We start from the raw sequence: 57,190 nt of genomic DNA on the forward strand, positions 1-57,190 counted from the left end.
GGCGGTAAATAGAGCCCTGAAGACATGGTTAATAGATGCTCTATGGTAATTTCACCGTAAGGCATATCTATCCACTGACCAATATATTTAGATGCAGGATCTTTTACAGATTCAATCTCACCGCGATCAACGGCAATGCCAATTAATAATGAAACTATGGTCTTTTGAATTGAGAAGGTTTGCATATAACTGTCTGAGTCTTCACCTTTCCAGTATTTTTGCGCAACTAACTCACCATTATGCCAAACTAAAAATGCACTACTTCCTACCTGTTCAGCATATTGAAAGGCTTCAGAAAATTGCTGGTTTTGCTCTGCGGCAGCATCTTTGGCAATACTCAAACGTGCTTTATTATCTTTAGATTCAACCTTTACGACTGGTTCGAACCATTCTGTATCATGTACAAAATCTACACCCTCAAGGCTAGAAAGGCGGGATATATAAGTATAGTTGACGGCAACAAAGCCAATAATAAATACTAACAGGATGGAACACCCGTAGGCTAAAATTTTTAATAATTTAGACATAAAACAACGTCTCTCAGCAAAGCGTAAAATTAAAAAGCGATTTAAATGCAAACCGGCCATAATGACCGGTTTAATTTAACTTAAGTAGTGTTGATTAAAAACGATATTCGGCAGATACACCCATACGACGCTTGTTGCCCCAAGCAGGGACGGTAGAAACGAAGAATGCACTAGGGATGTAAAATGCATTAGATACATATTCTTCATCCGTTGCATTTTTAACCCATAATTCCACAGACCAATTATCCCCTGTTACGCCACCGCGCAAGTTTAAAAGGGCTCTTGATGGAATAGTGGTAATATTTACCTCAGACACATATTGCTCTGATTGACCGGTTAGGTCCGCACGAACAAAATAGGTTAGATCATTACTTAGTTCACCATCATATTGTGCACCTAGGTTCCACTGCGTATCTGAACTTCTAGGCAATGAGTTTCCACCTATATCACCATTTGCTGCACACACGATGTCATCACAAATTGCCGCTCTCTCGATGCGCTGTGAAAAAGTACCCTCATCGTATTTGGCGTTATTAAGTGCTAATCCGGCATTGACAGTAATCGCATCAGTTAATGCATAAGTTACGTCTAGTTCAACCCCTTTTGAGGTGGCAGAACCTAAATTGCCAATGATGGAAGTAGTTAAAAATCCACCGTTAACTGCCGCTTGACTCACTTGTAGCTCATTCCAATCGATGTAATACATGGCCGCATTAATGCGTAAATCACCATCTAAAATAGTATTTTTTGAACCAATTTCATAAGTGGTGTTCTTATCTGCTTGATATACTTTTTCTGACTCTAACAAACCATCAGTAATTTCAGCGTTCAAGCCACCAGATTTAACCCCTTTGGCAGCTGAAAAGTAAACTAGCTGATTTTTATTAATGTTGTAATCTGCTGTGAAACGAGGGGTAAAATAACTATCTTCGTAGGCATCTGCTTCGCTGCCGTCTATATAGGTAACGTTATTTTCTTTTGTTTCATCGGTATAACGACCTTCTAACGCTAACACCAACTTATCGTCCATTAATGGTACTGAAACTCGTCCAAATAATGCCGTTGCATCAGTTTTAGTAATGTTGTTATTACGGGTTGTCGTATCTAAAGTTGCATCCGTAATTGGATCCAGGTTGTCAGTATAAAGCGGAGCAAAATAACTAGCAGTCCCTGTATCTCTATCTTCCCCATCGGTCAAATAAACACCAAACATAGCGTATACGCCATTGTCTGCGGTGTAATCAACTCGCAACTCATGAGAGTCGTAATCGAAGCCACCCACAGGTAGCAGAGTAAATGAGTTAAGAACGGCCGGAATACCTAAAGGAGTAAGATCTGTTCCGGTAAGTGGAGTACGATCTGCAATACCTGCAGTCATGGTATCGCCATTAATGTTGGCGAATTGATATGACAAGGTCACGTTTTCAGTTAATTCAGCTGAAATAGACGCTCGGAAGATTTCTGTTTCAGAATCTAGTGCATAGGTTCTAGGATCGATAAGGAATCCGGTTTCAGTGTCTGTTCCAAATTCCACTGGGGTTTCTGGTAATTCGCCACAGTAACCGCGGACAGGGCCAAAGAATAAACTGCCGCCACAATTATAATCACCGATTTCTAAACGAGCTTGTGCTCTACCTTCAGTGAACGAATCAAAAGAATGATAAGCCAATTCAATATTGACAGACTCGATAGGTTGAGCAACTAAAGAAATACCATAGGTTTTTTTATCCCAACCACTTAAGGTATCGTCTGTGCCTGGGCTCACACCTGCCAATGCGGCAGGATGTGAATTGTCCCAGTCACCATCATAATCACTATTGGTAAAAGTAAATTTAACTGCTAGTTTATCTTCAATGATTGGCACACTAATAGCACCGGTAATATCTTGACGACCGCCGTCACCGATGACTACCCCGACTTCACCGGTTAATCCGCCTAAATCCGCTTTTTTGCTAATATAGTTGATCGCACCCATGAATGAGTTGGCACCGTATAATGCCCCTTGAGGACCTTTTACGACTTCAATTCGCTCCATATCCATTGCGCCTAAATCAAGGGCATAGTTTCTAGGGATATAAACGCCATCAACAAAGGTTGAAACATTTTGTTCAAGCTGATCAACAGAAAATTGGCTTGCACCACGAATAATTGGCGTACCAAAACCACCATTTGAAAAGTCTTCAAAAGTTAAACCTGGAGTAGACATAGCTACATCTTCAAGTTCCTCTAAACTTCTTTTCTTTATATCATCAGCACTGAAAGCACTAATGGCCAATGGAACATCTTGGATAGACTCAACGGCTTTCCTTGAAGTAACCATGATGACTTCAAGGTTGCCATTTTCGTCATCAACTTGTTGTTCTTGTGCATATACTTGCGAAACAAAGGAGGAGCTCATTACAGATGCAATGGCTAACGATAGGGCTGTAACTTTAAACGTTATTCTCATAATAGATTCCCGGTGCAGATATTTTTATTATAATTCGTTATTAAATTAGAGTGCGCCTTTTTTAAAAGACACTAACTTATTACACAGCTTAGCCAAAATGCTCAATAATGACCCAACCACATAATGACATTAACATATAACATTATAACCATCAAACTTTTGTTTACCCTATACAAACTGCACATAACATAGAAAAATTCTAATAAATTTCAAACATTTAAACAAAAACCACGAACAGTTAACGTTCAAATTTATAGATGTAAAGAATATATCTTTTGGAAATAAACGAACAATAATATAAAACTAAAAGATGATATCGGGCATAAAAAATACCTTTATTAAAAAGCTGTATTTAATAAAAGAGTCTTTTATTAAAACCTTAATCTGGCTGTTTAAACTTATACCCAACTCCATAAACCGAGGAAATCGGGTTTATACCCGCTGCAAGTTGGTTGATTTTTTTACGGATATTCTTGATATGGTTATCAATATTGCGATCTGATACTTCTAAATTTTGCTGATATATGGCAGTAATTATATCTTCGCGACTAAAAACGCGACCAAGGTGACGGATGAAAAGCGTAAAGATTTTAAATTCCACTGCAGTTAAACCAAGATCACAACCTTTATAATGAGCACTATACTCATCAATATTCACTTCAAATCCAAACTGATGGATAATATTTTCCGTAAAAGAGTCTACTCTTCTTAGTACTGCCTGTATTCGAGCCACAACCTCTTTTGGGCTAAAGGGCTTGCACACATAATCATCTGCACCTAGATTTAACCCCATTAATCGGTCCGTTTCTTGGCTCTTAGCGGTTAACATTATTATAGGTACCTTTGAAAACTCTCTGATCTGTTTGCAAATGGTGATGCCATCAACGTCGGGAAGCATGATATCTAACAGAATCAAGTTAACCTGATTATCCTTTAGGTAATTAACGACTCCGTTACCACTATTATAGTGCTTAGTATCAAAACCACCTTGCTTACAGTAGGCAAGCAGCACTTCTGCAATATTTTCTTCATCTTCAACGATCAATATTTTAGGTGTTGTCATATAGCATTACTTTTTAGAAAAAATGTGACTTTTACTTTTAAGCCACCTAGGGGGGAGTTTTCTAAGAGGATCTTGCCACCATGGGCTTCTACGATTTTTTTACATATGGATAGGCCTAAACCAGAACCGCCATGCTCCCTGCTCCGAGATTTTTCCACTCGATAAAAACGATGGAATAATTGCCCTAAATCGTCAGTTGAAACAGCTGGCGCACTATCCTCAATAATAATAGTTAATTTTTCCTGCTGTTTATTTATTTGAATGTTTACTTGGCCACCTTTATGGGTATATCGGCAAGCGTTTTCCAGCAAATTGGTAAATAGCTGCTGCAACCTATCTTTATCACCACGCATTGTGCATGACCGTGCAGTTGCTAGAATTTCAAAACTCACCGATAAATCGCGGGCGTCAAACATGGCTGTAAAACTTTCGATGGTTTGTTCAAGGATATCAACCAGGTTTATTTCAACCTCGTTGTAAGTTAAATAAGCGAGGTCACTGGTTGCCAATTGGGCGAGATCATCGACAATGTGGTTTAAAATATTAACCTGATTAATTAACACATTGATACGCTTTTCATCAGCAACAAACACTCCATCTTGCACCGCTAACAAGTGAGATCTCAATACCGTTAGCGGGGTTCTTAATTCATGTGAAGTATCTGAAATCCATTGAAATCGCATTTGCTGATTTTGCTCAAGGGTAGAGGCAAGTTTATTTACATTTTCAGATAAGGTACCCAGTTCATCTTGGGTCAGAGGTAAAACCCGACTGTGGTAATTACCGTCTTTTAGTTCATTGGTTGCATCTACAAGCTGTTTGATGGGTTTACTTAGATGCCTCGACAACACAATAGCCATAACAAAGGCGAGCAAAATAACACCGACAGTAATGGCAAGATAATTACGCAGTTGCGCTGCTAAAAACACATTGACCGAGCTATTTTCAACTAAGCTTGACGGCACTAAGCCAATCCAGCCTATTACCTTATCATTGTTTAATAGTGGCTCTAAGTGTGGGTTATCGGCAATATTATCTCGCCCTACTACCACATTTTTATGTTGATCATAGAGGCTAATTCGTTTGCCTGTTTGCAGAATATCCGCAGGAAGATTTGACCATAACAATAAGGGGGTATTTGGCTTTTTAGGCGCTGGCGCTGAATCGCTAGGTTTTGAATCAAGGCCAGTGTTATTGCGACTATTGGGCTCCGATGGGCGCGGCTCTGCTGGCGGCTTTCTTGGATCAACAATAGCACGCCATAATTCAGAGTTCTGAACTATGGGTTGCCAACTATCGAACTCTGAATATATTTGCAGCAACTGCTGTTTCACTTCAACAACATGTTTCTGCTCTTCTTGTTCTATGAACTGATTAAACTCTGACGAAAAGTTGCTATAAATAAAAACAAACAGCAAGCCAACTAAGATGATGTTAGTAACAAAAAAAGCCAAAAAGAATTTATGTATTAACTTCAACGGTTTTGAGCTCTTTAACGTCATAATTTCGTATGTGTTTCGCAGTATTGCATACTGGGATTATAGGGACAATTAATCTATCGTTTACTTCAAAGGCTTACTCTATTTTGCGGTAAAAAGTGAGTAAGCCCTTTTTCCGTTTTACTGCTTAAAACCGAATTTGGCCAGTTTCGCCTGGGGTTAACAATCGATACTGAGGTTTTACAACGCTAATATGCACAGTCCCTAAACTCTTGTGAAGGTAAATAGACAATTCAGACACTTTGGCAAAACTATGCCTACCTCGAAACACGATTTCTCTGCCATGTTGCCAACGCTCACCTGCGCCGCTAGCAGATTGCAACTTCACAGTTTCAAAGGCTAGTGCCTCGCCGTTTACCGCTAGTTTGGTATGTTGTTTCAGGGCATTGGCAATAAAAGCGTCCTGTTGACGAGAGCTCAAGTTATTCGGCATGACACTATCAATATCGCCCATTAACCATGCTTGCTCACTTTGTAATGCCATTATCAAATGATCCATATCAGCAAGTAATTTCACTTCAACCTGCCCATCTCTTAAAATTACCTGGGCACTCGTTTCGGATAAAACGTGGGCGCTAACTGAAGTACTCGTTGCCAATAAACAGTTAAACAACAAGCATATGGCAGTCACCGATTTTAATGTTTTAAATAAAGACATAATCACTCCTAATCCCCTTACTTGGGTTCTTCTATGCTTGCTCGACAAATTAAGGTGTTGTCGGTTTCCAAATCCTCGCCCCAAATAAAGTGCGCGTTTTCATTCCAATTTATCTCGCTGTAGCCATCTTTCGGACCAACTGACTGAGCCTGATGCTGTGTGGCATTTGCCCATGCTGAATCATCGAAATCCCGTTGTAACCAATTTTGCGGCGCGTCTTTTGACATAAAGGTGCAATAGCCCTCTCCTGCAACAGGATTCGACTCTTTCTCGCACAGCTTATTAAGAGGCGCACGATGGAGAACTTCACACTTCCAACTACTGTCAGTAACAGACACCACTTCATTAGTATCTGTATCCGTAATTTGCATGATAAATCCACCGTCACCCATTTGTTGATTTCTAGCGCCGATGTACTCCAGGCCAGTGTCATTTTGTTTGAAGTCTTTGAGTATAAGATTAAGCTGAATAGGATAATTGGCTGAAAACGCAATGGTTTCAGCATTAAAGGAACGTTCGGTATGAATAGACACCGAATCTTCAATCAATAATTCTTCACCAACATAAGCGGCAAACCAATTGTCAGCCCACGCTTCTAATTTGAAATGATGTTCGCCAATGATATTCGGGTTCTGTTCATGCTTAACCGCCGCTTTAACTGTATTTTTAGGTTGTTGAGGATTACGACAAAAAGTACCGGTTTCGAGCTTTCCACCATTACTAATGGTTTTTTGTTGAAAATCGAAACAATTCTCCTCCTGAATGGATGGCCGATAAGTTGTGAAGTAGCGCTCACCTTTATATAAATAACTCATGGTACGACTACCATCATCGGACACACTATGGGTTAAGTTTTCAACACCCTCTGCTGGCGGACGCAGATCTGCTCTGATACCTTGAGAGTCTCCACTTAGAGGAGCAACTCTAGGCAATTTAGTGGTGTCCACCTCGCCCACCAAACATTGAATAATATAAGGTGGTGTGGCTGACGTTTGGTAGCGATAACCAAAATTATCATCCCCTTGACCATTACATTCGTCTAACTCACCCAGCGTAATGTCACTGCCATCAGGATTTTTATCACCATACAAGGGATAACCATCGTAAGCCCAACCAATAATGGCATCGCTGCCCTGGTTTTTCATTGTGTCGATCATGCATGTTGGTGACACATGATAATGATAGTCATCTCCGCGTCCGGCATGGCCACCGCAGTTATCTAACTGCCCCAACACTAACGTGTCGTGTTTTGCATCATACTGATTTACATCTAACTCCCCTTGAGACGAATAATCGTAAATCGGCACTCCATTTACTGCTACCCCCAATGCGGCATCGATAGTCGTTACTGAGTTTGCCTTTTTAGGGTTGAGTTTGATGGGTGCAGCATAACCTTTAGCAGGGACTGGAATTTGTTCATTGGTACCTGTTATGCCAGTCATCATCTCGTGATCGGGATAAGTTGATGACACGACATAGGCGTAGTTTTCATCACACACCACTTTAACCTGTTCCGCAAAGCCTGCATCTGCGACCGACTGCTGAATAGTTTGGCAGCGCGCAGAGTCAATATTGACTGACAAATCTGGGGGAATATAGGATGGTGTATTCGCTCCACGTTGAGCATCAGCGCGCGGCTTATTACCCTGATTGGAAGTATGTTCAGGTGAGATAGTGCCTCGTTCATAGGTCACGTTTAATTGCGCAGAGTCTAAGGTAATATCCTGCATTGCCGCTAAAAGAGTACTTCGATCTACCTTGCTATTTTGACTGAATGACACAGGTTCAGATAACGCATAAATGTTGAAGGTATAACGTTTTTCACCGGGCCCTTTGGAACAAGGGGGCGCATACTGATTCAAATGATTTACGCTATTGCTGCCCATAACACCCAGTATTTCATTGGTATCAATTTGTGTTGTTTCAGGACTGATGTTGTACATTGTCCAATACCAATGCATTCCATCAGGCGCTTTGTGATCCATAATTAATACATAAGACTGAGTAGATTCTGGTGCCCTACTCCAACTTAATGGCGGGCTAACGCTGAGGCCATCACAGGTATAAATTACCGGCAAATTCCCGCCTTCGACCATAGCCGAACTGGTTAACACAAATCCGCTGCTGTTAGTCTGTTGCTGACTTTTAGAATTCTCCCCCGAGCAAGCCAAAAGTGAAAAAGCACAACATAGCACCAATAAAAGCCACCGCATATTTCTCATCATTTAAAACTCCCAGAATGTAAAACAAAAGGCGAAAAACCAATTCTTAGAAGCTTAACCTGCAAATGTAGGGGAATTATGTAGTAGTAACGTTTTTTGTAGCATGGCCTTTAGGCCATGGAAGAAATCCACCTCACAACCTGTAGCATGGCCTTTAGGCCATGGGTATTTAGACCGTGGGCATTCTGGCCATGACCATCAAACACCACAAACGCGGGGCTAAAGCCACCGCCTACAGGGGGAAAAATAAATAAAAACAACCTGTAGCATGGCCTTTAGGCCATGGGCATTTAGACCGTGGGCATTCAGGCCATGGCCATCAAACAACGCCAGCGCAGGGCTAAAGCCACCGCCTAAAGAGGTGGCAAAACAAATGAATTACCGTTAATTGCCCAACGATGGGTAGGGTATAAATTCAATTGAGTCATTGGGTATGTTAGGAAACTTTTTATCAATCCATTGCTGTTTGGCAAGCTCAATTCGCTCTTTTTTGCTGGAAACAAAGTTCCAATCAACATAGCGTTCACCTAAGTTCTCGCCGCCAATTAATGCGATCTGACTATCTTGTGTTGCTTCCACCACGACATTTTCTGCTGAATCTAACACCACCATTGTATGCTGAGTCACTGGGGTATCTTTCAACTTAACATCACCCGAAACCACATATAGGCCTCTTTGGCCCGCATTGGGCAATTCCAACGACTGCCCTGCTTTTATTTGCGCTTCAACATAAAGGGTTGGGCTAAAAGTTTTCACCGGTGACGTTACACCATAAGCAGAGCCTATCATCACGCGGATTGCCACACCGTTAATTTCCAACTGAGGTAAGGTATTTGCAGAATAATGATGAAACGAAGGTGCTGTCTCTTCATCTTTTTCAGGTAAGGCTAACCAAAGTTGTAAACCATGAACCGAATGAGGCCGATTTTTCACATCTGCAGATTCGCGCTCAGAGTGAACCATACCGGAGCCAGTTACCATAAGATTTAAATCTCCTGGACGAATGCGCTGCTCACTGCCAATTGAATCTCTATGTAAAATTTCACCATCAAATAAATAGGTAACGGTGGCAATATTAATATGCGGATGTGGCCTAACATCAATGCCTTGTCCTGGAGAAAAAGATGCTGGCCCCATGTGATCAAAGAAAATAAAAGGGCCAATACTTTTTACCTGTTGATTAGGTAAGGTGCGACGAACTGAAAAACCGCCAAGATCTTTTTCCTTAGGATGGATTAGCTGCACAATAGCACCGCAACCGGATACCAACTTACAAGGCATTTCAACCACTTGACTTTGATTACTCATATTCCACTCCTAAGAGTTTAATTGAACACGCCAGGAAACTAATGCTGCCATCAATTTCCCAATAAAATCACGAGTGGATTGATCGGTTAGCTTGCCGTTTTCATCAAACTTATCGTGCGCCGACGCTATCATCACTTCGGGTTTATTGATTAAATGCACATCCAAATAAATCATAATTTGTCGCAAGTGATATTGCGCTCTAGCCCCGCCCAACATACTCATACTAGCACTCATTAAGGCTGCAGGTTTGCCCGCAAATGGTTGAGGTTGTTGTCTGGAAAGCCAATCGATGGCATTTTTTAAAACCCCAGGAACGGAATAATTGTATTCAGGGGTAGCAAATAAAATAGCATCGGCATTCGCCACTTTTTGGGCAAGATCCAGCACGGCTTTTGGAGTCTGTTCACCATCCAATTCTTGGTTGTAAAGGGGGAGCTCGCTGATATCCAATAGCTCAAGGGTGGTATTTTCTGGCAACAGTTCTGATGCTGCCTTAATAGCAGCCGTATTATAAGATGATTCTCTTAAGCTTCCCGAGAAAGCCACAATATGTGTTGTCGTTGTCATTTTCATTCCTCTGCAATTTAAATTAACTGTTTATAAAAGATCAGGACGCATTTAGAGGATTCTAAATGCGCGCTAAGTTACCGAATTTTCCAGTTTGGAAGTCAGTAAAAGCTTGTTTTATCTCGGCATCACTGTTCATTACAAATGGACCATAACCAACGATAGGTTCGTCAATTGGTTTACCTGCCAAGACAAGCAATTTGCTATCATCAAGGGCTTCTACTTCAAGTCCCTCACCGGATTGGGATAAGATTATAGTTTGATCTTTCGATACCACTTGCCCATTGACCTTTACTTTGCCTTCACGAACAATCACCAATGCCGACCATTCATCTGCAATTGGCAAGGTAAAACGCGCAGTAGCCTTAATCTCACCATCAGCCACCAAAATTGGGCTGTGAGTTGAAGCTGGTCCTTTCAGACCGTCAAGTTCACCAGCAATGATCCTTAATGCCCCTTTGTCACCTGGCAAGATCACAGACGGAATTTGTGCCGCTGCAATTTCCTGATACTTAGGCGTATTCATTTTGTCGCGCTTAGGTAAATTGACCCACAATTGCATCATTTCTAACTTGCCACCGGATTTGGCAAAGGCCTTCGAATGAAACTCCTCATGTAAAATTCCCTTTGCTGCCGTCATCCACTGAACATCACCGGGACCGATAACTCCTTGTTCACCTGTGGAATCTCTATGTGCCACTTCACCGTCGTAAACGATAGTGACAGTTTCAAAACCTCGATGCGGATGTTCTCCAACACCACGAATATGCTCTGATGGCGAAAATGACATTGGCCCTGCGTGATCAAGTAGCAAAAAGGGACTCACCCTTTTTCCCATTCCTTGATACGAGAACAAGGTTTTTGCAGGAAAGCCATCGCCGACCCAATGTGGTTTTGGCGCAGAAAACACGTTTTCAACCTTTTTCATCATTCACTCCTCTATTTCAACTTGGTTATTAGCTTAGTATATGAACCAAATATTGAGTAGATAGCAAAAATAGGTATCATAGTTCTATAAATGCAACGATGAATTGAATGGCGAGGTTAAATGCGATGCAGGATCTCAATGACTTTTACTATTTTGTGAAAACCGTGGAGCACGGTGGTTTTGCCCCAGCCGGACGAGCCTTAGGTATTCCCAAATCGAAACTGAGTCGCCGCATTGCAGCGTTAGAAGAAAATTTAGGTGTAAAACTAATATATCGCTCTACTCGTCAATTTCAGGTAACAGAAATTGGTTTGAAGTTTCTGTCACACTGCCAAGCCATGTTAGTAGAAGCAGAAGCTGCGCAAGAAGCCGTGGAATTTACCCATGCAGCCCCCTGCGGCACGATTAAATTGTCGTGTCCTATCGCATTGCTGCATGTTCACATTGGTGAGGTGTTGGCTGATTTTATGGCTAAATATCCAAAAGTGAATATTCAATTAGAAGCCACAAACCGGCGCGTAGATGTGATAGGAGAAGGAGTTGATGTTGCAATTCGCGTGCAACCCCCTCCCCTTGACGATAGCGAGCTAATTCTCAAAGTTCTTTCAAAAAGAGGAATATGCTTAGTCGCCAGCCCTGAATTAATTAACAAGTATGGCGAGCCCACAAGGCCAGAAGAGCTATCCGCGTGGCCAAGCTTAGGATTAGGCCAGCCACAACATCACTATAATTGGACACTTTACGGCCCTAAGAATGAAGAAGCCATAGTGCCCCATACACCCCGTTATGTAACTACCGATATGATTGCATTGCGAAACGCCGCATTGAAAGGTGTGGGCATAGCACAGCTGCCATTATTAATAGTGGCAGACCACTTAAAAGCCGGATCACTAGCGCCATTGTTAGCGGATTGGCAACCAAAAAAAGATATCATCCACCTAGTCTATCCATCTAGACGAGGTTTACTGCCAGCAGTACGAGCCTTAGTCGATTTTATCGCCGACTACTACCAATCATTCGAAGAAGAATAAATTACAGCGCTAACCCACCTCCCACAAAAATGAAATGTGTAGCATGGTCTTTAGGCCATGGGCATAGCGATTTAAACCACCATTACAAATCAACAATCGCGGGGCTAAAGCCACCGCCTACAAAAACCATAAAATGAAACCCACAATCTGTAGCATGGCCTTTAGGCCATGGCCCCCCAATAAACCACTATCATAAATCAACGACCACGGGGCTAAAGCCACCGCCTACAAGAATCATAATACGAAATACGTTATCTGTAGCATGGTCTTTAGGCCATGGCCCCCCAATAAACCATTATCATAAATCAACGACCACGGGGCTAAAGCCACCGCCTACAGAAGGGATAAATAAAACCGCATTTTGTAGCATGGTCTTTAGGCCATGGCCCCCCAATAAACCACTATCATAAATCAACAATCGCGGGGCTGAAGCCACCGCCTACAGAAAGGATAAATAAAACCGCATTTTTTAGCATGGTCTTCAGGCCATGGGCACAGCCCATCAAACCACAATCATAAATCAACAAATGTAGGGTTAAAGCGACCGTCGACGAGAATGTCAAAACAAGAATAAAAAGGGTAAATTGGTACTATTTTGGTTTCTAAAAGAAATGAAGAGTATTTGAAGTGTTTCTTACTACGCCATGAGACAGGTGATTAATTGGTCGGTGTGAGAGGATTTGAACCTCCGACCCCTGACACCCCATTTCAAATACAAATGAATAGTGAAAAAAAATAAAAGTGTAAAAATACAGTGTAACCCCTTGTATTTTAAACCCGTATAGCACAAAAAACTAAATATCCAACAACATCAACCCCTTTAATTCGGTTTAAAACCAACTATTTTCATTCAGTTAACTGGTTCCTTTTTGGCCCCTTTTTTTGATATATTTGTTTGAGACATTTTTATGAGCTCAAATGTAAATTAGCGTTGAGCGTGTGATAGGTTTTCAGTGTTCTTAACTACAAAGGAATTTTTATGAACATTAATAATTGTAAGACTGATAAGCCTAGTCTTAAAAAAAAGCGCTCACAGGTAGTACCTAGCTCGATGACTGTTACCGCGATTAATAAATTTCTCTCAAGTGCAGAGTTCAATATTGGCGACGCGCTTAGCAGTAATAAAACGGAAGGTCTTTCTTTAATCAAACGCAAAAAAGGTGCTACGTTTCAACTCAGGGTAACAATACCGGGACGAGGCAGGAAAAAGATGTCTTTGGGGCATTATAATGCTCAAACCAATAACTTTGAGCATGCGACTATGATGGCGCTTGAAGTGAATCAATTAATTAGGGATGGTAAAGACCCTATTCTTGAGGCAGAGGCCAAGCTAGAAGAAATCGAAAAGCAGCTTTTGTTGGAAAAGAGAAAAGTGATAACACTTGGCCAGTACTTTGAAAAGCAATATTTACTCAGTTTGGCTGGAAAACGATCAGGCAAAGAAATGGGAGAGCGAATCGTGCGTCACTTTGAGTTTTTGTTCAACGTGCCTATGAGTGAGATTGAGCATAAGCAGATTGAAAAATGGGAAAACAAAAGGTTAAAAGCAGGGATCAAACGATCTACAATAAAATCTGATTTCGGCAAGCTATTTTCACTACTTCAATCTGCTAGTGAAACACGGATTGAGGGTAGTAAGGAGTTTAACTATATTGATCGAAACCCGTTGGCCGATTTTAAACTATCGAAGCCAACTTCAGAAGAGAATGATCAGGAGCACGATAACGATAAAGAGGAAAGACGCGCTTTAACCAACGAAGAGTTAGATTGCTTGCATAAGGGACTTGCTAAGTTTAATGAGCAAAAGAAAGCTGAAAGGCGTAACAGTCGAAAACACGGTAAAGCATACCTGCCTGATCTGGATCTATGTACATATGCACACTGGTTAGTGCCTTTCTCAGAAACGATGTTGCATACTGGGCTTCGTCAAAGCGATCTGTATAGTTTGGTTTGGCAGGCAGGGGGTAAAAACAGTATCGACCTTGATAAACGTGAAATTCACGTAATACCAAAGAAAACCAGAGACCTAAACAACCCTGCTAAGATCCTGCTTCAGATGAGCGACGAACTATATGACGTTATCGATAGTTGGCACAAGGACTGTGGAAGCCCCCATGATGGATTTGTTTTTTCTAACAAATCAGGAGGCCAACACGATCGTCAAGCCCACAAAAACCTGTGGAAAAATATTATTAAACTTGGCAATTTTCCCAACGAGATCGTTATGTATTCACTAAGACACAACTTTATCTCAAGGCTTGTTTCTGCTGGCGTACCTCTGCTTCACATCGCGAGGCTCGTTGGTCATAAATCTATAGCAATGATTGAAAAGCATTACGGTCATTTATGCCCTAGTGATTCCAAAGATATTCTGAGCAAGATGTCGAAAACGGTGGCAAGAAGCTCTGCTACTGAAAGTTCTGCAACAAACGGGGCTTCAAAACCCGTTTAATAAAAAACTACAGCAGGCGATTTCTGGCGGAAATGTCGCCTGCTACACTATTTTTAAAAAGTTTCTCAATTGATTTAAATACAACTCTGAGTTCATAGTCCACAACCACTTCATCACCATACCCAATGTACAGCCGAAATTTTATCAAAATAAATAGCCTCATCACTTAAGCCATTAAAATAAAAGATTGAGGAAAGTCATCACTTTGATAAAAACAACAAGAACATCAGTATTAATTATTCAGGAGTGAATGATGCCAATGGCAAGGAAGCGACAAATTAGCCTAACTGATACCCTTTATTATCATTGTATTTCGCGCTGAGTTCGACGGGCATTTTTGTATGGCGAAGATAAACTGACAGGCAAGAGCTATGAGCATCGTCGCCAATGGGTAGAAGATAGGTTGCTATTTTTAACCACCGTATTTGCCATTGAAGTCTGTGCCTATGCGGTGATGAGTAATCACACCCATGTGGTGTTACATGTAAATTCAGACAAAGCAAAACACTGGACGGACAAAGAGATTACACAGCGCAGGCACAAGCTTCACAAAGGCACCTTGCTCTCACAAAGGTTCGCCTCAAAAGAATCTACGGTGTTCAACGACGCTGAACAAATCACGTTACATTCGACTCTGTCAGTCTATCGAAGTCGATTAACCGATATTAGCTGGTTTATGCGAGAATTGAATGAGCCTATTGCTCGACAAGCGAACCAGGAAGACGACTGTACCGGTCACTTTTGGGAAGGACGATTCAAATCACAAGCACTGTTAGATGAACATGCCTTAGCAGTCTGTATGGTGTATGTGGATTTAAATCCTATACGAGCAAAAATGGCAACAACACCAGAGTCATCTAACCACACCACTATTAAACGCCGTATTCACGATTTCAAAAAAGGGTATCAGCCATCTAGGTTAATGCCCTTTGTTGGTAATCCACGCCAGCCACAACCGCAAGGGTTAACGTTCGATTTAATCGAATATATGAAACTGGTTGACCTATCTGGTCGCAGTCTTAATCCTGGCAAACGAGGGGCAATTGATATAGGAAAATCACCCATATTGCAGCGCTTAGGGTTGGATGAGTACTCCTGGCAAGATATGTTTTTAACCTTTGAAACTAATTTTAGCGTAGCAGCCGGACAAATAGACACGTTAAAACGCTATAAACGAAAACGTCGGCAAAAGAGCTCTATCTGCTAACGCCGCAAACCAATAATTTATCACCTCACCTGTTTATTACACCAATAGACAAGACCCCCCTTGCGCTAAATTCACTTAAATGACGATAAATCGTCACAAATAAATGATTTCCAGATGTATTTACGAATAACTGAACACCCCAGTGTTATCTTCAATAAAATTTATAAACCACTATCACCACAGCCTTAAAAGATGCCTGTCCATGTATTTTACGATTGGAATACACAGTTGACGTTTACCGCCATCGGGTTTATCAATTTCAACGCGTCTAACCAGTGATGGATGATATTGGCCTGAGCGTAGCTTAGCCATTATACGTTTCCAGTTTCCATCTTTTGCCCAAACGGGGAAGTCATCAATGGTCATCCCATCAATGCCAGCGGCCCCTTTATTGGCTCGAACCTGTTTCCATGCCGCCAATATATTAGACGGTTGTAGAATAGGTTCGAGTAGATCTACACTAAAGGCTGGCTGCTTATCGATACGCTGAGTCTCGTCGCTACCGGACGGCATTCGTGTATTCAAGTCTGACAAGGCTCCTCCGTTGTTCTAAATGTTCAGGCCTTCACCGTGTCCCAACCATTACGATGGGCGTTTGGCTACTATGCCGTCTGCTGACTTCTGCTTAATCATTAACAAAGTTACCCCTGTTGACGCTATCGGTTTTCATATCATTCGCTCCTTTGAGTCGATGACATTCAAAGGCCGAGACACTTATATACCAGAGCCTGACTGGTTAATTATCGGTCGCTTGTTAAGCAGATCTCCCCAGATAAGAGCATGAACTGTCTCTGCACTGCTGCATCATTTACGGTGGCCGTTAGATCACGTGGTTTCGTCGTCTTGTGCCAACTCACCTTCAGCCTACGCCTCATATGATGTTCTTGTTCATCAGCTCGCAGATTTGCGTCCGGCTTCCTTCAGACAAAACCTCGCGGTTTGGCCCTTGCCATTCGCTAGTAGTTAACGTTTAATAACAGTAACTTAAATAAACGGTGATCTTCCTACAGAGGACTTTCACCTCATTAGTTCATGCCCATGCTGGACGTACACAAGAACGTAACAATCACACTAAATCGCTCGCAAGGTTGCTGGGACACAAACACGGCGGCTGTGTCACTTCGTTCCGATTATAGCCGCCGTGTTCGTGCCCTTTATTTGGGTGTTGAGGCTGTAGAAAAACCCTAAATTAGTTTGTTTTTCATTCGTTTTTACTTCCCTCAGATCATGGTTTGTGATCCGATAGGTATTATCAATTAGGCGAAAGGAGCCTTGGTGATGCCACGCTTTATCCCTCTTAATTATCAACAAAACACTAAGGTAGTGATTAACTACCAAGACCAACTTCCAGCGGTAACGTCTAAATATGCTATTCATCATTTGATTGAAGATAAGATGGACCTGTCGGTGTTTTACCCTAAATGTCGAAACAGGCCATCCTACCTACGACCCGGCTGCGCTGCTGAAGATTATTTTGTTTGCTTATTCGAAAGGTATTACTTCAAGCCGTGAATTCAGTGGTGCTACGAAAACAATATTATATTTAAGGCGTTGAGCTGTGATTCTGTGCCGCACTTCACCACCATCGCGGCATTTATCAGTGGCCGTAGAAGTGAGATTGAATTGGTGTTTGATCAAGTGCTATTGATATGCCATGAGCGAGGATTGTTGGGCAATGAGTTGTTTGCGATTGATGACTGTGATATGTCGTCTAATGCAGCGAAAGAATGGTCAGGCACCTCTAAAGAGTTAGAAGAAAAGTGGGATAAGCTTAAACCCCAAATCAATTATCACAAGCACAATAACTTGGACAGCCACAAACTAGACCTTATAAAAAAACAAAACCGTGCTGTTTTAAGGCGGCTAAGTGAGACGCGGTAAAACCCGATGTGCCATAGCTGGCGGTGACATTGCGAAAGCCATACACCCAGAAGGTCATGGCATCCAGCAAGGCTTCGCAGAGGACAATCTCGTTACTGGCCTTGAAGGCTTCAACATTCCATACACCTTCATGCGGGCCCGGTAAATACAGAGGTTGCGCGGTGCCTTTACGCAGGCGATTGCCGAGGATTTTACGCCCATAGACCTCAGTAATGGTGCCGTGCTCGTCCATGATCGGCACCACCAATGAACCGTTAAAGTGCTCGTGGCCACGGCTACGTAAAATGCCAATCTCTTGCAGTTTGCCGCGCAATGCAGCACCGGCTTTGCGGTTCTTTTCTGGCAGGCGATACCCTAAAGTGCGATTGGCAAAACCTAATTTAAAACGGTCTATGAGTTCGGGATGCGCCAAGCCACGCGAGCGTAAATACTCTTGTACTTCCGGCGATTGCTTGAAGGTTTCAAGGTAATAGTCGATAACCTGCTTCAGCGCAGTCTGACTATCGGCGTTAGCGGCTAAGGGTGGCGTGAGTTTGGTGGTCGTGTTTTTACTCGGTGCCTTGTTCGGCGCTTCGGTGATTAAACCTAAGTCTTTCTGCAACAACTCACAGGCAAAGCGGAAACTCACGCCTTGCGTAAGCATCACCCAGTCAATCACGCTGCCACCCGTGCCGCAGCCAAAGCAGTTAAAGAAGTTGGTTTTAGGGCTAATAATGCAAGACGGTGTATTTTCTTCATGGAAGGGGCAGCACACCACATAGTCTTTGCCTTGTTTCGTGACCTTATGCCCTTGGCTTTCTACCAAACGCAATAAAGACACGTCCTGTTTTATCCGCGTAATTACCTCGTCTGCTAATCGTGCCATGCTGTTTCCTCTCGAAACTCTGTCAATAGGTTTTATAAAAAAATAACTAGACTTAATAAAACCTCATATTGAGGTATTATCAACAGCACTTTGAGGATTAATTAAAAAGCGGGGGTAAGATCATGTCGTCTGCAATCAATCATTACTGTTACCAGATGACCAAGAACGACAACGATTTTTTTAGACAGCTCGGTGCGAAGATCGCGTCACTGCGCAAAGAGCAGCAGATAACGCAAGTGCAGCTTGCAGAGATTTTAGGCATTTCACAACAGCACATGGCATCGTTTGAAAAAGGGATTAGGAAAGTGCCTTCTTCTATGTTGCCAACCCTAGCCGAAGTCTTGGCGATATCCGTAGAAGAATTGATTGGCATTACACCGACTCATGGGAAAAAGCGAGGGCCGGCACCTAAGCTGCTAAAGCAAGTTGAGCAGATAAGCCAATTGCCCAAGTCTAAACAGAAGTTTGTGATGGAGATGTTAGAGACAGTGATACAGCAAACCGCACATTAAAAAGCCCGCATTTGCGGGCTTGCGATTAAGATATTTCTTTTATTTCAGGTAGCTCAATTTCAAACTGATGTATAAATGAGTTAACCGCATCTAGAAATTGCTGCTTCTCAATTTTAACAGGAGCACTAACATTGTCATCCATCCAAACAGATGTGATGTGTACAAACGTATCTTCTACTTTAACTTCAAAGATAGGCGAATCTTCATAATCCATTGAATCATACTTAAAATTATTTAAACAACCTTGGGATACCCAAACGGTTAATGCCAAATAAAACTCAGCTAACAAAATATCTTCTTCATCGAAAACAATATCTTTGCCAACTGAGACTAATAATCGGCCTTCAGTTTCAGACAAAGCCTTGCTTGTTATAGGAAAGTTCGGCTTTTCGATGATTTCAAATTCTAATTTGCATTTACGGGGAAAGCGTTCCATATTTTTCCATCATTACCAACTATTACTCTGACTGATGTCTGACCTTTTGAACCGACAGTCCTTCCGAGATCCGTAACAACACGGAAGGAATCATCGGCGTTATTGGTCATAAACCTGGCGTTAGGGGAACGCAAAGCCTCAGCTACTATTGACTGTACATCATCAAAACTATTCGTATTAAATTTCGCAGATCTTTTAGCGGTAGAGTCTAACAAATGCTTATTTTTTGGAATCCAAGACGCAACATTGTCGGCGGCTCTAAACGCAGAGGTTGAAGCATTAGCTAATACACTTCCTCCCTTTGTAACTCTATTTACTATCCGAATTCCAGCTAACGCAGCAGCATCCATGGGAACAGCAGTAGCCATACCTTCAGCCATTGTTTCAACAACGTTTTGACGTTCCTCGACTGTAATCTCGCCCAACAGCAATTGTCTATCAATATCAATGAGTTGGCGATCAACAATTGATTCCCCACCTGCGTGATAAGCTGAAGCGTCATCTATTTGTAGTAATACCCCCGCCTCAATTTCACGCGTCAACATAATATCATCAGCAATATCATGTAGCACCATTTTTTTACTGTCATCCCGAGACGCGAAACCGATAAAACTTTGCAAATCAACCATTTTAGTAGCAGCAAAAGACATTTGACTGTTTTTCTGCCCGCTTCCAGTATATTTAGCAATCGCCCTATCGGCTTTAGTAGTCAAACATCCATGAGGATCTAGGCAACTGTCCCGCCAATTCGACGCATTGGTTCCTCTTGCAATATACCCCGTCGGATCCGTCCCCGCCATCGGATTATTCATAATATACGAATACGGGTTAATGCTTTGGCTACTTTCAGGCATCTGGATGAAGGGGTCTACCGACATAAAGCGGCCAAGGTTGTAATCGTACACCCGCCCGTTCATATGCACGAGCTCTTGTTCAACTAGCTGTTCATGACCAGTGTATCCGCGATATTGGCCATCCCATGAACTCAATGAATCCAAGATAGAGCCGGTTCCGGCATCGATAGGTTTGCCAAATATACCGTGGGCACGATAACGCAGCACTACAGGTGAACTGGTCCTGCCTTTTATTAAGGTGCTGGGGCTACCCAGACGGTCAAGTAAACTATGCACTACACCAGCAGGATAGTCCGGTGCGCCTGAAACAGTTTTGTAAAGTGTGGTGTGATTCCCTACATAGGTTTTTTCCAACACCTTGTTGCCAGGTTGTACTTCGCGTTCAAACCCTTTACCGACGTAATAAGTAACATAGGTTTGCCCACCTGTGGTTTTGGTCTGTTTGTATCGCATCCCGTCGGCACCGTATTTAAAATAAGTAGTAGTGCCATTTTTGACTAACTTAGTCGGCTTATTGTCTTTGTTGTAAACGGTCTGCGTTAGTCCATTTCCGGTTAACATGTTACCGTTATTATCATAGGTAAAGTAGTAGTTGCTTCCCCCTTTGGCAATACGTCGAACAGCATTGGGGCCCGCGTTACCGCCCTGACTACGACTGGTGTTGTAGGTAAAGCTACTGGCGTAATCACTTTTATTTAAGATATTGCCCACAACGTCATAATCGTAATCATAATTGGCAACGACCATTGAGCCCATTTTAACTTGTGCTGCTTGCACACGCATTAGTTCGTCATAAACATATTCTTCTTTAAAGCCGGTAATAAGATTATGCTGTTTAGTTAAATTCCCCATGCCATCAAAATCATAATCGATATTCTGATAGGCGTTGTTACAACTACTGTTAGTACCTGCACAGACAGATTGCACCGCGCCTGTGGCGGTTCGGGTGAATTTTTGATAAATGTTGGTACCAAACTTCTGAACTTTAACATTACCTAGTGCATCCATGGAGTCAATTTGACGCAGTATTTCATCGCCTGTTTCTAAATGTCGAAATTCACTGGTTAGGTAACCATAATCATTGTAGGTATAACCTAGCACTTCGCCACTGGGTGTTTTTTCCCCTTTCATGGTGCCTAAGATACTGTGATAAGCAAATTCCTGATTAAACGTCAGTCCGTCGATTTGCGTAGCCACGGTTTTTATTCTGCTTAGACTGTCGTAGGTAAAGGTTTTTACCTCGCCATCGCCAGAATTAGTAGAAAAGAGTAACCCTTTATCATTGTTGTTATCGTAATCCCATGTACGACCATTGACACCTGTCACTCTGCCCATAAAATCGTAACTCGGCGACGACACATTGCCGTTTGCATCAGTCTGTGTTGCCAGCTCGCCAAATTCATTATAGGTAAAGTTCCAAGTGCCCATATTCGGGTCGTCAAAACTGAGTTTTTCCCCAATATCATTATATTGAGCCGTAATTATGTTGCCCTTAGCATCTTTAATATAATCAGGATTGCCCGCACTGTCATAGGCGTAATAGGTAGCACTGCCTTTCACATCAACGGTTTTTAGCAACTGCCCAAGACTATTGTAAGTGCGTGACATGGTACCTACCGTTGGGCTGCTATTCCCTATGTCGTTAACACTCTCTCCTAAGGCGAGTGACGTACTTCCCACATCAATAGTGGTGGTTTGACCATTATAGGTATACCAAGATGTATAACCCACCAAGCCATCAGATTGCACCTTATATTCAGGACGCCCCCAAATATCATAATTTTCATATTTCACGCTGTCTTGTTGGGAAAAGTAACTAGTTGGGGTGCTTTGTTTTACCACATTGCCCCGTGCATCATAAAAGGTTTCACTTGTTACCCAAGTGCCATTGAAAGCGGTACTCATCTGTTTGATGGTTCTACCCAACGAATCTTTGTATTCCATTGTGATAGGTGCGCCGTCTTGCACCGTTTTCACTCTTACCGCATAGTCTCCTGACTCCCACGTTAGCTGAGTGTAAACAGGTGGCACAATATTTTGGCCGTTTTTGGTGACACGGGTTTTAGATATGGAACCTAGGAAATTAATCGTATTCGTAGTTAAAATACCTTGAACATCTTTTTGAGTTAGCATCGCACCAGTTAATCGATCATATGTGGCGAAGCTAACATCAATATTCGCTCCCCATTGGCGATTCTGAGTGGCTTGCACAAAATAACCATCGTCGGTCATGGTTGACGTAGTCCAGCGGTCACCTATGCTGACTTTGAGCGGATTACCGTAGATATCAAAATTTGGAATGGAAGTTTCACGCACGGTATCATTACTGCTGTTCATAATTTCAATTTTATAAACGGCAAATTCAGGAGTGTAACTATATATGGTCTTCGTTTTTTTATTTTGACGTTCGCCAGTTGGTAATCCTGACAAATTAAAAGTAACCTTTTTAGTATTTTCTACTGTTTTTGGCAGTTTTATATAATTGCTGCCCATAGTCACATAAACCGTATCAACTTCTGTAACTAGAATAGTTGAATCATCATCAACGGTCTTTTTGCTGAACGTTGTCTGACACAAGTCATTTTGTGTGGTTATTACGGTGGTCTCTACGTCACCTTCTTTGTAACTATGGGTCTCCGTTTCTGAAGGATAAAAACAGAAACTTTCACCCGATACATATTCGTTATTGTTGGGAAAATAAGAATTAACATCATAGGTTGACATCAATTGTTGATTGTCCGCATCCCGTTGTGTTTTTGACTTCACCATACCAGACCAAGGAAACGCTTGATAAAACTCAATTTCCGTTTCGGTGGTATGTTCGGAATTCACATCTGTACTGGTTTCAATAATCTTTTTGAAACCTTGGAACCCACGCCCAGCGATATGCGCCACAGGGGTACTGTATTCATAGGTAGTAGGGTTAAGTGAGCCTAATCCGTTATCTGTTTCGAAGCGCTCAACCACTCGCATAGTATTACTGAAATTAACATACGGATGACCTACTCCGGCCGCTAGTCCGGTATCACTGGTTAACACATGTTTTAATTGGGTATAGGCAACCTCAGCTTTGGTACCCATTCCAGTGCTGACACGATGAATAACATTTTCATCGGTAGCGTCACGCTCAAAAATAAAGAAGCCTCGGGGATTATTTCCAGCTCCACCGGTTTTCGACCCATAGTACCAACGCCGTTTTTGCGCACTTGATTCAAAGCCAATACCACTAACAAAGTCATCTAGTCCATCACCATTGACATCAATAATACTCATTGTTGCTAAGGCACCAATTATTTCATCATCCAATTCATAAGTCGTGAATGTACTTCCACTTTCATCCGTTAGCCACACTTCCCAATGATATACATCGTATGAATGGAATCGTGGAGACTCTGCTCCATCTACGGCTACACAATCTTGGTTTGTTGCATGGTCGTAACATTGATAGGTATAAGGTCCTTTAGTCGTTGGAACTAATAAGTCCTGTCTACCATCGCCATTAAAATCTAAGATTTTAATGAAGCTATTACGTACTTGTCCTTCATCTTGATCGCTCACAATATCGTTATATGTCAACTCTGCGAGTTCTTCTCTACCAGTATTAACTGCCGCAGTAAACTGTCCATTGCCTTTGTTAAAAATAGCGTAAAAAGAATAAAGATCATCTGAAGGATTAGCTAACCCCAAAGTAAGAATATCTTGTAAACCGTCACCGTTAAGATCAATCCAGCGTCCTGGATTTCTGCGTTTGGTTGTATCGTATGTGGTATTCAAATTAACGGATTTCTGCGTGAAACTGACTGTTTGGTTATTTGCGTTAAATGAGGTTTGTAACCAAATGGCTGTGTCTCGCACATTCGCATGCGCAATATCTATTAGTCCATCGCCATTGACGTCAATCGGAGCCAGTGAAGATGACTGTGCACTATTTAAATTATATGGAAATTCACCAGCGAAGCTAAAACCTGCACCACTTTCATTTCGAAGATAAGCTTTGTATGTAATAATGGAATCATACTGATTTGATGTCTCAGCTTTAGTTGCAACCAGTAAATCTTGCCGTCCATCTCCATTAAAATCGATGACAAAACTGGGGCAAAAAGTCATGGATTGAAGATTGGCATAACTTAAATAACAGGTCGCATCGATTTGTGTATTGTATAAAAATTGTTTATTGCCATTTACAATGGTGGCAATGATCAATTTACCGTCTGTGCCTTTGTATACGATATCCGTCTTACCGTCTAAATTATAGTCCATATGCCCTAAAATCGGTAAGTGTGGCTTAAAGGATGAATTGTCAGTCGATTCGGTCGGAGCTTCATCTGGCCAAATAGGAAAATCCGAACCAGGAACAAATCCTCCGTCAGACAAATAAATTCCCTCACCGGATGTTACATCGAATACACCGTCACCATCAAAATCGCTGGCTTTTTCAATAGGCTCACCGACCTTAAACTGGTCGGTAATTTGCAGGATTTGACGGGCGTCATCATAATTCGGATCGGGCGCTAAATCAGTATAATTATAATCCATTTGCAACCAATCAAAATTTGTTGTTAAACAATTAGAGGCTGCGTTATCTTCACAATATTGAAGACTATCCACTCGATAATAGTTATGAACATTATCATTGTTTGGCTGGGAGTGATTGATTCGCCAGTTAGATTTTATTTCATTGTCTATCCAAATTTCAATTCTACTCAACAACTTATTTGAAACTGACTTACCACCGAACGAATAATTTTCAACACTATTAATTGTATCGTAGATAAATTTAGCTCTGCGTGTTCCCAAAGTACCGTTATGTCCAGTGTAATAAATATTGGCAAGGTATTTATTTCCCGTTTCACTACTATAAGAATATTTAACTTCATTTTCGTAAGTATCCGATTCCAGTTCGAGTAGCCACCTTTCTGGAACTGAATGACCACTTCGAGTCACTTTCGCATTACCCGAAATTCCATAGGTCGATGTTTTTCCATCAGGGTAATAAACAATGAAATAAGCATTAGTTTGTGCAAGTGTTCCACCTAGCTGCTTAATGGTAAATCCAGGGTCCCTTTCCGTGCGATATTCAGTATTGACCTTGCCGTAATCAGCTTTATTAGTAGCAATTAAACGAGAGCCGTTAAAACACAACTTATCAGCGCTATCGTATAGAACTGACAATGTACTGTCGTCTAAATCGTATATATTAGAACAACGATGTATTTGACCGCCAGCAGACAAATTCCAACCATAACCCGCTAAACCTGCACCATTTTGGCTGCTATAGTTTAATGACACCGACGGTTGCATACCTTTACGACCAGGAGGAATGGCAATCGGTACGCTATAACTAAATGCGCCGCCATCAACTTTGAAATTGCCTTTAATTTCACCCACTAGATCACTTTGCATAGCATCGCCATTTAAAGATGAAACAGATTGATCCGAAATGGTATTCAGTGGCGCTGGAATGGGGTCTAGTTCTGCATTTGCTGAGCTTGAAGTTTTATAACCGCTGCAGGCATTGTAAGAGCCAGTGACATTGCACGCCCGCACGCGATATTGATATATGCCATCACTGGTTAAGCTAATCGACTTAGAGAGGGATGTTCCTGAATAAATTTGCGAATAAGTACCTCCATCAACTCGTTGGTACAAACGATAGTGATTCACATTTCCTGTCGCTGCCCCCCAAGAAACCGTGAATTGACCACTGGTTGTCATGCTAGGCACACCCGATATTGAACTTGGCACACCTGGCGTGATAGCAACTTTTGATTCACCTGAGGTGCGAAGTCCACTGCATGTCTCATAAGAACCGGTACTATTACAGGCTTTTACGGTAAATTGATAAGTACCGTCTATTAAGCTGACAGCTTTACTTCGAGTCGTCCCGCTGTATATCTGAGTCCAGCCGCCACCGTTTAACTTTTTGTAAAGCTTATAAGTATCAACCGTTCCAGAAGACGCTCCCCACGTTATAGTAAATGAACCGCTACCGGATGAGCCTGGCACGCCAGATATTGAACTGGGTACACCAGGTGTTTTTGCCACTAAAGATTCGTTTGACGTGCGCAGACCGCTGCATGTTTCGTAGCTGCCGGTGCTGTTACAGGCTTTAACGGTAAATTGATAAGTACCATCTCCGATACTGACAGCTTTGCTGCGTGTGGTCCCACTATAAATCTGAGACCAACTACCACCGTTTATTTTTTGATATAGTTTATAGGTATCAACGGTGCCAGAAGACACTCCCCATGAAATCGTAAATGAACCAGAATTTGTTGTTCCTGGAACACCGGATATAGAGCTAGGTACACCAGGTTTTTTCGCGACTAAAGATTCATTAGATGTGCGATACCCACTGCAAGACTCGTAGGTACTAGTGCTATTACACGCTCTAACCCTGAACTTATAGGTACCATCACCTAAACTAACTGCTTTTGAACGACTAGTGCCAGAATATATTTGAGTCCAACTGCCATTATTTTTTTGTTGATAAAGTCTATAGCGATCGATAGAGCCTGTTGAAGTTCCCCAAGAAACAGTGAAAGAGCCAGAGTTGGTGGTACTAGGTACACCACTGATTGAACTTGGCACTCCAGGTGTTTTAGCCACTTTTGATTCACCTGAAGTGCGATAACCACTGCAGGCTTCGTACGTACTCGTGGTATTACACGCTTTGACTCTGTACTTATGAGTACCATCATCTAGACTAACAGTTTTTGAGCGACTGCCGCCAGAATAAATGAGCGTCCAACTTCCGCTATTCTTTTGTTGATATAATTTGTATCTATCAAGAGTGCCAGATGAGGATCCCCACGAAACAGTAAAACTACCAGTACTTGATGTACTTGGTACTCCACTAATAGAACTAGGCACCCCTGGAGTTTTAGATGAGATAGTGGAATCCGTGCTGCTATAGGCCCCCCACCCCGCTTCATTATATGCTCGAACGCGAAAGTAATAAACACCATCAGCGGCAGCGGTATAAGTGTAACTACGGGAAGAGCCTGTATATTTAGTTGAGTAGCCACCAGAGTCTTTTTTTACTTGTAATTGGTACTGCGTGATTGATTGACCAGAGCTTGCTGGCCAGGTTACCGCGATAGAGTAATCATTATCAGTGGAAGGTGCACTAGGTGTGCCCATTTTAGGAGGTATTGATAGAATATTTACAGTTAAACTAAAAGTATCCATCGATACATTCCGCACCATTGGCTCTCCGCCAACCCAGGTCTCTTGGAGCCCTCTCAGCTCATAACTGTAATTGCCATTAGCTTGGCCAGAAAAGGACTTTGAAGATCCGTAACCGCTATGCACTTGAGTGGTCGAACCGCCGACGGTTTCATATAGGAAATAAGCGCCAGAATCACTAGACTCAGATGTCCATGACAACGTGTAATTACCTGTTCCGTTCGGTGAGGGGGGTAAATTAGTGAAATATCCGGCTGAAGCAAAACCAGAAAGCGTAAATAATAGTAAAAAAAATCCAATGCGGAACAACATTTATCAGTCCATTGACAGTAACAACTTTTAAACATACGATAAACAAACTATCAAGAATGGTCAATAATTTTCACAAAAGGACTTGTCGATGTTCAGAATATCTATTTTAAGCACCACTTTTTTAATTTGCTTTTCCTCTGCTGCACAAAATCTTAACGGGTCTCCAGATTTAATAGAAAGTGCATTTGAGACATACAAGCAGTGTATTAAAGCAGAAAAACACAATGGAAAGAATCAGATTACAAAAACTAATTATCAAGCTTTGTGTCAGAAAGAACTTGCTCGCTTAAAAAGTGTCTCTCAAGGAAGCTACCCAGTAATCCAGAATATAATTGAAAAGTGGATAGGCTCAATGGAGCAAAAAAGTTAATATGTAGTAGCTTAGACTTGATCTGACATTTAAGGCCAAACGCTTTCGACCTAATCTGACAGTCAGCAATGTGCCAAAAGCTGTAGTGTGGTATAATTACAGTATTCACTACTTTATTAAGTGTTAGCTTATGACCAAAGATCACAAGCCGAGAGGTATTCTAAAGTACGTCAAAATTAACGATACGATTGATGATGAAGCATCTTTGTCATCAGCAATTGAAGAAGATGACGAATTAATAAAGCTAGTTTGCGAGCGTGAACACCAAGATGAAATCGAAGTTGACATAGATGATTTGTAACAGATAAGTTGATCTCGTACTATGAACATTGAAACTTTGTCAGTAAACGACTGCTATTTAGGCTCAAATTTACCCTTCATTCAATTTCGCAACAGCTTGTTGCAAAATTGGGTGTCCCAACGTTTTAAGGTTTTGCGCAACAACCGAGTAATTCTCGGTTGTTCGAAAACAACGACGATGAAACATAGTTTTCAAGACAGCGCTATGACCGCTTTTCGCTCATTGGCGACTGTCAGATTTTGTCCAAACCTAATTTAAAAAATGCCAGATTAAGTTAGGACTAATTCAGTTAATAGTTAATAAAAGCCTTCACTAACAATAACGGAAAATCATTTCCCTTGGATTTCGCCACAAAAATCGCACCGCCCACTATAATAGCCATGGGTAATAAAAATATTAAACATCAATTTTAGCCCCCTATTAATTTAAAACGTTAAAACAATTGCTTAAAATTTCCCTTCAAAAAAACGGAATAAAGGCAGTCGCCTTTTTATTGAAAGGTAGTGAGCTGTCCGCGTCGACAGTGTTGCTCCAATTAGCTCGAATACCATTGGACTAATAAGTATATAGTGGCAATGTGAAAACCTGCTTTTCTTCCATCTGCTCAATAATCCCATGAGCGACAACAAGTAGATCTTGCCTCAAGCTCAATCAACCAACTTTCGATCACTAATATTCGTCACTTAAGCCGTCCCCAAGTTCCTCGATAGTTTTTGGGAACTTGCCGATTAGCCGCTAGCGAAATAAAGTCGTTCTGTCTCTACCAATTAATTCACATTCTTCTTTCTGCCTAATCATTTTATTTCGATTGTATTCCGTTATGTCTATCCATCCGTCTTTAAACATCTGATCGAGGCAGATGGCTAACGATTTCCCTAACTTTCCAACGGACAATTAACAACCTTTTTATTTTTAATAACAGCCAGAATACTTAATTTCCTATAAAAATTTCATGAATTGCCCGTTTTTTTTGATGCCCGACGTTGTATTTCTTAGGAATTGTGATGGTTATTTGATTATTTTTTTAGCCAACCTCAATAGTTGTATTGGTCTTTCTTATCATTTTGAAATAACATTCGTTGGCAGGAATAAAACCTTAATAAATACATGGTCACACTGGGGTCACATATAAGCCTTTACTTAACCCCACCCCTCTGCATCCTTTTAAAATATAGGCATACAGAACTGCCCTCCCCCTAAATATTTGCTCTACCAAAGCAAATATATGGGACGAGTAAGAAAATAGTCAGTTTGATAATGTGTTTTAGGGTTAAAGTGAAAAACATTTGAATAAAATCTCATAATCTAACAGGGATTGCTGCACTGTATTATGACTTTGATGATGAGAGAGCTATTCTCTGACCTATATCTATAGGCCACAGAACTCGTGCCTTCGAGTCCAGATGGTTATAATGTGACAGAGTAAAGTGTTAAATCTTGATATAGTTAGAGTGGCTATTTTGCGTATCACAAAAGATACATTATTCAACATGGAGCCTGAAGTAGAGACGCTTTCCATTGTAAATATGCACTTTTTTAAGCAAATATTTTTTGATTTTTTGATTTTTTGAAAATCCTCCGTCAATATCCGCGACTTTGGTATGGATACTTTCGTCTTCTGATATACTGAAACTATATTTATGTACTTCTCCTTATAGAGGTAACGTACTCGATATTTCGACATAGTCATCCACAATAGCCGTATTTGCTTTTATGTTTGAAATGAAAAACTAAAAAGTAACAAAGCAAAGATCCGTTTTGGAGAGTTCATGTTCTGACCTAATAATAAATCAGCAATCTGAAAGCGCAATGACTTGGATGGTGGCACTCGGCACCCAAATTGTTCATTATAAATACTACATTGATGTCGGGCTTATCACAATATGCCAATGCTTTACTTCATTAATAACTTGAGAGATAAAGATTAGAGAGACTTCTACGCCGTAGGATTCTTCGAAATGCACCTGAATATCGCGCTCACGCGCACAACGAGATAATCCGCTTATCGAAACCGTTAAGCTGCTTCTCGCCCTTTTGAGTGCTGATGAGTTTTCAGGGCGTGATCTATCGCTAATTTGTAATTAGTTTCTCGTTTCATTGGTTTAAGTATTGTGTTTTTCATTCCGTAAAGCTGTCTTAGGCAGCTTTACGGAATGAAATTTATCGATTGATATTATGGAATTTGTAGACTATAAAATAAGCAGTTGTTAATGAGGTTGTAACAGCCGTTTTCTGGCTAACACTGTCAATGACCAAAAGGAATTGATGCGATGTCTGAGGGAAGAAACTTAGTTGTATGTTGTGACGGTACATGGAATTCAGCAGACAACATGGATGGCGAATATCCAGCTCCAACGAATGTCCACAAACTCTTTTCATCACTTGAAGCCGACGATACAAAGCAACTCACGCGGTATCAGGCAGGTGTTGGCACCCAAGGTTTTATAGACTGGATCACCGGTGGTTTACTTGGCATTGGCTTGAATGAAGATATCCGGGATTGTTACCAATGGTTGAGTGATAAATATCAACCCGGTGACCGGGTATTTTTATTTGGCTTCAGCCGAGGTGCATTTACCGCCAGAAGCTTAGGTGGCCTTATTGCTTTAAAAGGTTTAATGGATTTTAAACAGACACAGGCTAATACTGAAAGTTCGAGACAATATATTGTCGATGACTTGTTCCAAAAGGCTTATAAAGAGAAGAATACCAGTTCCGACTACGTATTTTACCCTGGCTCTGACAATGTCTATTTTATAGGCGTTTGGGATACTGTAGGTTCATTAGGCATTCCTGATGATAAGGCAATACTGAATTTATTCGATAGGCCTTACAGGTATAAGTTTCACAATACAAAGCTCAGCAAAAATGTCAGATTCGCTCGCCATGCAGTCGCATTAGATGAACGCAGAAGTAGTTTTAGCCCAACACTTTGGACTGTCATACCGCCTACTTGTAACGTAAAACAAGTATGGTTCCCGGGTGTACATTCTGATATCGGTGGTGGTTACAAGGATACGGGACTTTCTGATTGTACACTTGAATGGATGATCACAGAGCTAAAAGCACTGCCTCATAAATTATTGTTTGATGATGGGATGATCAAGCAAATAGACCCTAACCCTCTGGACCGATTACATAATTCGTACTCTGGTGTCATGAAAGTGTTACGAAGTTTGCCACGAGCATTTCCTAATGTTATTGATAGCAGTGATGTGAGTGATTATGCCAGAGAACGGCTCAATGAGTCCCCGATTCAGCAGGGTAAATATTTATCTCATCGCGAGTTTATAGATAGTAAGGTCAGTGTTGATATATACGCTAAACATCGTTGGTATTGGACTGGTATATATTTGAGTGCAGGCACCTATGAATGTAAGGCCGAAGGTGAATGGGTCGACAGGACAATACCGTGTTCGCCGAAAGGTATGAGTGACGGTAAATTTCATGCCGGCGAATTGGTTCAAATGCTCGGCACCGTTCTGGGCTGGTTCGAAACAACTTTAAACCTAGTTCGAAATAGTGAACACAACGACGACTTTGTCTCTTTAACAAAACGCGTTGAAGTGGCAGACTGGTTTGCTTTAATTGGCGTGATTGCTAATCAAGAAAGTCCTAAAAATGACGGTAACCCACCTCCTCCACAAATGGAAATTCTCGGCGATTCTGCGGTCATTACCGTGGAAAAACCAGGATATTTATATTGCTTCGCTAACGATGCTTGGGCAATGTACGATAACAACCGCGGCTACGTGAAACTTGATATTGAGAGGTTATCTTAGAAACTCTGATTGAACGGAAGTTTATTACTCGGACATTTAATTAATCGAGGGCCCTGTTTTATCCTCTGCTAAACAGCTTTTTGAACATGGAATACGACATGTCTAACAGAGGATAGAGCTTGACTATATTACTCTGTATGGTATCGACTGACGTTTTTATACATTTTGATAAGCAGTGTAGGATATAGCTGCTGCCCAATATTTCAGAGCAATATCACTATTGGCATATTTAGCCCTCAGGTTAAACTTGTTTAACGACACACTAATATCCACAGGGACGGCACTGCTTTGCAGTAATCAGCTACAAGTTAATAGAATTTTAAAATCTTTGTGAAGGACGGTTCTGTCGGTAACCAAAACAAAGGTTCAGTTACCGGTGTAATTTTTAAAAGCTTTTTCCGCTACCCGTGTATGCCAAAAAACACCTAACTGCCCTGTTCGGTTTTACTTTCAATCTTTTTCTACTCTGCAAAATGTTCCCATTGGCTTGTTAGCGAGCCAACCTTTGATTGCACACCATTAGATAGAAGTATTAATTGATTAAACGTAAATAACTGTAGAATAGTTATACGGTAATCTAACGAAGTTTGCCGCGCTGTATTATGACTTTGATGAGAGAGGTATTCTGTAAACTATTTCTATAGGCCATAGCACTCGTGCCTTCAAGTCAGTATGGTTATAATGTGACAGAGTAAAGTGTTAAATTTTGACAGTGTTTGCTTGGCTATTTTCGGTATCACAAAAGTTAGGGAAATCCACATGAATGCCTGTTAAATTAAATTTCACACTGTAAATATACACATTTTTTTGCTTATGACGGCAGTAAAAAAGGGATAACCGAAAGTAATATTTTTTCAAAAAGTTAAAAGCTAAAATTTGAAACTATTAAGTGAGATTGACTAATTTTTGTTCATTTTATTGCGATTTGGAAATGACCGAATATACTTAAAGCTCATCATCTCAAAACATACAAGGAAGTATTATGGCAATCCCCCCTATCGTGCTCATGATCCATGGGATGGGCACCCATCATCAACTCGATGAAGAAAACGCAGAAGTTCAGGTAGCTCAAGCTGAACAAGATTCTGACAATGGACTTACCTCAACCCAACGAGAAGTTGTCACAGGTATTAATGAAACTGCAAAACTCTTTGGGATTGAAGGTTACAAATTCGAAGAAAAAGTAGAACTAAGAGAATTTAATTACTCTAAATATCTCCACGATGTTCTAATGAAAGACAAACAAAAAGCTGAAGCATTAAAGGATAATATTGCGTCACTTACCGGTTTCGGTATGGGAGCTGATTTAGCTAATGAGCTAATCAGTCAACTTGCTGGGATCAGTAATGACAAGTTTTTCTATACGCATTGGATGGATATTATCTATTACGGCCTCACTAGCCACGGTGAAATTATTCGAAATAATCTAGCAAGAGACTTGAATAAAATTATTAGCGAGGCTCAACCTGGTCAGGATATTCATATTATTGCTCACAGTCTGGGAACCGCTGTCCTTTATGACACAATAACCAAGTGGTTAAAAAAGGATGCCAACTATAGTGCTGAAAATCCCGAGCTTGATGTCGACAATTTCAAGTTCAAATCAATTTATATGTTTGCGAACGTCAGTCGGCTAGTCAACTTGCTGAATGATATTGGTGACCCAGAACGTTCAGTACTCAATTCAGGACCTGGTGGCTGCTCAGAACTATTCTACAACATCTTCAATGAGTTTGACCCTTTTACGTGGATCAAGCGTTGGGACGGTGAAATCCTCGGTAACGGTTATAACAAGCGTGTAACGACAGTGAGAAAGCTGAACACGCATGACTTACAAGAATATGTGTCTACGCCTGCGGCTTGCCGATGGATGATGACCAATATCACGGGAGATTACATAGATTTAGAAACACTCGTCAAAGCTAAGAAACAATTTGAAGCACATCCAGATAATCTACCCCAGGATTTGGAAAATGTTGAATATGAGTTTAGTAAGGTGAGATCACCGTCGGTAGGAATTGGTAAGATTCAAGCAATTATTAAATTGTTTAAATCTGTTCACAATGCATATGACACTGCGGAACGATTAAAAGAAGGATTTTGACATGAGACATTGGATACAGGTTTTACTTTTCACGTTAGGGTTTATATCACCTAGTGCATACGCAGATAATCAAGACAACAGCATATCCTGCGAATACGATATTATCTCTGCTCCCTTAAACGAAACACATTTAAAAGATCTACAAAAACAAGCTGTGATGACGTCAAAATCACTCTGCTTGGGGTCTTTAAGGATTACAGAAGACGAGGTTGGGGAGTTAAAATTAGTGATATCGACATTCGCTAGTTTAGCTAAAGAGGGGGTTCTGGAAACATTTCCAGATAACAAATTTAATGGCGTTGAAGCTATCACTGAACAGTGGTCCAAACAGCTTTTAAATGTTGGTGAAGATACCGATTATGTGAGTAAGTTAGCAGTCAATTTTAATGCAGGCTATGTCAAAAGCAATGGCGATATCATTAAAGACCAAATCCGATTTGAGTTACCTCCTAACCATCAAAACGATTTTGCTTTAGAGGTCACAAGTGCTATCCACAATGAATGTAAAAAAGTCGATATGGCTGATAACTGCCTTGACGCTACCAAACAATTAAACGCGGCTATTGAACCCGCTTTTTTCTCATTCAAAAAAGCACTAACAGGCCAAAACCTAGCTAAACACAATAGACTGGTCAGTGCATGGCAAACGTATATTGATGAAAGTCGCTATCAGTTCCCATGGGAGGCGATTGCTACCGCTAGGTGGCACCATGAACACTTCTCAGGCGAAAAGTTAGTGGGTCCACCTCCGACACAAGTGATTTTGCTTCACCCTACTCTCGTAATCGAACATGTGCACAACCTTGAAAAAGGTAATCGAGATGATGTTAGCGTCGCGATTGAATGGGTGGGAATGAATTGGTGGAAAAAAGGCTTAGGTTTTTCCATAACAAGTATTTATAACGACAGAGCTGATGCAAAGTCAGTAGGTACTGGTATTACGCTTCATTTTGACAGTACCTATTCAATTGGAATGGTGCATCGCTCACATGGTGCAAACAGTATTTTTGTAAATGTAGACCTTTTAGACCTCTTTGGTGATAAGAAAGAGAAGTACAAAAAGTACAAAAAATACTTTTAATATCATAGCAAAATAACATTTATTCGTATTTCGCATGATATCGGCGGATGTGGTATCCCAATAATGTTGCAAAGCCTAGTAAGGACATTTATGGAATTCAGAATATTAATATGAATTAGTCTCGACTTAATCTGACATTTCTTCTTGAAAAAGAGAGAGTTACCCGTTTTGATAAAGGTGTCGAACCTTTTAATCAAAACAACAAGGTAACTCTCATGTTGCATACTAACAATCCAATCATTAAACACAAAGCGGGTTTACTTAATTTAGCTGAGGAACTCGGAAACGTATCAAAAGCGTGTAAAGTAATGGGCGTTTCACGCGATACTTTTTATCGATATCAAGAGCTGGTTGAGGATGGTGGTATTGAATCACTCATCAATCGTAGCCGAAGAACTCCAAATCTAAAGAACCGAGTCGACGAACAAACTGAGAAAACGGTTTTGGAGTCTGCTATTGAATTCCCAGCTTACGGCCAGCATCGAACCAGCAATGAATTACGTAAAGTCGGTGTGTTTGTTTCAGGCAGTGGTGTTCGTTCAATCTGGTTAAGACATAACCTCGAAAGCTTCAAAAAGCGCCTAAAGGCACTGGAAGAAAAAGTCGCCAATGATGGGATCATTCTGACTGATGCTCAGGTCGCTGCACTTGAAAAGAAAAAGCAAGATGACGAGGCTTGTGGAGAGATTGAAACTGAGCATCCTGGCTACCTTGGTTCTCAAGACACTTTCTACGTTGGCAACCTTAAAGGCGTAGGCAGGATCTACCAGCAGACATTCGTGGATACCTACAGCAAAGTCGCGTTTGCTAAGCTCTACACCACCAAAACACCAATTACCGCTGCTAATATCCTCAACGATAAAGTCTTGCCGTTCTTCGAACGCCAAGAGCTTCCAATGCTGCGAATATTGACCATACCAAGACGAAGGCAATGTCACCCCAAACCAATGGGTACTGTGAGCGCTTTCACAAGACCATTCTAAACGAATTCTATCAGGTCACATTCCGTAAAAAACTGTACTCGACGATGGAGGAACTTCAAAAAGATCTAGACGAGTGGATCGAAACCTATAACTAACGAACTCATATGGGTAAAATGTGTTGTGGCAGAACGCCAATGGAAACATTACTCGATGGGAAATCGGTTTGGGCGGATAAAAATTTAGCTCAAATCTAAACTGACAGCACCATTTGAAAAGCGGGTAACTGTCAGATTAAGTCTGAGCTACTAAACCTCAAGAGTAATTTGTGACTTCTTAAAATAGGATAATTCCTCGATTTCAAATACCCAATCAGGTACTTCATCGTTGGGTTTTAGTATACAATCTGTCAGCAACCAATTGTAATAACTGATAATTGCACTTTCTGGATCATTCTTTAAATCATCCGAGCATCTCTCATACGAATTGCTCTCAATTTCAATATTGAGATGACGCACTATATCGCTTAAACAAGTTGCGTTGTATTTCTTACCGAACGGGTCAGACTCAAGAAAACTATCAAAATCTTCATGAATTAAGAAATCTTCTGATGGCTCGACATTAATCAGCGACTCTCGTAAAGATTCAACCCAAGACTCAGCCTCAGAGCTATAACGTCCGACAAACTCACTACCATTATATTCAACAGACGATCCATTCAAGATCTTTTGGAATTTATCTAAGTTTCGATCTATCAAAAGTGATATGTCCTCTGGCGAAAGCTCCTTAGATAAACGGAAGCAAAACTTTGTACGAAAGAATACCCCCGGGCAGCCATAGACATATTCAACATAAACCTCACCGGTTCTAATATCGAAAACTAGACTTGGCTTAGATTGATCAGGAGCATTATCGTCGTAATAAAGCGGAAACTCTTTATCACTATAAAAAGCATTATTCGCCAGTACGTATTGGGGGGTATCTTGTTCTGACGAAAATATCTTAAAGTCTTCTACATACCACCCCTCATTGCTCCAGCGCACAACGTCTGAAACAGGCACTTCCAAAAAATCAGCTAGAGCTGACTTATCACCGCGAAAATTTAACTGACTAAAATTATTTACAGTTTGCATAACTACCTCACAAAAAATGATTGTTATCGACCAGCTATCAAATGATAACTAACCGGCTATTAGTTCTTGTGTGTGTTAGGTAATCATAACTCCGACAACGCAGATTGCAACCCTTAAAATACGAGCTAAGTCATTGTAAAATAAATGATTAACTATTTTTTTTCACTATGATAATTTGTCAATCATTCATTTTACTTCTCAAAATAAAATATCATTTAAAAACATATAGTTAGACTAATATCAGTGATAATTTAACAAAAACCGACTAAGTGACAACAGAATTTAAATTATTTATATGTTTATCAAAACAACCGTGATGTTTGATTAAAAATTAGACGACACTCAGTCGTAACATAAAGGTAGTGTTGCGCCATCAACAACCGCATCAAAAAAATTAAAATACTGACTTAGTCACCAAATGCCTCTCGTTTTTTGCTTCGCCTGCAAGCAATGGTGTACCTGTAAATGCCATGAAAGCAGTATTATGCAGATTCATGACTAGAGAGTCATATTAATTTCTAGGGGCTTCGTCAGAGATAACAATAATATCGTGGGGTTCCAATAAAATCAGATAGTTGCCTTTTTCATCACCTTTAAACTTTTGAGTAAAAGTGAATACAAAGCAGTGTGCTTCTCCAAGTAACGCTTTTAATCGAACGCCTGAGTCTATATGGCAGTTTTCAAAGAATTCCTGCCGCATTGATGGTTTTATAATACGACAAGACTACATAGCCATATTAATCATGTGCCCCTGACGAATATGAAAATACATATTCAGAGGCTACCTGAGTGTCTACGATATCGGGGAAAATCAAACCTCAAGAGTGTGAATAATTTCCTGTCAGAATATTGCAGGCTAAATTTGATGGTTAATCGAGGCGGTGGTGTTTTTGTCCTGAATCCCAGTTTAACAAATCCTGGGCGATTTGAGAGTTTGCCAAGCATGTTGATGACGTATACAAATGCTCGCGCTAAAGCGCGTGAAAAGAAAATATTATAGCGTGGACGGCAACTTCGTTGCCGGGTCTTGACACTCTTACTACACAGTGAAAATAGCTCAAGCCCCATAACAGCTTGAGCTGTACGGAAGATAGGATAATTGAACCAATGATAGTTCGATATTGATTGAAGTTTAAGTTATCGTGCTACTGATGACATAAGAACTCACTTTTTGCGTAAACTACAACAATAAAGACTATCCTTTAGATATTTAATCGAAAGAGCCCCAAATTTTAACAATTATTTCAGGCCTCAGAGACAAGACATGAAGTAATGCCAAAATCCACCTTAGTAGAAGTTTTGATAACCATGATTTTCATAGCAGAAAATGCAATTGCTATTGCGATTAGTGGCAGTTGCCATGCATGCAAACGAACTGATAACTGAGTGTCTACGATATCAGGGGGAAGCTCATAGCTACGCGTATTGTTCAATGAACTTTCACAAAGCGACGCACAACTGTCAACAAACAATCACAAGAGCGATAGAATGTTCTAGCAACAATAGTGGCTGTTAGAAATAAGTTGTCATTCAGGTTATAATGCGGAAAATCACATTGTTAATCATAGATATTTGTATCTTGATATTGACTTAACGGATTAATCAAACATAATGATGTTAGCTTTCTTCTTTCTATATTTGCTGTTGATACTGCGGCAGAAAAATAAAACGTTCCTTATTACGCCCTCTGAGTATTACGTGTCGTATCCTGATATGACCCCTAAGCTGATCGGCGTATCGCATAATGTACGATAGAAGAAAGCAATTTTAATGTCTCTTAAACCAGAATTATCTAAAAGTTTAGATGAATGTATCGAACAAGTGCAAGCACTTAAGTCACCGCAGGACGTGGCTGACTTATTAGAAGTTCCAATAGGACAACTTCTTTACATCCTCTATAAAGAAAATCCGGACAAGCATGTTAAAACGTTCTTAATACCAAAGAAAACATCTGGACAACGAGCTATTAAAGCTCCTTTAGGCAGCAAAAGAATACTGCTTAATAAACTTAAACCTATTCTATGCAGTCTATATCGGACAAAGGCGTGCGTTCACGGATTTGTTCCTCATAAATCCATAGTGTCGAATGCCCATGCTCACCGAAAAAAGCGATACGTTTTAAATATAGATCTAACTGATTTTTTCACAACAATTCATTTTGGTAGAGTACGTGGTCTTTTCATGGGCTACCCTTTTAGCATGAGTGAAAATGCGGCCTCTGTCGTTGCTCAAATCTGTACGCATGATGGTTTGCTGTTTCAAGGCTCCCCAGTCTCACCCGTATTATCAAACTTCATTGCAGCAGATTTAGATAAAAAACTAACTGCTTTAGCAAAGCGCTATAAAGCAACTTATACGCGCTATGCTGATGATATTACATTCTCTACAAGCCAAAAAAGTTTTCCTAGGTCTTTGGCAACTTGGGATGGAGACAACCCAATTACCAATAAAGTATCACTGGGCAACCTATTAGTTGAAACCATTCAATCAGCAGGTTTTGAAATTAACTATGATAAGGTTAGGCTTCAAATTAGATCAGTGAGACAGGATGTTACTGGTTTAACCGTAAATGAATTCCCTAATGTGAAACGATCTTACATACGCAATATTCGCGCTATGCTCCATTCTTGGTCTAAACACGGTCTTAAAAATGCTGAACAAGAGTTAATCTTGAAATATGCATCGAATCCGCCGGATATAGATCCCAAAGATATGGATGGCACTTATTTCAAAAACGTTGTTTACGGAAAAATTGCGTTTGTTAAAATGGTCCGTGGTGGTGAGGATGATCTGTATATGAATCTCTGTTTACAAGCGGCAAAGCTTGATACCGATCCACCTAAATTTATACAAAGGACAAAATTGATGCATGAAAAGTTTGATGTTTTTATCTCCCATGCAAGTGAAGATAAAGAAGATGTTGTTCGTCCTATCTACGAAGCCTTAACTAAAGCAGGAGTAGTAGCTTTTCTAGACGAGGTTAATATGGGCTGGGGTGATTCACTCACTGAGAAAATCAATCATGCATTAGGACAATCAAAATTTGTGCTCGCAGTTTTATCTGAAGACTCAGTTGGTAAAAAATGGCCAATGAAAGAGCTGAATGCTGCACTCGCAAGAGAACTAGCAGAAAAACAAAAAATCTTGCCACTTATTGTAGGAAAACCAGATCTATCTCCTTTAAGTCTTCTTGAAGATAAGATTTATTTACAGTGGGAAAATAATGCAGATGACGTGACTACAAAGATTAAAGAAATGCTGTCTTGAGCGGGATAAACCTGCACTAGTCCCGACATAGACACTAACTTGGCAAAATTTCATCCTTAACACACTAATAAAATTAATGCTTGTTTGGAAATTTTATAACCGTTAAAAAATCAACTCTGAAATAACCATTTAAAGATAAAAATGGATTAACCTCCTGATACATTCATTCTTACCTCTAACTGCTGTAACAAACTCTCACCTCGCTGCATCATTTCATCCAATATCAAATTATTTATTTTAACTGAATGTGAATTTGGAACATTGGATATAAATTGTGAGTACTTAGCTAGAATTAGTTCAGCAACACTTTTAGAAAATCCAATTTTTATAAGTTTAATTATTTGCTCATTCGTTGATCCGTACTTAACCATTTTATAAAATTCCACATCTAGCTTATTAAGATCGTTTAGGATTTCAATAAACCTAAGCAGCTCATGCTCTAAAAAGTCTTCTTCTTCCTTAATTCTAACTATTGCCAAATTTACTTTTTCCGCTCTAGTTTTATTTCCAACTCTCGTATAGTGAGCTCTATGCCCTCCTGAGTGTTTAGTCTCATCTCCCCACTTGCCAACATATATTTGAAAATCAGGCATCCTTTTAAACAAGTCGTCCCAATAATTAATGAACAGTCTAATCATCAACTTAAATGGTTTATTTTCAATCTTCCAATCTAACAACATAGAATAAAACATTTGCGCTTCTTTATTTCTAAGTCTGATCAATGGGGACTCAACTAAAGAATCATCTATATATGAGATAAACGCATCGTATATAATACCTATCAATTGATTTGAACTAGAAATTGAGTTTTCTGCAATATTGTCAATAAATTCTGATATTTCGCCTTCGTTATCAAAGATATTTATTTCCGTTACACTGTTAGCAATTAGCAATTTTCCTATCAATGTTGATACATAACGGCTCTTGTAATCATCTACAATACCATTTTCTAAATTCTCTAATCTCGTTACTGCATCGGTATACTCTTCCTGATTACCTTCATCAATTTCGACAACATCAAGCAAAACATTTTTCGGATCATCTTTTGACTCTTTACTAACATTAACTCTGTTTTCTAAGAACGCTTGATAGTTTGCGTTACTTGGAGAATACTTATCTGTGCCGACAATATGAACTTCTGGCTTCAGCTTTGTCACACTTTTTGAGTTTGGTTCATTAAATATCTCTGAAAACCTATTAACTCTACCGACTAAATTTTTGAAATGGGAGGCGCTTAAGTTACCTATGCCTTTCTTGGTACAGAGCAAGAACAAACGCTCGATAGGCATATTTATTCCTTCTAGAAGAGTTGAACTTGAAACTAGAAATTTTAAATCAGTACATTCCCTAAATAAGTACTCAACATAATTTCTAACTGATTCTGTCATCGAACCGTGGTGGTAAGCTAAACCTCGTTTTAAACTATTAATCAATAGGTAGTCAGGATCGAATAATTCGGATAATTCATCAACTGCCAATTTAAGTTCATCACTTTGAATCTCAGGTAAGCTGGGAATAATTTCTTTTATAAATAATTCAATATCTGTTGGTTTATTAAAATAAATAATGTTCTTACTTACGGAATTTTCAAAAACATAGTCTAAATGATTATTAGCGCTGGCCTTTCTTTCAATAAAACAGTTTGTAAATTGGTCATATAAATATGACTCCACATTTCCGCTTCTAAAGTCAGCCAAATAAAAGAACTCTGTCTTTACATATTCGTCAATAAAAAAGCTCAAGTCAGGCGATGGATTAAACTTAAGCCCAATATTTTTTATATCGTTTATAAAAGGTGTTAAGTATTTTACGGCTAGACTTGAATTTCTATGATTTAAAATAGTAATAACTGAAGCCAACAAGTGGTTTCGTCGGTCTTTGGATAGAAGGTTATGAGCTTCATCCACAAATACGACATCGAAACTCAAGTCCTGATGAGCAGTTAGAAGCCTTGACAGCCTTTATTGTGTTAGTAAAAACACTCGGGAATTTGGATTTTCATCATACATTTCAGGGTGTGTAACAATGACATCAAGCCCCTTCATATTTGAATCAAGAATGCGTTTCTTAGTTTGAGAAAGTAAAGATTTTGAGGGCACTAATATACAGACTTTCCTCTCACTTTCTCCTAAACTGCTAATAATCAGGTCTGACTTTCCATAGGAAGTAGGCGCTACTATATAAATCGAACTATCTTTGTTGCTTTCAACAAAATCGTTCAACACTAGCTGCTGCTCAGTCCTGTAAATTTCATTATCTTTAAAAGAATCAACATAACTTGAACTAAACTCGGTTATAAAAGTCGATTTCGTTCGCCTTATTGGGCTATCTTCAACCTGTTCCAATAATTTTGCTAAAGGTATTAACCCATGATTTAATGCAAAATCATATAAGGGGGCATAATCCATTGAATTTATACTATATTTTAAAATTATCCTGTATGCCAACTGCTTTAGTAAAAGCTCATCTTGGTTTGCAAGCACTATAGATATTGATAGTAGCTTTAAATATTCATTCTTTTCTAAGCGGTCTTCAAGTAAAAGTTTTTGATATAAGGTGCTAAAATCTGTATTTAGTAGCCTTCTTAGCGTTAATTGTTTAGGAGCGGAAGGTTTAGCCATTAAATTCCTCCTCAAACAAAAATTCCGCTACTTTTTCGAAAGTGCTTTTTTGTATAGAAAGGCTAATAACCCGCTTAAATATCCCTTCTTTTTCAATATCAATACTCGTTCTATTCGTTGTATTTGAATCAAATGAATTAGCCGTATCAGAATACAGAACTGATACCAAGATTACATTATTGTCCTTAGATTGCGCTTGTCCTTCGGCGGCGGCCACTAACTCATCATCTAAAATACCAATTATTACATCCTTGTAGTCTTTACAGTCTAGAATCGAATTATTTGTAGAGTATATGGCGTTTTGCCAGAACGTCATTTCACTTTCATTTAATCTTCGGTTTAAATCGCTTTTAGCAGTTTTTAAAAATGCGGCTGTTGATTTATTTGGACAACCAGCTTGATTCAAAGCGCCTGACTTAACTTCAGTAATCCAGACTTCTTCGCCGTTTGTTTCAGCAAGTATTAAATCAAACCCCTTTCTTTGACTTTTTTCTTCCATATTAAAGTATGGTGATACAACATAAAAATCGTCAAACAATTCAAAAATGATTACGTGCGTTAAAAGCTCACCAATCATTCCTTTCTTAATATTTTCGGTTTTAGGACCATATCTATCTTGAAACGCCTTTAGAGTTCTTGAGTATGTTTGTCCGTTCAATCCTCTTGATGCTAAAGCGTTTCCATGACATATGTTTTGCAGATGCTGACGAATACATTCCTTAAACTCGTCAGTTAACCCCATAATATGACATGTGAAATACCCATCGCCATTGCTAATTTTTAATCCATTAATTTGTTTCAACAGACAAACTCCATTATCTATGCAGCGTAACGCTTAAAATTCTCGGCCTGCTCAAAAATTTCTTTATACACTTCATCGCGATCTATCGGTGGGTATCCCCACTCATCAAGCAAAATAATCAGGTCAAAGTGCAACTCAGCTTTAATATCATCTCGCTTATTCCAGTCAGTGTATTTAGCTTTATCATCAATGACTTTTTTCACTTCCTTAGACAAATCCGTTAATTTCTCTTCTGGGTAAGTAAAGTCATACTTTTGAGCTAATGAGATCAGAATGTCGTAAAACGCTTTTTCTTCAAAATCTATTCCCATTTCTCCAAACGAAGCCATTTCTTCACGAAGTTCGTTATAGAGATTAATAATTTCATCGGAAAAATCAGTGATGACCTCAGAGCGAAGTACATCTTTTTCTTCACGTTCGTTGTATTTCTCAACCAACATATTCATCTTTTTAGAAAAATCGACACCTTTCACTTTATTGGTCTTTTTAAACTCGCCAATCGCCTTGGCGAGCATTTGCTGAAGCAATTGAAGCTTGGTATTGGGTTGTTTCACCATCTCTAACTTAGCAAGATAATCTTCATCAAAAATATCAATTTCACAGTCGGTGTTGTCGCCAAGTTTGAAGATTTCTTCAACGCCATCACTGATCAGCGCATCCTTAACCAAGTCACGGACTTTTCTATTCATTTGCTCTACGTCTGGGGCACCGCCAGTGGTAATCTTGAACACAATGGTTCGCACTGCTAAGTAGTAGTGAATTTTGTCTTTGTGAGCTTGGGTAAGCTCACTACTCCCAACACAAATGTCATAAGCAGATTTCAAGCGCTTTGCTAAATCCATAAAGGTTTTCTCAAACTTTGTAGTTCGAAGTGCAAAATCCGCAGAAGCGTTTAAGCAATGTAATTGCTCAAGGGGTTTTCCAGTGAAGTAAGGTTTTGCATCAAATTTATGGAACAAGCCGTCCAGTAAACTAAGGTGATCTTTCACCACAATCACAGACTGTTTAATATCTTCCATGTCTTGTTTTTGCCCACCCGTATATTGAGACAGCGCAAGGTTCATTTGTTTTTTAATGCCAATGTAATCGACCACTAAACCGTTTTCTTTGCCCTCAAACTTGCGGTTTACTCTCGAAATGGTTTGAATCAGATTGTGCTTTTGCAATGGCTTATCAATGTAGATGGTATCGAGGAACGGCACATCGAAGCCCGTTAACCACATATCTACAACAATAGCGATTTTGAAGTTCGATTTACCATTTTTAAACTGACGATCCAGCTCTTTACGGTACTCTTTGTTACCGAGTTTGTTCCATAGCGCCTTATCATCGTCTTTGTTACGAGTCATGATCATCTTGACTCGTTCCATCGGCTTTACTTTCTTCTTATCACTTTCTGATAGGGTTGCACCGTCTTCACAAACTTTTACTTCATCCCACTCAGGACGAAGCTTAAGCAGTTTGTTATAGAACTGATAAGCGATTTCACGACTGCTACAAACGAACATTGCTTTGCCTTTTTGAGTCGTGCCCTCCTCAACACGGTTCTCATAATGCTCAACAAAGTCTCTCGCTATGGCTTTGATACGATCAGGGTCGCCTAGTATGGTAGACATACTCGCCATAGCCGTTTTGCTTTTATCTATTTGATATTCGTTTGTTCCTGCTTCTTCACACTCTTTATAGTATTTTTCGACTTCGTCAAGCTGGCGACCATCAAGTAGCACTTTTGCTGCTCGGCCTTCATACACAATACGAACAGTAATTTCATCGTAAACCGATTCTGTCATTGTGTAGCTATCTACAACAGCACCAAATACATCCAGCGTTGCATCAATTGGTGTGCCAGTAAAGCCGACATAAGTAGCGTTTGGTAAAGAATCGTGAAGATACTTAGCAAAGCCGTAAGTCTTTTTCACTCCGTCTTCAGTAACGGTAATTTTTTGTTCTAAATTGGTTTGGCTACGGTGCGCTTCATCCGAGATACAAATGACGTTGGTTCGCTCCGTCAGCAACTCCAAAGCTTCAGTAAATTTATGGATGGTAGTCAGGAATACACCACCACTTTTACGCCCCTTCAGGTGTTCACGAAGTTCAGCACGGCTCTCTACACTAATGATGTTTTGATCACCCACGTAACCTTTTGCATTGGTGAATTGACCTGAAAGCTGATCATCCAGATCGGTACGGTCAGTGATGAGAATTATGGTTGGGCTACCCAATTCGACATCTTTCATCAGTAGACGAGATAAGAACAACATTGTGTAACTCTTACCACAACCAGTCGCACCGAAATACGTACCACCCTTGCCGTCACGAAGAGGATCACCACTCACCAACTTACCGTGCTCATCAAAGCACTTCATATGTTGCTTGATATTGGCAAAAAGCTTTGTTGCTGCATAATACTGAGGATAACGACAAACGATCTTTTCTTGTTTACTTGAGGTATCAGGTAAGTAGATAAAGTGACGTATCACATCAGTGAGTCGTTTCTTGTTAAACAAGCCGCTAATCATCGTAAACAGTGAATCAATGCCGTCTTTATCCAGCTTCTCTTCACCCGTAATTTTACGCCAAGAATAATAGAACTCATAGGGCGCAAAATACGACCCCATCTTAGTGTTCACGCCATCACTAATTACACACAGCACGTTGTATTTGAATAGCTCTGGAATATCACGGTCATACCGAGTAGTTAACTGCTTATAAGCATCAAAGATGGTCGCTTCTTCTCTAATGGCACTCTTAAATTCAAACACTACAAGCGGTAAACCATTGATGTATAATATGCCATCAGGAATACGTAGCTCATAGCCTTGTATTTCCATTTGGTTGACGATGCGATATATATTGCTATCTTGCTTAGGTGAGTAACCCAAACTTGGTTCAGCGACCTTTAGCTGTTCTTGTGTCTCAATGAGAAGAGTTGATGTAACACTGTCAAAGTCGATAAGCTGAATGTACATATCTTTTTGGCTGACATCTTCACGCTTAAGCAAAAAGCCATCAGAGACAAACTTCATAATCGCTTTGTTGGTCTCGTAGAGATCCGAGGCTGGAAGATACTCAAGCTTATGAATGATCTGATCTATCTCATAGGCTGTAATGCCTTCATCTTGGTAACGTTTGGCTAGAAATTCACGAAGATCGGACTTAATCAGCACACCTTCAGGTGCTCTCTCAATTGCCTCACTACAAGTATGTGGGTAGCCTTCCTTCCCTAGCAGTTCAATGATGGCTTGTTCTAGCCTTTCTTCTGTGAATTTCATAGTCATTTTAAAGCCAACGATTTTTGATATATTCTAAATTTCCACGCTTGGGTAAGTAATTGTTGTAGTAGAGTGATTTAAACTCTGTTACCGCATTTTCAGGAGCAAGTAAGCCATTTTCTAGTAAGTACATCAGTGCGATAGAGGGGCTTCTAGATTCCCCTAAACTACAATAGATAAACACCTTCTCTTGGTTCTTCAATGCAGACTTAATAAACTCAAGAGCAGGGTTAATCATATCGTCACTGACATATGCTGGGTTATCACCATCTATCATATTGAGATAAATGGCATCATCTGTCTGCTTAAACAGGTAACAAGGATTGTCTTTATTGCAACCTCTTCCTGACCAACCAACAACGGATTGATGAGTAACATATCCATTAGTTCTATTCAGAGCACAGACAATTTTCATCCCTTCGCTGACTGCTAATTGATACTCTTCTTTAGTTCCTACAAATATGTTCCAGTCGCCAATCTTATGCATTTACCTACTCTCCTTTATTTGTGAGCTGACTCAATCCATCGACAAATTCAGACTACAAATCAGTCATATCTTTGACATCTTTTGCAAAATAACAGATCGAAGTTGTTTCAAAGTCCTATTCTCTTTCACGTAATTTTCGCTAAAGTTGATGAACTGGACAAAAGGTAAGCTATTAATAATATCCTTTTCCACCTTGAGGATATTGATTTTTTCAATCAAGCCCTTACTTAGGTTTTCTTGCGCTCCGCCAATAGCACTACGGACTATTTCTTGGTAGTTAAATCGCAAATAATAGTAGAGGAAGCTAGCATCTTTAATATCTTTACACTGCATAGAACAACAGGCCTGATTTGTTGCAGCTTCTACTCTTAAAAAGCCAACTTGACCTTTAGTCTTCCCGTCACCGTACATCGCCATTAAAACTGTATTTTGGGGGTAAACTTTAGCCGAACTTTCCTTCAGCCCTAACTCTGAAATATATTCCTCAGCATCGGTAATGACACAGTTCGCCACCTCTCCCGTTTTAAGCCAGGGGATATCTTTTGAATTCCAATAATCTTCAACATTTCTTTTAGGCGTACCACCACTTTTCATTTCTTTGGTAAAACTTTTTATCGGTACTGCCCCCCATGCTTTCGGAGTACCACGCTCTAAAGATTCATTGTATTCTATCTCCCCACCTGAAGACTTGTAAGGCTTTCCTTCTAGTTCAGGCTTACCAATTGATTCTGCATATTCTTTAGAGATCGGAAACTCAAAATCAACAAACCACTGTTTGTAAATGGTTTGAGCGGTATCTTCTAGCTTTTTAGTTAGCTGTTCGTTTAGTGAAATACGGTCATTCACTACATTGTATTCACGCACAATTTCACGCTGTTTTTCGATAGATGGGACTGGTAGTTCAACATCACACATTTCTTGCCAGCCAAATAATTCTCGCACTGTCCCATGTGACATATATCGGGCATATCGGTCAAACTCAGAACGTCTGAACCACATCATCAAGTATTCTGGATCAAGCTGCTCAGTATCGACAATATCAAACACAGTGTACGAAGTTGAAACAATACATTGTTTTTCTTCAAGAAGAGCTACAGAGATTTTTTCGCCATTTCTAGAAGTAACAGGCCCATAAGCAAACTGATGGCGTTTTACAATTTTATACTTCGACATATCTGTGCCAACAGTGTTGGCGATCGAGGCGATAAAACGCTTAGTAATACTAACACCAAGTAACAATTCGACTTCTAGAGCTTTGTTTTTGACAGAAACATCTTCGATAAACTGGCCTAACTTTTTATAATTTGATCTCATAGCCCAGCTCTTTAAATACATTTAACAAGTCATTTTTTGACTGCTCTTCTTGAACTAAAAGTTCGCTAAAATCATTTTTTAGTCTGTGCATTTTAGCTTCAAAATCGATATTTTCATCTCTGTTCGTAAACTCGATATATTTACTTGGAACGAGTGAAAAATCTTTAGCGGCTATTTCTTCTTTTGTTGCTGAGTAGCAGTATTCAGCTATATCTTGGTAATGCTCATCAGCACCAACTTGTTGCCAAGTATGAAGTGTATCTGCAAAGTCCTTAATATCTTGCTCAGAGAATTGTAGATACTTCTTCTCGAACGGTTCACCCCGCTGACGCAAATCCATAAATAAGACTTCTTCTTCACGATCACGATAGTGACGAGTGGTATCTTCGTGAGGAACGGTATGTGCTTTTTTATTTTTGTTTAAAATCCACAAGGTAACGCTGATATCTGTGGTATAGAACATATTTCGAGGCAAGATGATAATCGCTTCAACAAGGTTGTTTTCGACAAGCTTTTTACGAATTGCTTTTTCTGTTCCATCCCCTGACAACGCACCATTTGATAGAATAAAGCCAGCAACCCCATTTTGGGAAAGCTTCGAAACCATATGCAATATCCAACCATAGTTAGCATTGCCTGTTTGTGGTGTTTCGTAGCCGTCCCAACGATGATCATTTGTTAGCTCGTCAGACGCACGCCAATCTTTTTGATTGAAGGGCGGATTTGCCATTATAAAATCGGCTTTAAGTGTTTCATGCTGGTCATTAGCAAAGGTGTCTTTTGCGGCTGCACCAAGGTTGGCTGAAATGCCCCGAATGGCGAGATTCATTTTCGCCAGCTTGTATGTTGCACCAGTGTATTCTTGTCCGTAAACTGAAATGTCTTTGGTATTGCCTTTATGGTTTTCTATGAATTTCATTGATTGAACAAACATACCGCCTGATCCGCAACAAGGATCATAGATCTTACCTTTGTAAGGCTCAATTAATTCTGCAATAAGGTTAACTATGCTTTTGGGGGTGTAGAACTCGCCTTTGCCTTTACCTTCTGCAATCGCAAATTTAGCCAGAAAATATTCGTATACACGACCAACTATGTCTTGGTGTGGATTAGCCAGCGTGTCGATGTTGTTAATTACATCAAGCAAAGCAGAAAGCTTGCTTACATCTAGCCCTAAACGAGAAAAATAGTTATCTGGTAGTGCGCCTTGAAGAGCCTTGTTCGTTTTCTCGATAGTACTCAACGCCGTATCAATTTTAAGCGCCACGTCTTCTTGTTTGGCATTTTTCTGCACATAGCTCCAACGACTTTCTTCTGGTAAATAAAAGACGTTCTCTTTGGTGTATGCTTGAACCAAATCGACATATTTCTCTTGACCGTTATCGATTAGCTTTTGCTTATGCTGTTCGAACGTATCACTAACAAACTTAAGGAAAATTAGACTTAAAACGATGTGTTTGTATTCAGACGATTCAACACTACCACGCAATTTATTGGCGCTGTCCCACAATACTTCTTCGAAACTTTTTTGCTTTTTATTCGCTACTGTCTTTGTTGCCATTAGTGTCGCTTCCTAAGATTCTTACTTTCTTCAATCCAATTGAGAATATCTTCACGTTTAAACCGCCAACTACCACCCACTTTAAATCCGGGCAATTTGCCTTCAGCGGCTAGTCGATATGCGGTTTTCTCTGCTAACTTGAGATAGTCAGCCACCTCTTTCAAAGTCATAATTTCGTCGGTCATTTTTATACCCACCAAAATGCTACATGAGAGAATATGGGAAAATAGAGGAATAAACAAGAAGTGGTGGTTTGAGATATCAACGTAGCGATATCTATCTCTATATTTTGATATTTTGATATTTTGATATTTTGATATGTATAGAATTTGCTATAGCCCTTTCTTTGCAAGGATTTATCAATAGCTAATAATTATTAAAATGCTATTTCACTCACTATATAATGGTCTTGATAAACTACTTACTATTCAACTCTCACATTATTTAGCATCAGAAAAAGATCACAGACCCGTTGTGACGTTAATGATAACGGATCTGTGATGGACTGCACTTACGATGCTTCACAATTGAGCACTCAGTGAGTGCACTTAAGAGCATTTAAATAAAGCGTTCACTTGATAAACTTTTCTTTTTTTAGCCACTGCAAAGCCTCCTCGTGAGCTTTTAAATCAGGTAAAAAGCGATAGTTGATGTTGATCAAGCCTTTGACTAAGTCCTGATTATACTCGTCAAGCACCTCGCTTAGCGTTAGCAAATTTACGGTGTAACGCCTGTTGCAAGCAGATGCTAAGGCTTGCGCAAGTAGCTCTGATGAATGGCAATAGCGGTGCTCTGTAAGAACTGCTTTTATATCGTTAATTTCTTTCATTTTTCCATCCTTTGGAATTAAGATTAAGTCTTTTTTAACTAGTTGCTTCGATTAAAACGGATTGTTTTATTGAATCAACTATTAATTAACTTATCCCACCTGCAACTTTAATCAGCATGAAATAGCGATATTTGCATCGAGTAGGCAAAAAGCACTGTAAAACTACACTTTTATTTTACGGTTTGTTCGTTACAGCTGTGTAAACAAAGCTTTTACGCAGAGATACGCTGCAAGAGGGTTTTTGATTTAGTGGATTTTCTGCAAGGAGCAGTAAAGTTTATCACTTTGAATTTTACGATTATCATTTTGAAAAGGCTTAAGTTTTGCCTAAACAACCTCTTTTCAGAGGAAGGAAAGTTACTAACCAATGAGATATAGATAGCGCTATATATTTGTCTCAATTGAGCAGATGATATTTTGATATTTGTCTCAAAGTCTCTAGATGCTTGACTCTCACGATCGCAATCAATACTCAAAGTGCTGGTTACAGCTCACTGATTAGCAAGTTAAATATAGATTTCTATAGCAGCAGATATCTTCAGAACTTAAGCAATACGCTAATCTGCATAGACTGATCTATTGAGCAATTTTAAAGGAATGTGATGAATAACAAATCACCAATACTTCCTATGTCGTTTTCTTATTTTCCTAAATGGATGAATTGCTTGCACTAACAGCTTAAGTACAGACGAGCGACATCATAGAGCCCGTTTTTAAATTTAGATATGCTAATTCTTGCCTAAGGTGTGCCCCTTATTTAGTGAAACTAGTTGTCTTAACAACAAGTGGTTTAGTTAGGGGCAGCAATGTGCTGTGAGTAGCAATTTCATCAGATTTGCACTAATCACACGAATTCCTTCCAATGTCGTTAAAGCTCTAATTATGCTTTCTTACAGAAATACATTGCTACATACGGGGGCATATTGTTGTGAGGTTCGCCCTCTCCAGCACTACCTGTTGGCCATTTACCATTTTTATTCGCAGGATCATAATTCACCCGACTTGTACTTGAACCATTCGCATCTCTATAATAAAGACCTGTCATCTCATGATTGTGTTTAGGCATTTCTTTGATCGTCAATGTGTGACTAGGTTCACCACCGGTATTCCTAAAATTATACACGTCAGTACCATCGTCAACGGCAGCAACAATCATACGTCCTTTTAATGTATTCCCAATATCATCCCATCCACTCGGACAACCTTTAGAATCATCTAAAATAAGTATGGTGTTTTCTGGAAAGTAAAGATCAAGAACATCTTTTTCTGATTTTTTCTTGTAAGTAATAAACTCATGATTAGAAACACCACCGAGGGCTTTAACAAGCCCACCATTGGTAAACAAGTTCCATAAAATCGCACCTAATCCGAGTATAGCTGCGGTTATTACAGCCTTAACTATATCCTTAAGCATTGAAAAACTCCCTTTATGTGAAATATAATTGGTTCCATTAAAAGATATAACAAAACTCTAATAAAGCAAACATACTCGTAAATTGCATGATCATTAAGACTTTGTTTTACATTTATCTCGAACCGTAAGGTGCCAACTCTGGAAGAATCGTTTCAATTTTGGCCGCGGACGCATTGTCTGTATCTATAAACAATGCAATTTTTTCTTTTTCCTTCACGCGTATTCCCTGCTCTCTTATTTGTGAAATTTGTTAGGCTAGTTAGACATTGGTAAATTACAAATCAATCTTTGAGTACATCTATGGTATCGGTTGAAATACAGAAGTAAAAGTCATCAGCAAAGACTGATTAATGTTTAAAGAAATTTATCTTTGAATTCCTGCGTCTTCATATCCGCTTTTTCAACCGTTAAACTACTAAATATTATCCCAACCCAATGGCCTACGTCTAAATGTGTGTTAGCCGCAAGCCGCACAAACTTTACTGTGATTTATCACATTATCGCTATTTAACTTGTACTTTTTAATGGGCTCACTTTTGGGCTCAGAAATGGGCTCACTAGTTAGCTTTAAGGCATTCACTTTATTGTCGATCTATAAAGGTGTAATTTCAAAAGTGTATAGGCCATCTAAGCGAGGTAAATAAATTGCATCATTTATTGCAGGTTTACCAAGCACTACACGGTGCTCAACATTCAAACTAGCTACCCAGGCAGCACCGTAAGGACCTACCTTGTCGTGTAGGTCACCACTTCAAATGTCTTTGACAGTGCGCCACTCGCTTTCTGAGGTCGGCCACCTAGTATATTTGCTCATTGCATGCAGTTGCACATGAGCCTGATTTTATTTCGCTTTATGTTTGCCCGTCGTTCCCAGTATTTTCGCTGTAGCATGAGGAAAAACTTCGATACAGTCAGCTACATTGTTTAACGCTTGATAAATCGCAAATCCAGCGAACATAAATATCTAGTTTGAGTGTGGCAGGCGACTAAACCTCTGCGCCGTTTTTTAAATGTCCTTTGCCTATCGCAATAATGCCGTCAGACTCCCTTTCTAATGGTGATCCAGTTCACAGTTTGAGATAAACCTCTTAAAGTCATTTTTGTTTGTTAAAAGCAATGCATCAATTGCTATTCGAGAAGGCCTTAAATTTTGTAGTTTTTTATTGCGATCAAATAAGCTGTATTGTTTACGTTATTAAACGTCGCTGTATTATCGAAACCAAGTGGCAGTTGATACTTATTTTTTGCTAAAAGTAGCGGTATTTATCTGCAATTTTTTTCACATATTGAAACTAGGTAACGCTTCTTTTTTTGCGCAAGAAGCATCAATGCCAGTAGAAGCCATCATCAACTACTACCTCCGCGCCTCAATCCAAATTAAAGTCTAACGTAATGCTAGATAATGCGTTACCACTTAATTTTTTAGTGCGTTACCACTGAACCTTAAAAAACGTTACCACTTAAAATTTTATGCGTTACCACTTAAATTTTGAAATGCGTTACCACTTAAAAAATAATTTAAGTGGTAACGGGGGGAGGAGGATTTAAAATGCCCCTAGTAACTATTTCAGTGGTAACGCTTTTAGTGAAATGAGGAGCCATATTGCTAAAATGAACAAACAAGGCGTAAAAATAGCTATTATAAAAGTTGCATTTTTAAAGCAGTAAATTCTTTTCTTTTGAACATTATGTTTGTCAGTGCAAAGTCTATTAAAAGCCTTGCTTAACTATTGCTCTTAAATTTTACTCGTAACATACTAAATTCAATTGAATGCTCAGAGTTGTTTACACGGAGGATATTCGCTCTAGACTTAAGTATGTCAAACGCAATTAAATCCACATAAAAACTTAGTCTTTTGGTGCGAATAAAAGGCATGTAATTGTCAAGTTCACCACCCATTTTCACGACATTTTTGGGAAAGTTCTGAGCACTTTCTGGTAGATAAAAGTCATCATTTATAATGCAATATAACACTCTGTTTTGATTGCTATAACAACACATTTAATACCCTATTCTAGCGACTTATCGCTACTTAAAAATAGTAGTTACAGGTATTTAAAGCACGCAAATAAAGTTATCGTTTGGAACAAAGCGCACTCCAAACCACAGATTTCTATTTGGCGTTAATTCAGATACTTTTCGACCTCACATTCGTCACTTTTTCCCCGAGTTGCAGAATCGTATTGTTAAGTTATTATGCCGACAAAAATCAAGTATCGAAGACTCATATTTATTGCGGTCTTTGTCGTATCTATAATAGAACTCGATTATGTTGTCATTGATTAATGCACGAATATCATTCAAGCCATCATCGATGCCGAGTGTATCGGTTCCACTTAAAGTATATACATCGCTCGCTCTAAACTTTGCTTTTGCAAGTCTTGTTAGAAGGCTAAAAGGCTCGTCGTCAGTCGCGATTATTTCTATATTAAGCTTTGTCATCTAATCACCTAATCGTTTACTTTCATAAGTATAAATGAGCACTGTAAATGCCATTAATTTGCTCTATCATAGCTGATATCAAGCTAAGTTAACCACCTCAAAAACCAGTCACCAACCCACTTTTGGATTAATTTTCACCATAAAATGAATCCAAAAAACGCAATGAAATTTCAGTATAGATTAGCGATATTACATGCCTAAAACCACCTAAATTATAGTAACTGGCTTTGTTAAAAAACATCACATATCCATTCACAATCGACGAAGATTTAAAACTTAAGCAGCTTCCAAATTCCCTACAAGAGTCTTCCCAAAACACTGCACTTCCTGACATGCAACAACTTGTATAGCTTTAATATATTCAACTTCTTTCAGGTCGCCCATGACAGAAACAAGTGGATCCGTTTTGTATATGATCTCTTTGAAAATAGAACTTAAATCTGGTAGATGGCGGTCTAAAAATAACTCCACTTCTTCTCCCAATTCAAGAAATGTTAGGTCCTCCTTTACTCGCATATCGAAACGCTTCGACGGACCTACACAGTTAATAAAAAGAGAGTAAACCAAGCCAAAAACGATTGCATAATCGCGCTCTATTTGTGACCTAAAGTCAATGCAAACTATGTTTGATAGAAACCGGTTAATTGAGGATTTTAACCATGCATCGAATAAAACTCCCTGCTCTACTCTCACCAACAGACGCTTCTTCGCGACTAATATTAACTCAGTTAGTTGCTCAGAATGTACTTCATCCAATAGCTCACTGGTGTTTTGCATCCGTGCTCTAATGTATCGTTCGCTATCAAAAACAAACCCGAGTGACTTTAACGCAACTTCACTAGTTACAAGTCGGCACTCCCTTATTTTCCAATGCCCACCGGCCCCCCTCACAGCTTCGATAAAAGCAAAAGCACCAACAGAAAAATCTAATCTTTCTATGCTTTCACAAGCTGTACAAATCTTGATATTGCTTTGCCCATCAGTAAGAGTTAATTCATAAAAAAAGCCACTTAAAAGGTCAAAGTGAACTGCATCCAAAATTCGATATACGCCCTTAATACAGCTGTATTTTTGAAACATTTTTACGGGTAGTTGGTTAGAGTAATACTTCATAGATTCACCTCAATTTTATTAATGTACGTATTTGCTTGCTCACCATCTGAGCGAGTTAAATTTGGAATGTAGTTACTGTAGTAATTAAACAATATCTCACTGTTTTTATGCCCTAGTTGACGCGCAATCCATTCAGGATTTTCGCCAGATCCTAGCCAAATAGATGCTGCGGTATGACGGCTTGTATAAGGCCTGCGTCTTGGTATGTTGAGTTGCTTGAGCAATGGGTACCAAACGCATTGCGTGATGTAACTTTGTGTGAGTGGTTTACCATTTCTGCTAAATACAAATTCACTATTTTTAGCGTCTTTAAAGATACGCATTAGTGAATCATGAACTTGATCTGACATCTCGACAAATCGATCAGAATAGGTACTTTTTGTCTTCCCTAATACACCATCAACAATAGACTCATTG

41 protein-coding genes and 3 pseudogenes (1 of these 44 running past the window's edge) are annotated in these 57,190 nt (G+C 39.8%); 15 read left to right on the forward strand and 29 right to left on the reverse strand.

The genetic code is table 11. The annotated features are described in order from the left end of the window. From ABJV04_RS02715 to ABJV04_RS02760, 10 genes are all read right to left on the reverse strand, one after another. Positions 1-527: the 5' portion of a serine hydrolase gene (locus ABJV04_RS02715; RefSeq protein ID WP_348489632.1), read on the reverse strand. 664 nt of this gene lie to the left of the window's left edge; the window shows 527 of its 1,191 coding nt (coding positions 1-527); its start codon is at positions 525-527; the stop codon falls past the left edge of the window. A gap of 94 nt (positions 528-621) precedes the next feature. Beyond that, positions 622-2,976 carry a TonB-dependent receptor gene (locus ABJV04_RS02720; protein ID WP_348489634.1) on the reverse strand — a complete coding sequence of 785 codons (2,355 nt, stop codon included), beginning with the start codon at positions 2,974-2,976 and terminating at the stop codon, positions 622-624. A gap of 379 nt (positions 2,977-3,355) precedes the next feature. Further along, entirely contained in the window at positions 3,356-4,039 is a 684-nt protein-coding gene (locus tag ABJV04_RS02725; protein ID WP_348489636.1) for a response regulator, read from the reverse strand. Then, a complete protein-coding gene (locus tag ABJV04_RS02730; RefSeq protein WP_348489638.1) occupies positions 4,036-5,517 on the reverse strand; it encodes an ATP-binding protein in 1,482 nt (493 codons plus the stop codon). Before ABJV04_RS02730 ends, ABJV04_RS02725 begins: the two co-directional genes overlap by 4 nt. Before the next feature lie 148 nt (positions 5,518-5,665). After that, entirely contained in the window at positions 5,666-6,196 is a 531-nt protein-coding gene (locus ABJV04_RS02735) for a hypothetical protein (RefSeq protein ID WP_348489639.1), read from the reverse strand. A gap of 17 nt (positions 6,197-6,213) precedes the next feature. Continuing rightward, a complete protein-coding gene (locus ABJV04_RS02740) occupies positions 6,214-8,421 on the reverse strand; it encodes a YHYH protein (protein WP_348489641.1) in 2,208 nt (735 codons plus the stop codon). A gap of 107 nt (positions 8,422-8,528) precedes the next feature. Beyond that, a complete protein-coding gene (locus tag ABJV04_RS02745) occupies positions 8,529-8,678 on the reverse strand; it encodes a hypothetical protein (RefSeq protein ID WP_348489643.1) in 150 nt (49 codons plus the stop codon). Between the two features lie 124 nt (positions 8,679-8,802). Next, positions 8,803-9,726: a pirin family protein gene (locus ABJV04_RS02750; protein ID WP_348489644.1), complete on the reverse strand. Its 924-nt coding sequence runs from the start codon at positions 9,724-9,726 to the stop codon at positions 8,803-8,805. A gap of 9 nt (positions 9,727-9,735) precedes the next feature. Beyond that, positions 9,736-10,293: an NAD(P)H-dependent oxidoreductase gene (locus ABJV04_RS02755; RefSeq protein ID WP_348489645.1), complete on the reverse strand. Its 558-nt coding sequence runs from the start codon at positions 10,291-10,293 to the stop codon at positions 9,736-9,738. A gap of 61 nt (positions 10,294-10,354) precedes the next feature. Further along, on the reverse strand, positions 10,355-11,221 hold the full coding sequence (locus tag ABJV04_RS02760; protein ID WP_348489647.1) for a pirin family protein: 867 nt from the start codon (positions 11,219-11,221) through the stop codon (positions 10,355-10,357). A 107-nt stretch (positions 11,222-11,328) separates the two neighbouring features. Here ABJV04_RS02760 and ABJV04_RS02765 point away from each other — a divergent pair, with 107 nt between their 5' ends. The 3 genes and pseudogenes from ABJV04_RS02765 to ABJV04_RS02775 all read left to right on the forward strand — a co-directional run bounded on the left by ABJV04_RS02765 (position 11,329) and on the right by ABJV04_RS02775 (position 15,911). After that, entirely contained in the window at positions 11,329-12,252 is a 924-nt protein-coding gene (locus ABJV04_RS02765; RefSeq protein WP_348489649.1) for a LysR family transcriptional regulator, read from the forward strand. A gap of 979 nt (positions 12,253-13,231) precedes the next feature. Beyond that, positions 13,232-14,704 carry a tyrosine-type recombinase/integrase gene (locus ABJV04_RS02770; RefSeq protein WP_348489650.1) on the forward strand — a complete coding sequence of 491 codons (1,473 nt, stop codon included), beginning with the start codon at positions 13,232-13,234 and terminating at the stop codon, positions 14,702-14,704. Between the two features lie 253 nt (positions 14,705-14,957). Continuing rightward, a pseudogene (locus ABJV04_RS02775) lies at positions 14,958-15,911 on the forward strand (transposase). Between the two features lie 174 nt (positions 15,912-16,085). On the opposite strand, the gene ABJV04_RS02780 reads toward ABJV04_RS02775, so the two are convergent. Next, positions 16,086-16,436, reverse strand: coding sequence for a hypothetical protein (locus ABJV04_RS02780; protein WP_348489652.1), 351 nt, complete (start codon positions 16,434-16,436; stop codon positions 16,086-16,088). A 79-nt stretch (positions 16,437-16,515) separates the two neighbouring features. Here ABJV04_RS02780 and ABJV04_RS02785 point away from each other — a divergent pair, with 79 nt between their 5' ends. The 4 genes from ABJV04_RS02785 to ABJV04_RS02800 all read left to right on the forward strand — a co-directional run bounded on the left by ABJV04_RS02785 (position 16,516) and on the right by ABJV04_RS02800 (position 17,792). After that, positions 16,516-16,695, forward strand: coding sequence for a hypothetical protein (locus ABJV04_RS02785; protein ID WP_348489653.1), 180 nt, complete (start codon positions 16,516-16,518; stop codon positions 16,693-16,695). A 494-nt stretch (positions 16,696-17,189) separates the two neighbouring features. Next, the gene (locus tag ABJV04_RS02790) at positions 17,190-17,423 is read left to right on the forward strand and encodes a hypothetical protein (RefSeq protein WP_348489697.1); all 234 of its coding nucleotides are present in this window, start codon (positions 17,190-17,192) and stop codon (positions 17,421-17,423) included. After that, positions 17,386-17,466 carry a hypothetical protein gene (locus tag ABJV04_RS02795; RefSeq protein WP_348489695.1) on the forward strand — a complete coding sequence of 27 codons (81 nt, stop codon included), beginning with the start codon at positions 17,386-17,388 and terminating at the stop codon, positions 17,464-17,466. Before ABJV04_RS02790 ends, ABJV04_RS02795 begins: the two co-directional genes overlap by 38 nt. An 11-nt stretch (positions 17,467-17,477) precedes the next feature. Further along, positions 17,478-17,792 (forward strand): hypothetical protein, encoded by a 315-nt coding sequence (locus tag ABJV04_RS02800; protein WP_348489655.1) that lies wholly within the window; start codon positions 17,478-17,480, stop codon positions 17,790-17,792. Here ABJV04_RS02800 and ABJV04_RS02805 read toward each other — a convergent pair. After that, complete coding sequence (locus ABJV04_RS02805) at positions 17,740-18,657, reverse strand: CHC2 zinc finger domain-containing protein (RefSeq protein ID WP_348489656.1); 918 nt, start codon at positions 18,655-18,657, stop codon at positions 17,740-17,742. The two genes, ABJV04_RS02800 and ABJV04_RS02805, sit on opposite strands and share 53 nt — an antisense overlap. 122 nt (positions 18,658-18,779) lie before the next feature. Here ABJV04_RS02805 and ABJV04_RS02810 point away from each other — a divergent pair, with 122 nt between their 5' ends. Then, on the forward strand, positions 18,780-19,169 hold the full coding sequence (locus ABJV04_RS02810; RefSeq protein ID WP_348489658.1) for a helix-turn-helix transcriptional regulator: 390 nt from the start codon (positions 18,780-18,782) through the stop codon (positions 19,167-19,169). A gap of 25 nt (positions 19,170-19,194) precedes the next feature. Here the strand turns inward: ABJV04_RS02810 and ABJV04_RS02815 are convergent, their stop codons facing one another. After that, positions 19,195-19,605: a hypothetical protein gene (locus ABJV04_RS02815; RefSeq protein ID WP_348489659.1), complete on the reverse strand. Its 411-nt coding sequence runs from the start codon at positions 19,603-19,605 to the stop codon at positions 19,195-19,197. Next, positions 19,575-27,959, reverse strand: coding sequence for an RHS repeat-associated core domain-containing protein (locus ABJV04_RS02820; RefSeq protein WP_348489661.1), 8,385 nt, complete (start codon positions 27,957-27,959; stop codon positions 19,575-19,577). The genes ABJV04_RS02815 and ABJV04_RS02820 overlap by 31 nt, the downstream gene beginning before the upstream one ends. A gap of 88 nt (positions 27,960-28,047) precedes the next feature. Here ABJV04_RS02820 and ABJV04_RS02825 point away from each other — a divergent pair, with 88 nt between their 5' ends. After that, a complete protein-coding gene (locus tag ABJV04_RS02825; protein WP_348489662.1) occupies positions 28,048-28,329 on the forward strand; it encodes a hypothetical protein in 282 nt (93 codons plus the stop codon). A gap of 130 nt (positions 28,330-28,459) precedes the next feature. After that, positions 28,460-28,630: a hypothetical protein gene (locus tag ABJV04_RS02830; protein ID WP_348489664.1), complete on the forward strand. Its 171-nt coding sequence runs from the start codon at positions 28,460-28,462 to the stop codon at positions 28,628-28,630. A gap of 1,901 nt (positions 28,631-30,531) precedes the next feature. On the opposite strand, the pseudogene ABJV04_RS02835 reads toward ABJV04_RS02830, so the two are convergent. Next, positions 30,532-30,667, reverse strand: a pseudogene (locus tag ABJV04_RS02835) (IS256 family transposase); the annotation flags it as partial. 233 nt (positions 30,668-30,900) lie between these two features. Between ABJV04_RS02835 and ABJV04_RS02840 the strand changes: the two are divergent. The 4 genes and pseudogenes from ABJV04_RS02840 (at position 30,901) to ABJV04_RS02855 (ending at position 36,774) form a co-directional block, all read left to right on the forward strand. Beyond that, positions 30,901-32,412, forward strand: a complete 1,512-nt coding sequence (locus tag ABJV04_RS02840; RefSeq protein ID WP_348489666.1) for a DUF2235 domain-containing protein — start codon at positions 30,901-30,903, stop codon at positions 32,410-32,412. A gap of 982 nt (positions 32,413-33,394) precedes the next feature. Continuing rightward, complete coding sequence (locus ABJV04_RS02845) at positions 33,395-34,516, forward strand: hypothetical protein (RefSeq protein ID WP_348489668.1); 1,122 nt, start codon at positions 33,395-33,397, stop codon at positions 34,514-34,516. Between the two features lies 1 nt (position 34,517). After that, on the forward strand, positions 34,518-35,597 hold the full coding sequence (locus ABJV04_RS02850) for a hypothetical protein (RefSeq protein ID WP_348489669.1): 1,080 nt from the start codon (positions 34,518-34,520) through the stop codon (positions 35,595-35,597). Positions 35,598-35,812: 215 nt separating this feature from the next. Further along, positions 35,813-36,774, forward strand: a pseudogene (locus ABJV04_RS02855) (IS481 family transposase). A gap of 51 nt (positions 36,775-36,825) precedes the next feature. On the opposite strand, the gene ABJV04_RS02860 reads toward ABJV04_RS02855, so the two are convergent. Beyond that, on the reverse strand, positions 36,826-37,650 hold the full coding sequence (locus ABJV04_RS02860; protein WP_348489671.1) for a hypothetical protein: 825 nt from the start codon (positions 37,648-37,650) through the stop codon (positions 36,826-36,828). A 511-nt stretch (positions 37,651-38,161) separates the two neighbouring features. Continuing rightward, positions 38,162-38,350, reverse strand: coding sequence for a hypothetical protein (locus tag ABJV04_RS02865; RefSeq protein ID WP_348489672.1), 189 nt, complete (start codon positions 38,348-38,350; stop codon positions 38,162-38,164). A 1,070-nt stretch (positions 38,351-39,420) separates the two neighbouring features. Between ABJV04_RS02865 and ABJV04_RS02870 the strand changes: the two genes are divergently transcribed. After that, positions 39,421-40,917 (forward strand): TIR domain-containing anti-phage reverse transcriptase, encoded by a 1,497-nt coding sequence (locus tag ABJV04_RS02870; RefSeq protein ID WP_348489673.1) that lies wholly within the window; start codon positions 39,421-39,423, stop codon positions 40,915-40,917. A gap of 146 nt (positions 40,918-41,063) precedes the next feature. On the opposite strand, the gene ABJV04_RS02875 is transcribed toward ABJV04_RS02870, so the two are convergent. The 12 genes from ABJV04_RS02875 to ABJV04_RS02930 all read right to left on the reverse strand — a co-directional run. Beyond that, the gene (locus ABJV04_RS02875; protein ID WP_348489674.1) at positions 41,064-42,824 is read right to left on the reverse strand and encodes a hypothetical protein; all 1,761 of its coding nucleotides are present in this window, start codon (positions 42,822-42,824) and stop codon (positions 41,064-41,066) included. 54 nt (positions 42,825-42,878) lie between these two features. Then, on the reverse strand, positions 42,879-43,538 hold the full coding sequence (locus tag ABJV04_RS02880; RefSeq protein ID WP_348489676.1) for a hypothetical protein: 660 nt from the start codon (positions 43,536-43,538) through the stop codon (positions 42,879-42,881). Continuing rightward, entirely contained in the window at positions 43,531-44,340 is an 810-nt protein-coding gene (locus ABJV04_RS02885) for a Hachiman antiphage defense system protein HamA (protein ID WP_348489678.1), read from the reverse strand. Before ABJV04_RS02885 ends, ABJV04_RS02880 begins: the two co-directional genes overlap by 8 nt. A 17-nt stretch (positions 44,341-44,357) precedes the next feature. Further along, the gene (locus ABJV04_RS02890) at positions 44,358-47,612 is read right to left on the reverse strand and encodes an HsdR family type I site-specific deoxyribonuclease (protein ID WP_348489696.1); all 3,255 of its coding nucleotides are present in this window, start codon (positions 47,610-47,612) and stop codon (positions 44,358-44,360) included. A 7-nt stretch (positions 47,613-47,619) separates the two neighbouring features. Next, positions 47,620-48,099, reverse strand: coding sequence for a dual specificity protein phosphatase family protein (locus tag ABJV04_RS02895; RefSeq protein WP_348489679.1), 480 nt, complete (start codon positions 48,097-48,099; stop codon positions 47,620-47,622). A gap of 63 nt (positions 48,100-48,162) precedes the next feature. Next, complete coding sequence (locus tag ABJV04_RS02900) at positions 48,163-49,413, reverse strand: restriction endonuclease subunit S (protein ID WP_348489681.1); 1,251 nt, start codon at positions 49,411-49,413, stop codon at positions 48,163-48,165. Then, the gene (locus ABJV04_RS02905; RefSeq protein ID WP_348489683.1) at positions 49,397-50,974 is read right to left on the reverse strand and encodes a class I SAM-dependent DNA methyltransferase; all 1,578 of its coding nucleotides are present in this window, start codon (positions 50,972-50,974) and stop codon (positions 49,397-49,399) included. Before ABJV04_RS02905 ends, ABJV04_RS02900 begins: the two co-directional genes overlap by 17 nt. After that, a complete protein-coding gene (locus tag ABJV04_RS02910) occupies positions 50,974-51,159 on the reverse strand; it encodes a helix-turn-helix domain-containing protein (RefSeq protein ID WP_348489684.1) in 186 nt (61 codons plus the stop codon). The genes ABJV04_RS02905 and ABJV04_RS02910 overlap by 1 nt, the downstream gene beginning before the upstream one ends. A gap of 386 nt (positions 51,160-51,545) precedes the next feature. Next, on the reverse strand, positions 51,546-51,803 hold the full coding sequence (locus ABJV04_RS02915) for a hypothetical protein (RefSeq protein WP_348110131.1): 258 nt from the start codon (positions 51,801-51,803) through the stop codon (positions 51,546-51,548). Between the two features lie 880 nt (positions 51,804-52,683). After that, a complete protein-coding gene (locus ABJV04_RS02920) occupies positions 52,684-53,217 on the reverse strand; it encodes a hypothetical protein (protein ID WP_348489686.1) in 534 nt (177 codons plus the stop codon). 2,719 nt (positions 53,218-55,936) lie between these two features. Beyond that, on the reverse strand, positions 55,937-56,773 hold the full coding sequence (locus tag ABJV04_RS02925; RefSeq protein ID WP_348489687.1) for a hypothetical protein: 837 nt from the start codon (positions 56,771-56,773) through the stop codon (positions 55,937-55,939). Then, positions 56,770-57,190: tyrosine-type recombinase/integrase (locus ABJV04_RS02930; RefSeq protein ID WP_348489689.1), on the reverse strand; the 421-nt coding region annotated here is incomplete at its 5' end. The genes ABJV04_RS02930 and ABJV04_RS02925, both read right to left, overlap by 4 nt.

Source organism: Aliiglaciecola sp., from assembly GCF_039982535.1.
GTDB lineage: Bacteria > Pseudomonadota > Gammaproteobacteria > Enterobacterales > Alteromonadaceae > Aliiglaciecola.

What these genes read in the sequence shown, in the direction of transcription:
- ABJV04_RS02720 (WP_348489634.1), bottom strand. Translation starts at nt 2,976, where the DNA reads ATGAGAATAACGTTTAAAGTTACAGCCCTATCGTTAGCCATTGCATCT.
- ABJV04_RS02725 (WP_348489636.1), bottom strand. Translation starts at nt 4,039, where the DNA reads ATGACAACACCTAAAATATTGATCGTTGAAGATGAAGAAAATATTGCA.
- ABJV04_RS02735 (WP_348489639.1), bottom strand. Translation starts at nt 6,196, where the DNA reads ATGTCTTTATTTAAAACATTAAAATCGGTGACTGCCATATGCTTGTTG.
- ABJV04_RS02740 (WP_348489641.1), bottom strand. Translation starts at nt 8,421, where the DNA reads ATGATGAGAAATATGCGGTGGCTTTTATTGGTGCTATGTTGTGCTTTT.
- ABJV04_RS02750 (WP_348489644.1), bottom strand. Translation starts at nt 9,726, where the DNA reads ATGAGTAATCAAAGTCAAGTGGTTGAAATGCCTTGTAAGTTGGTATCC.
- ABJV04_RS02755 (WP_348489645.1), bottom strand. Translation starts at nt 10,293, where the DNA reads ATGACAACGACAACACATATTGTGGCTTTCTCGGGAAGCTTAAGAGAA.
- ABJV04_RS02760 (WP_348489647.1), bottom strand. Translation starts at nt 11,221, where the DNA reads ATGAAAAAGGTTGAAAACGTGTTTTCTGCGCCAAAACCACATTGGGTC.
- ABJV04_RS02765 (WP_348489649.1), top strand. Translation starts at nt 11,329, where the DNA reads ATGGCGAGGTTAAATGCGATGCAGGATCTCAATGACTTTTACTATTTT.
- ABJV04_RS02770 (WP_348489650.1), top strand. Translation starts at nt 13,232, where the DNA reads ATGAACATTAATAATTGTAAGACTGATAAGCCTAGTCTTAAAAAAAAG.
- ABJV04_RS02785 (WP_348489653.1), top strand. Translation starts at nt 16,516, where the DNA reads ATGCCGTCTGCTGACTTCTGCTTAATCATTAACAAAGTTACCCCTGTT.
- ABJV04_RS02790 (WP_348489697.1), top strand. Translation starts at nt 17,190, where the DNA reads ATGCCACGCTTTATCCCTCTTAATTATCAACAAAACACTAAGGTAGTG.
- ABJV04_RS02805 (WP_348489656.1), bottom strand. Translation starts at nt 18,657, where the DNA reads ATGGCACGATTAGCAGACGAGGTAATTACGCGGATAAAACAGGACGTG.
- ABJV04_RS02810 (WP_348489658.1), top strand. Translation starts at nt 18,780, where the DNA reads ATGTCGTCTGCAATCAATCATTACTGTTACCAGATGACCAAGAACGAC.
- ABJV04_RS02815 (WP_348489659.1), bottom strand. Translation starts at nt 19,605, where the DNA reads ATGGAACGCTTTCCCCGTAAATGCAAATTAGAATTTGAAATCATCGAA.
- ABJV04_RS02820 (WP_348489661.1), bottom strand. Translation starts at nt 27,959, where the DNA reads ATGTTGTTCCGCATTGGATTTTTTTTACTATTATTTACGCTTTCTGGT.
- ABJV04_RS02825 (WP_348489662.1), top strand. Translation starts at nt 28,048, where the DNA reads ATGTTCAGAATATCTATTTTAAGCACCACTTTTTTAATTTGCTTTTCC.
- ABJV04_RS02830 (WP_348489664.1), top strand. Translation starts at nt 28,460, where the DNA reads ATGACCAAAGATCACAAGCCGAGAGGTATTCTAAAGTACGTCAAAATT.
- ABJV04_RS02840 (WP_348489666.1), top strand. Translation starts at nt 30,901, where the DNA reads ATGTCTGAGGGAAGAAACTTAGTTGTATGTTGTGACGGTACATGGAAT.
- ABJV04_RS02845 (WP_348489668.1), top strand. Translation starts at nt 33,395, where the DNA reads ATGGCAATCCCCCCTATCGTGCTCATGATCCATGGGATGGGCACCCAT.
- ABJV04_RS02850 (WP_348489669.1), top strand. Translation starts at nt 34,518, where the DNA reads ATGAGACATTGGATACAGGTTTTACTTTTCACGTTAGGGTTTATATCA.
- ABJV04_RS02860 (WP_348489671.1), bottom strand. Translation starts at nt 37,650, where the DNA reads ATGCAAACTGTAAATAATTTTAGTCAGTTAAATTTTCGCGGTGATAAG.
- ABJV04_RS02865 (WP_348489672.1), bottom strand. Translation starts at nt 38,350, where the DNA reads ATGCGGCAGGAATTCTTTGAAAACTGCCATATAGACTCAGGCGTTCGA.
- ABJV04_RS02870 (WP_348489673.1), top strand. Translation starts at nt 39,421, where the DNA reads ATGTCTCTTAAACCAGAATTATCTAAAAGTTTAGATGAATGTATCGAA.
- ABJV04_RS02880 (WP_348489676.1), bottom strand. Translation starts at nt 43,538, where the DNA reads ATGGCTAAACCTTCCGCTCCTAAACAATTAACGCTAAGAAGGCTACTA.
- ABJV04_RS02890 (WP_348489696.1), bottom strand. Translation starts at nt 47,612, where the DNA reads ATGAAATTCACAGAAGAAAGGCTAGAACAAGCCATCATTGAACTGCTA.
- ABJV04_RS02895 (WP_348489679.1), bottom strand. Translation starts at nt 48,099, where the DNA reads ATGCATAAGATTGGCGACTGGAACATATTTGTAGGAACTAAAGAAGAG.
- ABJV04_RS02900 (WP_348489681.1), bottom strand. Translation starts at nt 49,413, where the DNA reads ATGAGATCAAATTATAAAAAGTTAGGCCAGTTTATCGAAGATGTTTCT.
- ABJV04_RS02905 (WP_348489683.1), bottom strand. Translation starts at nt 50,974, where the DNA reads ATGGCAACAAAGACAGTAGCGAATAAAAAGCAAAAAAGTTTCGAAGAA.
- ABJV04_RS02910 (WP_348489684.1), bottom strand. Translation starts at nt 51,159, where the DNA reads ATGACCGACGAAATTATGACTTTGAAAGAGGTGGCTGACTATCTCAAG.
- ABJV04_RS02915 (WP_348110131.1), bottom strand. Translation starts at nt 51,803, where the DNA reads ATGAAAGAAATTAACGATATAAAAGCAGTTCTTACAGAGCACCGCTAT.
- ABJV04_RS02920 (WP_348489686.1), bottom strand. Translation starts at nt 53,217, where the DNA reads ATGCTTAAGGATATAGTTAAGGCTGTAATAACCGCAGCTATACTCGGA.
- ABJV04_RS02925 (WP_348489687.1), bottom strand. Translation starts at nt 56,773, where the DNA reads ATGAAGTATTACTCTAACCAACTACCCGTAAAAATGTTTCAAAAATAC.